Below are 57671 nucleotides of genomic sequence, written 5' to 3'. Positions count from 1 at the left end.
AATCCGTCAAAGAAGATCTCGGGCTCGCTGCTGACCATCCCACGGTCTTTCTTTGCCATTCCCTGAGCGGTCAAATCGCTCCTCTGTTTTTCACCAGAAACGAAGCCGCAGAACTCAACGTGCTGGGGTTCTTAGGGGTGGGTGCGGGAAGCCCCTACTATCCTGGCTATTCTGGCTCCATCAGACGCAAACTTCGCATCGGTACCGTCATCATCAAAGCCATCGTGTCGGCGATTGGTTACCAACCAGCAGGAACATTGGATCTCACTGGTTACGGACGTCAAGCAAAGCACATCATGCTGGAATGGGGAAAATATTCCCATACCAACCAACAGCGTAATTTGCTTGGCGAGGATCGCGACTACGAAGATGCCAAGTACAATCTCACGATTCCGGTTGTGCTCACCCGCTTCGACAACGACGCGGATTGCACACGAGGCGCCTCCGAGAATCTTGCTGCTGGTATGCCCAACGCGGATATCAGCATCGAGGAATACCCTGAACAACTTGGCCACAATCGGTGGGCACGCCAACCAGAAGTTATTGCTCACCGCTTCGAAAAATTTGTCAGTCAACTATAGCTAGCTCCGCCAGCACTGATTCGGTCACCTAGGCTTCGGCAAGCATTGCTGCCACCGCCATGGGAGTGCCCTGTTCGCGTATCAAATCACCGCCAGCCCAGTGATAAACATGGCGGGAAGAATTAATCATTCCCGCAGCCAGCTGTACCCGCAATCGCGCGCGTTCATAATCCAGATCTGGCCGACACCGTTGCAGCACCTCCACCCACATGTGCAGATAGGTCATTTGCAATGACTTCACGCGAGAAAGTTCTTCGTCGGCAAGATTACGAATCTCCCGCTCTTGTACTCGGATGAGATCAGGTTCGGTGGCAGCGATCTGGGTTTGGGCTGCTACCAAACCGGTCAACACCACCCGGGGATCCGCATCTCTGCCATGTTCATACATGACCTCGGGGCCTCGGGCAACCAGGCGGGATGAAATATCGATCAACAATTGCGCCAGCATGTCATCTTTGCTGGAAAAATACCGATACACCCCTGGGCCGGAAATACCGACGGCAGCACCAACATCTGCCAGGCGAGTCTGGTGGAAACCACGTTCGGCAATAATGCGCGCCGCCTCACGAAACAATGCTGTGCGACGGCGCTCTTTCGCCTGCGAACGGGCCGTAGAACAACGGGCTGTAGAACTCGGTGCCACTAGTGGAAAAAGTGCCGAGTTCCAGTGAAGTACAACGCCACGCCAGCTTTCTCCGCAGCGGCAATAACTTCTTCATCACGGATGGAACCACCCGGCGAGACGACGGCTTTCACGCCAGCATCTAATAACACTTCCAGCCCGTCGGCAAATGGGAAGAAGGCATCCGAGGCAGCGACTGCACCGTTGGCGCGCTGCTCGCCGTCGGCAAGCGTATTCGCCCGTTCCACAGCCAATCGCGCAGAATCAACGCGGTTCACCTGCCCCATACCCACACCGACGGTAGCTGAACCACGGGAAAGCACAATGGCATTCGACTTCACAGATCGCACCGCCCGCCACGCGAACTCAAGATCCGCGAGAACTTCATCACCCACCGGCTCGCCTGCAGCCAACTTCCAATTCGCAGCTTGATCGCCTTCTGCCTGATAACAATCTGGCTCTTGGAAAAGCACACCACCAGAAATCACCGTGGTATCCCAGGAACCAGAATCGTCTGCCAGCTGCGCGTCATCGACCTGCAGAATGCGGATGTTCTTTTTGCCCTGCAAAATCTCTACCGCACCGTCTTCGTACTCTGGCGCCAGAATGACCTCAGTAAACACCTCTGCTACTTGCTTGGCCATGTCGACGCTCACCGGCCGGTTCGTGGCGATCACACCACCGAACGCTGATACCGGGTCACACGCATGCGCATTACGGTGTGCCTCCGCGATCGAATCATCCGAAACTGCGATGCCGCAGGGGTTCGCGTGCTTGATGATCGCTACACAAGGACGCTGATGATCGTGCGCAGCACGCCACGCAGCTTCAGCATCCTGGTAGTTATTGAAACTCATTTCCTTGCCGTGTAACTGCTGCGCATTCGCGACGCCCCCGGCTCCCGGAATACGTTCCAGATACGCAGCCTGGTGCGGGTTTTCGCCATAACGCAGCTGGGTAGCAGGAACATCCTGGGCCACGCTGGATTCGGACTCATCTTCAGCATCCGCCACGAGTTCAGCGAACATCCATGAAGACACCGCCAAGTCATATTTCGAGGTGTGGGTAAATGCCTCCAACGCCAATTGTCGACGCTCTGCAAGGCTAAAGCCGTTACCGGCCACTGCTTCTGCGACTGCGCCGTAATTAGCTGGGTCGACAACAACGGCCACGGAATTATGGTTTTTTGCAGCAGCGCGGACCATAGCTGGCCCACCGATATCAATCTTTTCGATGCATTCATCAACACCCGCACCAGAAGCCACGGTCTCTTCAAATGGGTACAGGTTCACCACTACTAAGTCGAAAGCCGCGATATTCAGCTGATCAAGCTGATCACGGTGTTCTTGCTTGGACCGGTCCGCCAGGATTCCACCGTGTATACGTGGGTGCAGGGTCTTCACCCGCCCATCGAAGCATTCTGGGAATTCGGTGACTTCTTCCACCGGGGTGACCACGACCCCAGAGTTTGCAATCGCTTTCGCTGTAGAGCCAGTAGAAACAATTTCTACGCCTGCATCAGCCAAGTTTTGAGCCAGCTCTTCCAAACCGGTCTTGTCATAGACACTGATCAGTGCGCGTTTGATTGTGGTGTGCTCTGAATTAGTCATGCTGAAAAACTACCTTCCTCGAAGTCTGCTCAATCTCGGCCGAACGCAGCAGCGCGACCAATGATTCGCGTTCTACTTTCTTAATCCGCTCGTGCAACTCATCTTCGCTGTCATCTGCGCGAATGTTTACAGCTCGTTGCGCGATAATCGGGCCCGTGTCGACGCCTTCGTCAACATAATGCACCGTCGATCCGGTAACTTTCACGCCATAATCCAACGCGTCGCGCACTGCATGAGCACCGGGGAACGACGGCAATAAAGCCGGATGCGTATTAATGAGGCGACCATTGAATTTCTGTACGAAACTTGGGCCCAAAATTTTCATAAACCCAGCCGAGACAATCAAATCGGGTGCGCCGACTGATGCAGCAAGCTGCTCATCCCACTGTGCACGATCATCCAACATCGGCACCACCGCGGTAGCTACGCCCGCATCTCGGGCGCGCTCAAGCGCTGGGCAATCACGATCAGAGACAACTAATTCAACGGCGTAATTATCGTCCTGGTTATCGAGGAGGGCCTGCAATAATGTGCCGCTTCCCGATACCAAGGCAGTCAGTCGCAGAGGTGTATTCACATCTCACTAGACTACTCGGTACGTTTGGACTCGTCATTTTGACGATTATTTTCATTCTCAGAGTCATTCTTAGAGCCATCCTGAGCAGCCGCAGTTTTACCGAGTTCATCGGCATCGTCGAGTTCACCGCTATCTTCGACTACATCAGTTTTATCGGATGCAGCAGTCTTATCGGATGCATCGGCTTGTTCACCCAATTCTTCCGATTCTTCCGAGCCAGCGTCCTGCGAGTCTTCGGCTCCTTCTCCCTGCGCTTGTTCAGCAGGCACCGCGTCGTCAGCCAACATGTGCAGTTCCTGTTCGTCGTAGTCCGCTGGATCTTCTTCAATTTCCCCGCGCGCTTGACGACGCTGAAACACCAGCAACATAAGCGTGACTGCCAAGGCAATACCGCCAACCCAAATCAGCGCCAAGCTTGCCGTCCACAACACAGGCAAACCGGTATTGCTATAGGCGCCAACCTCTCCTCCGGTCAGCAACACTGCGAGCGCAACAATTACCCACGTTGCCAGGCCTGCGCTTAAGGTCATTACCGGGCTCGGACGCATTCGCAGCATTACCACAACGATCACTGCCACTGGGATTAATAATCCGACCCAAGCCCAGCTTGCCGACGAAACCGGAATCACACCAAACACCGGCAAAGGCGGCAGCGGCACCAAATGGGTCTCGAATAAGGACACGCTGGCGGCGCCAAATTGGTATTCGGAGCCGAGCAACACACCACCAACACCGATCACGGCATTCGGAATATATGCCAGGGATAGCAGAACCAAGGCGAGTTTTGCGGCAGATTCGGCTTGTGGGTAAGCAGCCATGATCTCTGCTTGCCGCTCCCAGCCGACGACAAACAAAATCAATCCGACAACCGCCGCCGCAGCAGACAGCGCTGCAAGTGTTTTTACGCCAACAACAACACCGTCGAAAATCGACAACGGAACTCGGTAGCGCCGTGCAAGTGCCCGCCATGCGTTCGGCCCTAAACCAACCACAAACGCCACCAGGTGCACAAGAAGGACCGAGACCAGCACTGGGCCAATCGGCGGCACCGCCACGGGATACACCGTCTGGGCGTCAGCAAGCATAAATAAGGCAATCACGGTAAGCAGCAACGGCGTGCTTAAGCTCCAGGCGAACACCATCAACAGATCAATAATGCTGAACCGTTTCCGTACGCTGGCATGCACTTGTCGGGCAGACAATGCGATCGTCAGCAATGCCGGTAGTAACGGTACTGCGGCAATAACAACACCCTCGCCTGCCACTGGCGCAGCATGAAAGACCAACCATGCCGTTGCGATGACCGTGGGCAACACCGCAATGGATGAGGAAGTTATCAGTAACGTCGCGACCGCTATGACGATGATCGACATGATGATCACCGCGTGTGGAATGGCAAGTGTTAGCCCAACTTTACGGATGCGCTGCCCCATTGTTAGATGAGCAGCAGCGGGTAGCGCCGTAGAGCTTGCCGACGTCTTCTTCCGACGCTGCGAGCGTGTTGCATCACGACGCGTCACGTCACGAGAGCGTCGGGCGCTACTCTGTAGCTCTGCATGGTGAGCAGAAACAGCAGTACGAGGCCGTCGTTGTGGACGGCGCGCGGGACGGGAATGCGGGCTCGAATTGCTATTCATCGTGTACTACTTTGCCATGTTCAACGAATAAGACCACCGTGGCGCGTCGAAAATACCACGGTTGGCGTTACTCTCATTAAGTCCGATCCGGCAGAGGCCCGGAAGTCACACCCAGCCCACAGGCCCCAGATTTTACAGTGGCACCATATTTTACGGTTAGTTACACCCATGTAAGGGATAACACAGCTAACAGTGCAAATTTTTCCGAAATTGAGTTGATCGATCGGGGCTGAGACATTATTGTTACATTCGTTAGATAACAGACAGGTTACAATTCAACGCTCGTTTACTGGCCAGCATGCTGATCGGGAAACGATGCACCGAATTAGTCGAGAATTGCTGAAACAGGAACGGAAACTATTGATGCAAAGTTCTTCCATTCGCTCCCGTGGGGGCCGCCACCGCAAGGTTAACGCGTCACAAACCGCTAAGGGACGCATCGCCCTGGTCACGGTGGCAGCAGGGACTGTATCGTCCGCCGGCATCGGTGGCGCCGCGGCTGCACAGATCAACGCCGCGGAAGTTACAGAGCAAGACGCAACCGTCGACGCTGGCACCACAGATGTGGGCTACACCCTCGCCAACGACGCAGACACCTTCCTTCCGGGGATTGGCGCAACTCCACAAATCCTAGAGATCAATGAATTCCGCCCCGTCGCCAACCTGGCCGAACAGCTCGACAAGGCCGTTGCTCACTCCACGGAACGCATCGCCGAGGACCTAAGTTCCCGTTTACCAAGCATCGTCAAGCCAGCCGAAGGCGCCTTCACCTCCGGTTTTGGCCCACGCTGGGGCTCTTTCCACAACGGCATCGACATCGCTAACGCAAACGGCACCCCAATTCTGGCAATCATGGACGGCACGGTTCTAGATTCTGGCCCGGCTTCCGGTTACGGCAACTGGATCCGCATCCAGCACGACGATGGAACCATTTCGCTGTACGGCCACATGGAATCATTGGATGTATCCACCGGGCAGCGCGTGCATGCTGGCCAAAAGATCGCGGGCATGGGCAACCTCGGTTTCTCCACTGGTACACACTTGCACTTCGAAGTACACCCAGGCGGTGGCGGCCCCGTGGACCCAGCTGCATGGCTCGCAGAACGTGGCATCCACGTGTAAGCACTTCGCCTACACTAGACACATCTAAGCCCCCTAAACGAGCTAGCACTCAACTTTTTATACCGCTTATTCCGCAACTTGTCTGCATTTGTTCCTGCAGTGGGATAAGCGGTTTTTGCGTGCCAGAAACTTCGTGGGTTCCAAACTCCGCCAGCAATTCAGCATCCACCCCATTGATCCACCCCCATAAATCACCCCTAAAACACCCGAGGCGAAATCACACTATTCACACAAACCACACCAGCAACACACCGCATGAGCTGGAATCTTTTGGCATGTCGAGAAAATCAACCCATTAACCAGCCCTTATGGCATTGCCATCACAAATAAATAACGGTAGCTTGAACAATGTTCTGAACACGGCTCTAAATAAGGCTCTACACAAGCCGCAGCCGGATGGGCAATCCACGTCCGTTCCCGGCGAGAGCCTTTCAGTAGTTGTAAGACTGCACGATTAGACAGGATCTTGTATGAAGCCTTCCCACCGCTTTCGACGGCTCATCCTAGGCGTGAGCGCCGCCGGCCTCGCGGTCGCTATGAACATGCCGGGTTCCACACCAGCAGCCAACGCTGATCCGGCTCTGACAGCAACTGTCAACCCAGGCAGCGCCCAAGACCCCGTCATTAACGGTTATGATCTAGACGCTCTGCTCAAAGTTGCCGAAGGATTGGCATCCACTGTGCAGCAGCTCGACCAAGATGGGGCTCCGAGCCTCCAAGACAACATCGATGCCCTGGAGATCATAATCGACCCCCTCACCTCCCCGGAAGCAGAGCCCGCGGAGAAGGTAGCACAAGCTTCCCCATCAACGTCGTACATGACTGCGGAAAAGGGCACCACTGCCGACGGACGCACAGTGGTCTTTCCTACCGAGGGAGTTTTTACCTCACCATACGGACCGCGCTGGGGCCGGATTCACCAAGGCATTGACATCGGAAACGGTATTGGCACCCCGATTTATTCCATCATGGATGGCACCGTTATCAGCGCCGGACCGGCACAAGGATACGGTAAATGGGTGCGTGTCCAGCACGACAATGGTGAAATCTCCGTGTACGGTCACGTGAACTCATACAGCGTGAGCGTTGGCCAAAAAGTTACAGCCGGCGAGCAAATCGCCACCATGGGAAATGAAGGCCATTCCACCGGCCCACACCTACACTTTGAGATCCGCCCAGACGGTGTCACCCCGGTAGACCCAGTCCCATGGTTCGCCGAGCAAGGCATCACCGTCCGAGGCGCTAAATAGCGCCCCAAGAGCACTCCTAGAGTTTCTCCATAGGCGGCGCACCCACCAACATCAAGCGAATAGTTCCTGAAGAACCAAAGTCAATGGTCACGGTAGCACGCGCTCCCTGGCCATCCGCAGAAATCACGGTGCCCAAACCATATTTGGCGTGATTGACCTTGTCTCCAACGGCAAGCTCTAATTTCGCGCCACCGGTTTTCTTGTCCGGGATACCGGAACGGTTCTGCTGCAAAGGGGAAGACGCAGTAGAACCACGCATCCGGCGCGAACGGCGTGCCCCGTACGACATTTCTGCCCAAGAATCATCATCGCCTCCACCAAAGCTAGTGAAGCTAGAACCACCAGCGCCCCATCCAGAGCCCGGGCCTGCGGTGGGTTCTTCACGTTTCCAGGTGATGACTTCCGACGGGATTTCCGCCAAAAACCGGCTCGCGGGGTTTTCCACCGGGCGGCCCCAGGCAGAACGCATCATCGCCCGAGTCAGATAGAGTTTCTTCCGCGCTCGCGTAATGCCCACATACGCCAGGCGGCGTTCTTCGGATAATTCGTGTGGATCACCAAGTGCACGCATGTGTGGAAATTGCCCGTCTTCCCAACCGCTGACAAACACCACCGGAAATTCCAGTCCCTTGGCTGTGTGCAGGGTCATGAGGGTAACGACGCCATGCTCGTGGTCTGGAATCTGATCGGCATCAGCAACCAGGGATACCTTTTCCAGAAATGCAGCCAACGAACCTGCTGGGGATTCACCATCTTCCAGCCCATCGCCTGCGCCAGCGGCACCATTGACAGCATTGCCTTCGTCGACAGCATTGCCATCGTTTGCACCATTGATATCTGTTTCGTCTAATCCAGCGGCGTTTGCCGCATCAGAGGAAAATTCGCGCGCTACCGATACCAACTCGTTCAGGTTGTCCAACCGGGTGCCATCTTGCGGGTCATTGGACGCTTCTAATTCCGCTTTGTAGCCGGTGATATCGAGAATACGAGCAATCAATTCACCGAGGTGCGGCTGGCCAGTGGCTGCATTAGTCATCGAAGGAATTTCTTCCCGCACGGTGGCGAGCATCTCGGCAAAACCACGCAGTGCATTCCGCGCCCGCGCACTGAGGCCAGCTATTTCTCCGGCAGCTGCTGCTTCCAGGGCTTTGCCGAAGCTAATATTGTGGTTTTCAGCGTGCACAGCGAGTTGCCCCTGGGCTTTATCACCAATGCCCCGCTTCGGGACATTGACTATTCGTCGCATGCTGACGGTGTCATCCGGATTTTCCAATACACGCAGATAGGCCACGATGTCGCGGATTTCTTTACGCTCGTAGAACTTCGTGCCACCGACTACCTTGTATGGGATACCCGAGCGGATGAAAATATCTTCCAACGCACGGGAAGCGTTATTCGTCCGGTACATCACCGAAATATCGTTGTAGCTATATCCCTGGTCGCTGAGCGTGTCGATCTCGGAGGCGATAAACCGCGCCTCATCATGTTCGTTGTCCGCCACATACCCAATAATGTTTTCGCCTGCGCCCTGATCGGTCCACAGTTTTTTCTCTCTCCGCCCCTCGTTATTAGTGATCACTGCGTTGGCAGCAGTCAAAATATTCTGCGTTGACCGGTAATTTTGCTCCAACAAAATCGCGCGCGCCTGCGGATAATCGCGTTCAAATTCTTCGATATTGCGGATGGTGGCGCCGCGGAAGGCATAGATCGACTGGTCAGAATCGCCAACCACACATAACTCTGGGGCGCTAATGCGTTCCGGATGTGACTGCGCACCGCTGTTCTTGCCGACGAGCGCTGCCACCAGCGCGTACTGTGCATGGTTGGTGTCCTGATACTCGTCGATCAGCACGTGCCGGAAGCGCCGCCGGTAATATTCAGCGATGTGTGCGTGCTCCCGGAAAATCCGCACGATCTCTCCGATGAGATCGTCGAAATCCACGGCATTCGCTGCCCGCAGACGACGTTGATATTCGGCATAGACTTCTGCGACAGCAGTATCGAAGGGATTTTTCGTGGTCGCTGCCGCAGAGGCTGCCGCGGCTGGCCCCTGCAATTCATTTTTATGGTTTGAGATCGCATTCGCTAGCACCCGGCCGGTAAATTTCTTCAGGTCTAGATTCATGTCCTTGGCGATCATCGACAGCAATCGGCGGGCATCGTCGCCGTCGTAGATGCTGAAATTAGTATTCAGGCCGTCGACAAGATGAGCGTGCTGACGTAGGATCCGCACACACGTCGAGTGGAAAGTGGCAACCCACATGCGCTCGGCAACAGGACCGACGAGCTGGCCGACGCGCTCTCGCATCTCTCGGGCAGCCTTATTGGTAAAGGTAATCGCCAAAATTTGGTGGGGTGCTACGCCCCGCTGCTGCATCAAATACGCAATGCGCCGGGTCAACACCGCGGTTTTGCCGGAGCCTGCGCCCGCAACGATCAACAACGGGCTTCCAGAATGCTCCACTGCCTGTCGTTGTTGCTCGTTCAGCCCGGCAATAAGATGTTCAGCCGATTGTGGCCTCGGGTTTGTTCTGTTGCCACCATCCGGCAGCTCGGTATCACGTGGCGGAAAACCACGGGGTTGTGTACCGCCGAATAACGATGGCTCAGGACTGTATGTTGCAGGATTGTATGGTGCATTACTCTGTGAATCACTAGCTTGCGGGCGAGGCTGAAACGGCGATGAATTCATAATCTTCCAAACTACTATTTCGCCTACTATTTCACCGTTTTATTGTTTCACCTTCGTATTCCGTCTTGTAACCGCCACCACAGTAGAATGCCCCGTATGAACCAGATAGACAACGTGGCTTCGAATTTCTCTGTGCGCACCCCAACCGGGACTGATGATCCGCTGTCAGAAAAAGAAATTGAGACTTATCGCAAAGAGATCGACAAGATGAATGACATCATCCTCACCGCGGTAAAACGGCGCACTGAGGTCGCCCAAGCAATTGGTAAAACGCGTATGAGCTCCGGTGGCACGCGTCTGGTACACACCCGCGAGGTGGCGATCATCAACTTTTTCCACGACGAGCTCGGTGCCGACGGCGTAGATATCGCGAATGCGCTACTGCGTTTGGGTCGGGGACATTTAGGGTAATTCACTTGACCTAGCCCAGCGGCACCGTCTAGCCAAGCGCAGCAGCACAATCTACTGGATAAATGAACAGTGATGAGAAATTTTTATTCACCTATTTAGTCACCAATTTTGCAGACAAATCAAATTCTATTTATGCAGTACAACACCCCATTCTTCCCTCTCTGACCTGCACCGTTCAGCAGGTGTAGACCGCTTTGTCTAAAACGAGCAGACCAAGAGTGCTATCCTAGCGATCATTCCACGTGGCAAGCACGAGCGCCTGCCACAGCAATTCAAGGAGGTTCTCATGTCTGATCTAACTCCAAACCACAAGGCCGGCGAACCACTCGCACCAATTGATGGCGACAACCTGCAGGCGATGGCCAACAAGAACGCCGAAAACCCTGAAGGCGGCAAGAAGGTCATCCGCACCCACACCGAGGCAGATGGCCAGTTCCGTAACTACACCCAGGTACGCGATCTGGAACCAACCCTGGTTGCCGAACCACCAAAACTACTCGGCGATGATTCCGCACCTAACCCAACCGAGATCGCTCAGGCCGGTCTGGCTGCCTGCATCTCCGTCGGAATTCAGGCCATCGCTACCCACCGCAATATCACTTTGACCAAGATCAACATCGATATCGAATCCGATATCGACATCTCTCCAACCTGGGGTGTGAGCCCACGCGAGGACGCCCGCCCGGGTGTTTCCGACGTTCGCGTCAAGGTGGATATCGATGGTGATGCTGAACGCGAAACTCTCGAGAAGGTCGTCGCAGACGCTATCCAGTGGTCCCCAGTCGTCAACACCTACACCCGTCCAGCCAACCTGACCCACGAGTTGGTCTAGCCTCTCAATCGGTTACTCCCTTCTCACAGCGATCAGACCCCAGGGCAGCAGCCTAGGACAATGAGGCTGCTGCCTTCTTGTTAATAAGACGACGTTAATAAAACCTTTAAAGGCGACTTTCATGACTACCGAATCACACAATATTGAATTAGCCCCTTTGGAGATTCCCGAGGATATCCGCACAACACTGCAGGAAAACGCTTCCGCTGTCGACAAAGGCGAAAAGCCAGCACGCTATGGCCTCGAACTTTTGGCTCAGCACGGCCTGCTTAACACCGACGATCTCGTCGCCACCGTTCGCTTGGTACGCGGTTTGGCCCGTGAGGATCTGTCTATCGCTTTCAGTACCTGGGCAGACCTCATGGTTTTGACTTACTTGAAAGCCGCCGATACCCAGCACCCACAGCTCATTGAGGCTATTGAAAATGGCACCCGCCCCGGTGTCACGGGCATGGCTTCAGTCTTTAAATATGCTGCCGGTGCCGGGGATCTTGATTTGCAGGCACGAGCAGTTGACGGAGGATATAAAGTATCCGGTAAGTTAAAGTGGGCCTCGAACTTGGCTGATGATTCCATCATTGTCTCTGGCGCACACTCCGATCAGGGCGGGCAGATTTTATTCGTCGTCGACGGCAACGCAGAAGGTCTCACCCTCGGTACCCCTTTCGGGTTGCTGGGACTCAATGCCACCGCTTCTGCATGGGTCGAATTCGACGATGTCTTCATCGCAGAAGAAAACATCTTGACCACAAGCTTTCAGGATTATCTGCCACGAGTGCGCCCTGCGTTCTTGCTTCTGCAGAGCTCAGAATGTCTCGGAGTTGCAGAATCCGCGATTGCTGCAGCAAGCGGAAAGACGGTGGGCATTAACGAAGTTTTTGCCGATGACGTGGCACAGACCTACGACAAGATCACGGAGCTGATCTCGACCCAGGAATCCATTGCAGAAAAAACTGCTTCCGGTGAGCAGGTAACGTTCGCGGATCTGCTGCGTCTACGGCTCAATGCGGCAGAAGCTGCCGTTCAGGCCGCTAATCTTGAGATCCGCGTTGCAGGCGGTGCTGGCTATGCACAGTCGTCCCCAGCATCTCGCCGTTACCGTGAAGCGACGTTTATTCCTGTACAGTCGCCTTCCGAAGGTCAGCTGAAATGGCAATTGGCACGCGAGGAAAGCTAAGCAGTGACAAATTCACAAAGTTCGACTCTTGAGTTCAGCCTCAAAGACAAACTCCGTGGTGCATCGGGAGCCTTCCCGAAAGGAACCACGGTAGTGACCACGTTGCACGAAGGAGCAGATGCTGGAATGACAGTATCCGCATTTTCGTCGCTCTCGCTTGATCCACCGTTGGTGATGCTATCGGTCGGCAATCATTCATCATCTTTACCGAAGCTCATCGAAGGCAACCCAATTGCAATTTCAGTATTGGCACAAGGCCAAGCACCACTGGCACAGCAATTTGCTCGGAAAGGTATCGACCGCTTCGCTGGGGTCGACACTCACCGCACAGCACTGGATGTGCCGGTGATATCCGGGGCCGCATCATGGTTTTCTGGCACGATCCAGTCCAAAACCCCCGCTGGCGATCACACCATTGTGATTGTCGAAGTCGAAGAATGTGATTCCGACGCCTCGGTATCTCCATTGCTTTACCAAGGCGGCGAATTCCATTGCTGGCCAGAGGCCGGATGGCGCCCATCTTCCATCTAAGCTCGCTTAATTAAGGCTGAGGTTTTATCCCTCGGCCACAACTAACGAATAATCAACAACCCGCAAGTATTCAGCCGAATACTTGCGGGTTGTTGCATGCTCACTCCAGCCCTGGGATTTCAGAGTTAATTCCAGAGTTAGCAACCTTTCGTAACTCTCATAATAAAAATTCACGGCGTGTCGAAACATTAATAACATCAGAAACACTTGTAACTTCAGTTGCATGAACTAATTTGGCCAAACCTTACTGCATCTGAAAACACATCACTGCTTATTTATTTCCTGCAAGGAGTCCATCATGAGGATGCGCAGACATTTATCTCCTTCTCGGCCCCGCTGGATCACGCCTACCATTGCTCTGACAAGTACGTCCGCCCTTGTTCTAACCACTGCGTTCGGTGGTAGCCAGGTATTAAATACCCACGGTGTCGGCCACAATTCTGTGGAAGCGACGCTCAAGACCACGAGCTTTTCCAACGGCACCACGACCGTCGTCGATGACCCAGCTATCGCCACCCAAGGTGCCTATGACCACGGACACGGACACGGACACGGACACGGACACGATGATCTGTCAAACGGCGAGTCCCGTGCTGTCCAAGAATTCACTCAAGACGAAGAATTCGACTCTTTCGCGCTGACCTGGGAGGGCAATCGCGACGTCCTCGCATTTTTCCGAGCCCAAGCCGCCGATGGCTCCTGGGGTCCATGGCTGGAAACCCATCCACTACCCACCCCTGTCGAAGCCAGTAAACAAGGCACCGAACTGATTTATGTCGCGCCGACCAACAAGGTCCAAGTTTCGCTTGCCGGCGTGGACCTTTACGACGGCCACGAGGGCCACGACAGCCACGGGAACCATGCCAGCCACGACAGCCATGACGAACAAGATAGCCTCGGAGTCCCCGATAGTCAGGATGCCCACAGCGACCATAATGACCGTAATGACCACAGTCGCGAGATTTCGCCGCAGGTGCACACCCCGAAAGCGGGATTGGAAACCTCAGAAGGAATCATCCAACCAGTCACTGATTCTGTAGACCTCACCCACTCCGAGAACGCCGTTGGCGTCGCACCGTTGCCGAAAGCGGAAGAGCTCAGCGCCGTTTTCGTTAACGGCCAAGAAGGCGCTACTCCCGCCGGTATCCAGCAAACCGCTAACCTTGCCGTGGGCATGCCTAGCGTGGTCACCCGCCAAGCTTGGGGCGCCAACGAGTCCCTCCGCGGTAACTGCGGATCCACCGGCATGGATTACAAAGCGATGACGCTGCATCACACCGCTGGTATGAATAATTACAGCCGTGAATCTGCGGCTGCCCAGGTGCGCGGTGCATACCAGTACCACACGCAGTCGCTGGGGTGGTGCGATATCGGATACCACGCGCTCGTCGACAAATTTGGCACCATCTACGAAGGCCGCCGCGATGGATTGAATGCCGGTGTTCTCGGCGCACACGCTGGTGGGTACAACACCGGCACCTTTGGGATCGCCATGATTGGTAACCACCAGATTGCTCCGGTTCCGCAGCCTACTATCAATTCCGTAGGTCAGATCGCTGGCTGGCGCGCGGCCCAATCTGGTTTTGATCCTTCCGGTACCGTCTCCCTAACCTCCGAAGGTAGCCAGTACGCCCGCTACCCTGCCGGCGATACCCGCACATTTCACCGCTTCCATGGCCACCGCGACGTGGATAACACTGAATGCCCTGGTGACGAAGCCGTAAAACAATGGGCATTAATCCGTGCGGCCACGAACCAGGCCTATAGCCAGGTAAAAAACATGATCGCGGGGAACCCCGGAATCACTCCGGGACAGACCCAGAACAATCAGTCTCAGTCAAACCAATCACAGTCCAATCAGTCTCAGACCAATCAGTCTCAGTCCAATCAGTCTCAGTCCAATCAATCAGAATCGAACCAATCACAGGGCACTACTCCGCGACGCCCGTCGTCGCCAAACGGTAGCGGTACCCCAGGTCAAAACCTTGCCGCGATAGCTGCCACCGCAATTGGCTTGATCGCGCCTATCGTGATGACGCTGCTGAAAAACTCACAAACCAGCAGCCTGCCTGACAATGCCAACAATTTGGCGCAAGTCGAAGCCATTCCAGGGCTGAAGCTCGGCGATGTTCCAGGCCTGACCGGACGCGTAGTGCAACTGACCGGAGATTCCACTATCGAGCAAACCTGGGCACGGATCAACGCTCTACTGGGGCCGGTATTAGGCACACCTATTACCGGAATCGGTACCGCAGGCGCAGGCGCGGGATTCGGTACAGACGTTGACTTCGCAGTGTTCGACAACGGCGTGATCGTCGATTCGGAAGAAACCGGCACGCAGGCGTTGTGGGGTGAGATCGCCCGCGTTTGGGCTAACGGTGCGGTAGAGGCACTGGGCTTGCCGACAAGCACCCCGGAAAACTACGACGGAAACACCCCGATCCAGGTGAATTTCCAACACGGATCCATCACCTATAACCCAAGCACTGGCCACATCGAAATTGTAGAAGACGACTAGAGGGGGTAATCCGATGACGACGATGTACCCTGTCACAAGCCATAACCGCAGCCACAAGCACAACCATAGCCACAGCCACAGCCACAGTCACAGTCACAGCGACCAGCACAACCATCACAACCATCACAACCATCACAACCATGGTCACAAGGCTGGTCATTGCCAGCACGGTTCAGCGACTGGCCTCCGACTCGTAGCGGTCATCATTCTCACCACTGCTATTTTGGTCGCAGAAGTCGTGGGAGCATTCTGGTCTGGGTCCCTGGCTTTGCTTGCCGACGCCGGGCACATGGCCACCGATTCGGTCGGGTTAGTCATGGCAGGGCTCGCACTGTGGTGGGGGCAGCGGAAAGCCACGCAACTGGCTACCTACGGGTTTTCGCGGGCGGAAGTCATCGCTTCTGCGCTGAACGCTTTGCTGGTGATGGCTATTGCGGTCTGGATTGTGTTCGCGGCAGTCCGTCGGATTCACGATCCCGCTGAGCTTTCTGCCGAAGTCATGCTAGTCGTCGCCACGATCGGCCTGCTAGCCAACTTGCTGGCGATGCTAGTGTTGCACAAACCGTCGCAAGATTCGCTGAATATCAAGGGTGCTTACCTGCATATTGTGTCGGATATGCTCAGCTCTATTGGGGTAATTTTCGCTTCCGCCGTGGTGTGGATAACCGGTTGGGGCGGCGTGGATATTGCGGTATCCGTGTTGATCCTGGCAGTGTTGTTGCCACACTGTTGGCAGTTGTTGCGACAGTCGTTGTCGGTGTTGATGCAGCACGCGCCGGCCGGACTAGATTATGTGAGCATTCAGCGGGAGCTATTGCGTATCCCAGGCATCGAGCGGGTCTACGACCTGCATCTGTGGTCCCTGACCGGCTCGGATGCGGTCGCGACGGTACACATTGTTATTACACAACGAGGCTCTAGCCAGCGTGATGCTGTGAACCATTACGAAACAGTCTTGCGCCGCGTGGAAGCTGTCTTGCGCGACACGTATGGGATCACACGCACCACAATCCAAATTGAGGTCGCGCCCAACCGCCGCATGAACCACCGCAACATCCACCACGACAACCAACCCCTTGCCGCTGAGCTTGTCGACGCCGGGCTTGTCGACGCCAACGTAGAACACGCAGACCATGCCGCTGCACATCACCCACATACTGCCGAACATCAGGGATGGCGCCTGTGGGAAAAAACTGCCGTGACATGCACCCGAAACTGGCGTGCACACACCGTCTCGAGTAGCGAAAGCAGTATCATATAACGGCGTGAGTTCTTTTACATCTATCTCCTCCACCGCGGAATGGCAACGACTGACCACGCTGGCCAGCGAGCAGGATTTCGACCTGCGCTCGCTATTCCACTCGGACCCCGACCGGGCCCGACGGTGGTCGTTTTCCGCTGGTGAGCTCCACATCGACTTATCAAAGAACTGGATCGATGACACGGTCCATGCGCATCTGGTGGAATTGGCAGAACGCGCGGGATTGCGTGCAGCCATCGAGAAGATGTATTCCGGCGCCCACATCAACAACACGGAAGACCGCGCCGTCTTGCACACGGCTTTACGCGCACCGGGTTCTTTTTCCTCCCACGGCCAGCAGGATTTAGTAGTCGACGGACAAAACGTCACCCGCGATACCCATGCGGAGCTGGATAAAATGGAGCGCTTCGCCAATTCACTGCGCGATGGCACCCGGACTGGTTTTACAGGGAAGAAAATCCACACCATCGTTAATATCGGTATCGGCGGTTCAGATCTTGGTCCGGCCTTTGCCGCACTTGCGCTGCAGGAATACAACACTGCAGGCATCCACGCCGAATACGTCTCCAACGTGGATCCAGCCGATATGAGCGATACCTTGACCGTGGTAGATCCAGAAACCACGCTGTTTATCGTCAGCTCGAAATCTTTCGGCACCCAGGAGACCTTGTCTAACGCCACCGCTGCCCGGCGGTGGCTCGTCGACAAGCTCGGCAGCTCTCGTGCTGTGGCGCAGCATTTCATTGCGGTGTCGACGAACGAGGACAAGGTCAAGGAATTCGGTATCGATCCGGACAACATGTTTGTGTTCTGGGACTGGGTCGGCGGGCGATATTCGGTGTCTTCAGCTATTGGCCTTTCTCTGATGCTCACCATCGGACCTAAGGATTTCCGCCGCTTCTTAGCCGGTTTCCACGCCATCGATGACTACTTTTATCGCACCGACCTTGGTGACAATGTCGTTGCCCTCATGGGTTTGTTGGGGGTGTGGTACACCAACTTCCACGGTGCCGCGAGCCACGCGATTTTGCCATATTCACAGCATTTGCGGCGCTTCCCAACGTACCTGCAGCAGCTGACCATGGAATCCAACGGCAAATCTGTCCGCCGCGACGGCACGAGCGTCGACTATGCCACCGGTGAGATTTATTGGGGCCAAGCCGGAACCAACGGCCAACACGCATTTTTCCAGCTGCTGCACCAGGGCAAACACCTCGTCCCGGCGGATTTCATTGGTTTTGCTCGCCCGCATCAAGACTTGGCTGCGATCGACGGCGAAGGCTCATTACATGATTTGCTGATGAGCAACTTCTTTGCCCAATCCAAGGTGATGGCTTTCGGCAAAACCGCCGAGGAAGTTTCCGCGGAAGGCGTAGCCGAAGAACTCATCCCTCACCTGGTCATGCCCGGTAACCGCCCAACCACGACGATCCTTGCTCCACAGCTAACCCCGTCGGTACTGGGCAGCTTGATCGCGTTGTATGAGCACATCACCTTCGTACAAGGCGTGATCTGGGATGTGAATTCCTTTGACCAGTGGGGCGTGGAACTGGGCAAGAAACAGGCCGACGCATTGTTGCCCGCGATTTCCGGGGCCGAAGCAATTGATTCCGGCGATAGCTCGACCGACGAACTGATCCGCTGGTACCGCAGGCAAAGCGAGGCTTAACCAGCCCGGGATTAATCTGTTTGGGGGCCGACCAACGGCTGGCAGTGCGGACACCACCAGATAATGCGCTCTAGCTCGTCATCGGTTCCGCCGCGAGTTTTCTGGTCCGGCCCGCCCAAAGAATCGTGCTTGATCAGTGTTCTGCAGCGTCGGCACGGCCGGTTGTTTCGCCCGAACACGTAGGTTGTCTCCCCGGCACGCTTGATTCCGGTGGTCACGCGCACTGGTTCGTTTCTATTCGCCCACATGATACGGCGTGCGATATCCAGGATTTCGGACACTCGCGCCGTATCCAGCGCACCGACGCGGCTAGCTGGGTGCAGGCCAGCAAGAAAACACACCTCTGCGCGGTATTCGTTGCCAATACCCACCACCTTGGTTTGATCCAATAACGCGGTACCGATCGGGCGCTGTGGTTGTGCCACAATGCGGCGCAGCGCTTCAGCTTTGCCGTGGTTATCCCAGTCGTCGGCAAGAATATCCGGGCCGAGATCACCAATAAACCGCTTGTATTCTTGTGCTGGGAATACCCGCACCAATCCCAACTGGTGCCCCACGACTTCGATATCGCGCGGTTGATGCGCAAACCGCAGCACCACCCGGGCGGTATGGGCTGGTTGGCGCCACCTGTCCCCGGCTAAATGCATCGCCCACGTACCTTCCATTTTCAAATGGGTGGCCAGGATGTGTTGGCCGAAAAGCATGAACAGGTACTTTCCATAGGGCCAGATCTTCTGGCACTGCGCCTCGGAAAAATCGTGATTCGCAAAGCGCGGGGTGCGGATCGAGGTACGTGTGACGGTCTTACCGACGAGAAACTGCAGCCTCTGCGACAGCTGCAGTACGGAATCGCCTTCTGGCATTGTGCGCGCACCTCCTGGCGTATTAATTCAACAATTTACCGGCCCAGTCACTGGCTCAGTCACTGGCCCAGTCACTGGCTCAGTCACTGGCTCAGTCACCTGCTAAGACGCAGGCCCTTCGGGCTGAGTTTAGCGCCGTATTCGCGCATCGCTACAGCTAATGGGGTTCCCAGGATGGCCACGCCGTTCGCCTTTTCAATGGTCAGCGGGCGGATCCATTCCGCATCTAGCGCAGCATGCACAGCGTCGACAAGCAACTGTGCCGGATCGGCATCGATGCCTTCCGGGAGTGCGTCGAAAAACGTGGTCACCGTTTTCCCACCGCGGCTTAAGTGCGCCAAACACACGCCGTCGGCAAGCACCACTAGGCTCCCGGCAGACCGTGCAGGCCGCGCACCCGGCCGTGAGTCACTGGCAACTTGTGCAGCCCCATCAGTGTGCGGCCAATCCACAGCAGCACCATAGGGGTTAGCTGGATCGGTCGCAGCAAGAACGACGACATCTGGGTCTGTGGTGCCGGAAGGCCACCCGTGCACATCCGGGGCATCATCGGCACCACGCAACCGGTCTACCACAGACGGCGTAGAAAATTGCGCGGCACCCAGCCCTTCAACGAAGTACCCACGCTGGGCCTTTCCCGCGGCTTCAAACTCACTGAGCACTTTATAAGCCAAGGCAAATCCACCGGTGACGCCCTCGGCGACCACGCTTCCCCGGGTAAGCACCCCATAACGATCCAGCCATGCTTCTCCTTGGGCAACCGAACGCGCAGTGGCGTCGCGATCCGGCTGCACCGAAAGCGCCCACCGCCCGACCATATCCGGCGGTGTGGACTGACCGGAACGCGCATACTGGCTGGTAGCAAAACTAGTACGCCCCATCCGCAGCCGCGAACGCCGCGGTTGCCGTTTTGCCTTGTGCGCCCGGCTTGCCCCACCGGCTAACCGCGTGCGCAATGGCGTAAAACTATCCGGACTCACCATTCCCAGATCGACTAATTCCCACAGTGCCGCGCGCACGGTCTCGCTGGTGAATTGCTGCTTTGTCTGCGTGCTGTGTGCAGAATGATCATCGAAACTCAGCGTCCCGGCGCGGTTTACCTGTTCGACAATGTCGGCAAATAAATAGCCGCCGCCATTGCTCAGAACCACCACGATGGCTTCTTGCACTTGCGTCAACCCAGACGTATCGGATGGTTCGTCGTCCAACGGGGCGAGTTGGGCGGCGTACTCGGCGGGCAGCAGCATAATCCATGGATCGTTGCGCCCGGCTTGGCCCACCCCGCGGATCAAGACTTCACCATTACTAGTCAGCTCATCCAAAAACCGCGGGCTGTAGCCTGGCACGCGGGCAGGCAACACCAATTGTTCCCAGGCGCTGGCTGGCAGGCGTACCCCGGCTAGCTGTTCGATGGCGGCAAATACTGCATCCTCCTCGCCTAATCCGGACGGTGCATCGGTGATCTGGTGCCAGCTGAGCAAAAAGCGTGCGAAGCCGGACGCGCTAACCGGGCGCAGCGCCTTACGAGCTGCCGCTAGTGAGCGCGAACGGATCCGTTTGAGTACCCCGGCTGCGCAATACTCCAGTTCGTCGATGCCTTGGCGGTAGTGACCTTCTACCAATTCGCCGCTGCCGGAAAGTGTTTGCACGATATGCCAGGCGCTGGAAATGCTGATTCCGAAGGCATCCGCGGCATCGCGCAACACGAACGGCCCGCGCGAGCGCGCCCAGCGTTTCAGTAGTTGTGCTAGCGCATCGTCGATAGTTTCTGTTTGTGCGGGTATCCCGGGTGGCACCGGGATGCCCAAACCATCGCGCAATAATGCTGCATCGTTGCTCTGTGCTAGGTGGTCGTGCCCGACCATGCGCAGCACCATCACGCGCGCACCCAGTTCGCGTTGGGCCTGTTCCAGGGAGATCTCGGCATGCTCGGCGAGTTGGTCAACCGGGATCGGGCCAATCCGGCGCAGTATATCGGCGAGTTGTTCGGCTGTGTGTGCCCGACGCTCCGGGGTGGTGTGCTGCAGGGCTTGGTGCACCTCCACGATGACATCGGGGTCCAGCAATTCCCGCAGCTCCACGGTGCCCAACAGCTTTGCCAACAAACTCGGGTCCAGTGACAGCGCAGCAGCGCGCTTTTCCGCCAGCGGGCTATCGCCTTCGTACATGAATGCGCCGGTGTAATTGAACAATAGCGACGAGGAAAACGGCGACGGCTGCTCGGTTGTAACTTCCGCGATGCGGATGGTGCGCTGAGCAATCGACCGGGTGACCTCATGCAAGGCTGGCAGGTCATAGACATCTTGCAAGCATTCACGCACGGTTTCCAGGATGATGGGAAATGACGGGTACTTGCGGGCTACATCAAGCAGTTGCTCGGCTTTTTGTCGCTGTTGCCACAGCGGTGCGCGCTTGCCCGGGTCATACCGGGGCAACAACAACGCACGGGCCGCGCATTCGCGAAACCGTGAGGCAAACAGCGCCGAATTGCCCACCTGGGTAGTCACGATTTCTTCGATTTCATCGTCGTCAAAAATAAATAACGAAGCATCGGGATCGTGGTCGCCTTCCGGCACGCGCAACACGATGCCGTCATCACCAGCGACAGCTTGGGCGTCCATGCCGGTGTTTTCTGCAATCCGCGCGCCTACCGCCAGCGCCCACGCAGCATTCACGCCGCGGCCAAACGGGGTGTGCAAGACGACGCGCCAATCCCCCAGTTCATCGCGGAAACGCTCCAGGACCAGTGTTTTCTCATCCGGGATCAACCCGGTGGACTCGTACTGCTCATCCAGATAGCCCAGCAGGTTGGTGCGTGCGCGCTCTTCCAGCGGCAAGTCAGCTAAGGCTTTGTCACGCTCACGGTGGGCATGGCGTCGAAAAGCCCCCAGAGCCAGGCCGAGCTCGTAGGGGCGGCCTAATTGATCGCCGCTCCAAAACGGCAGACGTCCGGTATGGCCCGGGGCAGGGGTAACCAGCACCTGATCACGAGTGATGTCTTCGATGCGCCAGCTACTTGCCCCCAGGGTGAATACGTCGCCCACGCGGGATTCGTAGACCATTTCCTCATCGAGCTCACCGACCCGGCGCGGGATAGGTTTGCCAGCTCCACTGGCACCGGTGCCAGCCGCGCCCGTGGAATCCCCCGTCGTACCAGCCAAAAAGACGCCAAACATGCCGCGGTCCGGGATGGTACCGCCACTGGTGACGGCCACGCGCTGTGACCCTGGCCGGGCGGACAAGGTGTTGTCGACTCGATCAACAACGATCCGGGGTTTGAGCTCTGCGAAATCGGTGCTGGGATAGATTCCACTGGCTAAATCCAGCACGGAGTCATAGACGTCGCGGTCCAAGTCCCGGTACGGGTAGGCGCGGCAAATAGTGGAAAACCACTCGTCGACGTCGAGGTCTTCTACCGCCACCGCAGCGATGGTCTGTTGCACCAACACGTCCAGCGGGTTGCGCGGAACATGGATCTTTTCAATCAAACCGGGTTGCACCCTGCCGACGGTCACCGCAGTTTGCACCAAATCCGCGCGATGTTTCGGGTAAAAATCCCCCCGAGATACCGCACCAACGCTATGGCCTGCGCGCCCGACTCGCTGCAGCGCAGAAGCCACCGACGGCGGAGATTCTACTTGCACCACCTGGTCGACTGCCCCCATATCAATGCCAAGTTCCAGCGAGCTGGTAGCCACCACGGCTTTCAACGCACCTTGCTTGAGCAGTGATTCTGTCTGGGCGCGCTCGTCTTTCGAGACTGAACCATGGTGCGCGCGGGCAATCACCGATGCGGCGGCACCGGCGGTATCGGTGTGCTTCATCAATTGCGCGGGATCCCGGCGCGTGGGCGCCGACAGCAATTCCGGGGCATGCTCAGCGGCATATAGCTCGTTGATCCGCGAGGTCAGCCGTTCTGCGGTCCGCCGGGAGTTGACGAACACCAAAGTGGAATTTTGCCCCATGATGGTCTGGTAGAGCTCGGCTTCAATATGTGGCCAGATGGATTTCGCCGTCGGCAAGGCGGAATCGCTCGCAAAAGACGGTGTCTCCTCTCCGGCCCCCGCCGCACCGTTGTCCGCCGCACCGTTGCCCGCACCGGGTGCGCCACCGCTGCTCAAGCCCAGCGGATCGTCCACGGTCATCTCCCCGATCGTGGAGGCCTGTTCCGGCACCGGCAGATCCGCCATGTTGTCCACCGGCACCCGCACGGCCAGCTCCCACGATTTTTTCGCTGGCGGGGCGACGATTTCTACCTCACGGTCGCCCCCGAGAAACTGCGCCACGGTCTCGATCGGGCGCACCGTAGCCGACAGCCCGATACGTTGCGGGTCGCCAGCCACACGTGCCAAGCGTTCCAGCGTCAACGCCAGGTGTACACCGCGCTTACTACCTGCTAGCGCGTGGATTTCGTCCACGATGACGGTGGTGACGGTAGAAAGAATGCCCGCGGCTTTGCCTGTGAGCATGAGATAAGCCGATTCTGGGGTGGTGATCAAAATATCCGGCGGGCGGCGTAGCTGGCGGGCTCGTTCTGCTTGCGGGGTATCACCACTGCGCACACCGACGCTGACCGACGGCACATCGTGGCCCATGCGCTGTGCGACGCGGCCGATGCCTGTCAGCGGGGCGTGCAAGTTTCGTTCGACGTCCACACCCAGGGCTTTCAGCGGAGAAATATACAGCACTGTGACGCCGGGCTTAGCTGCGATCCCGGACTTAGAAGCGCCATCGGGCTCGTCGGCTTTCCCGGGCGTTTCGGAGCCCCCGGGCTTGTCGGCGTCGGCAAGCGATGTCTTCGTGTCTGCGACCGGCAGGGTTAACTGCCCACCAGCAGTGCTCAACCCGTTAAGAGCCCACAAAAACGCCGCCAGGGTTTTACCGGAACCAGTCGGCGCCACCACCAGCGCGTTTTTCCCTTCCGAGACCGCCTGCCAGGCTTGGCGCTGGACGTCGGTGGGCTGCGCAAAAACTTCACGAAACCAGCTTGCTACCGGCGGGCTGAAACGGGACAGGACGTCATCGGACATGATGACTACTCTACGGCTACAGTATGGGGCATGACAGGCGCGTTATCAGATGTCCGGCTGACCAACCTTTTAGCCCAAGGGTCCGGGGAAATCCTCAAAGGGATCCGCGGGGTTGGTTTGCTGCGCGATAAGGAACTCGCCGAGGCTGGCGACGAGCTGGCGCAAAATTGGATCGCACGCGTGCTCGCGCAACACCGCCCAGACGACGGCTTTTTATCGGAAGAAGCCAAGGATAATCCCGAGCGGCTACAGAAAAGACGCGTCTGGATCGTCGACCCGTTGGATGGCACGAAGGAGTTTGCCACTGGGCGGCAAGATTGGGCGGTGCATATCGCGTTGGTCGAAGACGGGGTGCCATTGCATGCTGCCGTCGGACTGCCGGATCTCGGAGTGGTGTTCCGCTCGTCAGATGTCCGCGCGGTATCCGGCCCGTTTTCACGGCGCATCGTGGTGTCGCGCAACCGCCCGCCAGAAATTGCTGACTACGTCGGCAAGCACATGGACCTAGAGACCGTACGGCTGGGCTCTGCCGGGGCAAAAGCAATGAAAGTACTGCTTGGCGACGTCGACGCGTATATCCATTCCGGCGGACAGTTCGAATGGGATCAGGCTGCCCCAGTCGGTGTGGCGCAGGCTGCCGGTTTGCACGTCAGCCGCTTGGACGGTTCACAGCACCGGTTCAACCGAGCCGATACCTATATTCCAGATTTGTTGATCTGCCGCAAAGAGCTTGCCGACGACATGCTCGGACATATCGCGGACTACCAGGCAGCCAACGGCAGCTATTGAGATGTTGTCGGCGTCGCATGAGCGGTGGGTCTGCTGCGCACGAGCGGTGGATCTATTGAGAGCACACGGCCTGGCCACACGCTAGTAAACTATGGCCCATGACTACGCCGTCGACGACCCCTAATAATAACCGCACCAGCACCGCAATCCCCACTCCCTACGAGGATCTGCTGCGTGATGTCCTAGACAACGGCACCGCTAAGCACGACCGCACGGGCACCGGGACTACCAGCGTGTTTGGCCGGCAACTGCGGTACAACTTGGCGGAATCTTTCCCACTGTTGACCACGAAGAAGGTGTATTTCCACGCGGTGATCGGCGAACTGCTGTGGTTTCTGCGTGGTGATTCTAACGTGGAATGGTTGCGCGATAACGGTGTACGTATCTGGAACGAATGGGCTGATGACAACGGTGAATTAGGCCCGGTGTATGGCGTGCAATGGCGCTCGTGGCCAACCCCAGACGGCGGACACATTGACCAGATTGCCCAAGCAGTACAGGATCTGCGCGAGAACCCAGATTCACGCCGGATGGTGGTGAGCGCGTGGAATGTTGCCGAACTCGATGATATGGCGTTGATGCCGTGCCACCTGCTGTTTCAGCTCTACGTCGCCGACGGCAAGCTCTCGCTGCAGGTGTACCAGCGCAGTGCGGACCTATTTTTGGGAGTGCCGTTTAATATCGCTTCCTACGCACTGCTGGCGCACATGTTCGCCCAGCAAGCTGGCCTGGACGTCGGCGAGCTGATCTGGACCGGTGGCGACTGCCATATTTACAACGACCATGTTGAGCAGGTTCGCGAGCAACTGCGCCGCAGCCCGCGCGCCTACCCACAGCTGCGTCTAAACCAGGCGGCCAGCATTTTCGATTACGATTTTTCCGATATCTCCGTCGACGGTTATGACCCGCACCCAGCGATCACAGCCCAGGTTTCGGTGTAACGGCGATGTTGGGAGCAATTTGGGCGCAATCACTCGACGGGATCATTGGCGATGGCGTGGCGATGCCGTGGCACGTGCCGGAGGATCTCGCGCATTTCAAAGAAATCACCACGGGTGCGCCGGTGATCATGGGACGCAAGACGTGGCAGTCGCTCCCCGAGCGTTTCCGTCCGCTGCCCGGCCGGGATAATTACGTGTTGTCATCGGCAAGCCCCGGAACCTGGTCGGCTGGCGCGGAGGTTATTCGTGCTCTTGCCGACGTCGCGCAGCTGCACACCGCCTGGATTCTGGGAGGTGGCAAAGTCTACGAAGCTACCTTGGGCGATGTCGATCGTGTGGAGATCACCCTGATGGGGGCAAATATTGGTAGCATTTACGGGCAGCGGGCCGTGTATGCCCCGGACATTCCCGAAGATTTCGGGTTAGTTGCAGACAGTGACTGGCAGGTCTCCGCACACGGGCACCTGCAGATTCCGGGACATGAGCCCAGTGATTTACCACTGAAATATCGATTCTTAACCTACGAACGAAAGGCCGCAGCCTAAATGTCTGACGTACAAACCCCAGAAACCTCCCACGATGTCACCGTCTTCGCTGCCAGCTGGTGCCCGTTTTGCCGCAAGCTGATCGGTGATTTGGAAGCCAACGGCACCCCATTTGCGGTGATCGATCCAGACTCGGAAGAAGGCCAAGCCAAAAACGCCAACCCGTGGATCGAGTCTGTCAACGACGGCAACCGCATCATCCCAACGGTGCTGTTTTCCGACGGCTCCTCAATGACCAACCCACCTGCCGGTGACGTAGCGAAGAAGCTGGAAGAACTCCAAGGCTAAAATTTTACTGCCTGCCGCGAAGAGTGTGGCTTGCGCCGGCGGCACACCGGTGCATTCGCCCGGATTTTTCACGTGCGCTAAGCTAATGGCTGGCCGGGGATGACCGGCCAGTGTTGGCCCCAGTAGCTCAGGGGATAGAGCACGGCTCTCCTAAAGCCGGTGTCGGAAGTTCGAATCTTCTCTGGGGCACATTTTCTTTTTCTCTGGGATTCTTTATCTTCATCCCGCCTCCCAAGTCTGGTATCGCACAACTTAGTGCGCCAATATTCGCGTTTTAACCCCGAAACTTCTGTTACTACTGTTATTGTTGTGGCGAATGTTTATTCCTGATTGGAGAAATCTCGATGAATAGCCCGCGCAATTTCAGCCGACGTTCCTTATTCCGCACCACCGGCGCCCTCGCGATTGCTGGTGCCTTCGCCACCGCTGGCACCGGCATTACCGCCCCACGTGCTGCAGCGGCGAACGGCCCTGGCCCGGTTGTGGGCCGAGTACTGGACTACGCAGCCGGTGTACCGTCGGCACGTTCCATTAAAGACGGTGGATTCCTCGGCGCCGTGCGTTACGTATCGGAGCGCCGCCCCGGTGCAGATTGGATGCTTGGTAAACCCGTCAGCGCTACCGAAACCACCAACCTGGCAGCACTCGGCCTGGAAACCGCCTCGGTATATCAATTCGGCCGCGCCGAAACCGCGGACTGGAAACAGGGAGCTTTGGGCGCTGCGACGCACGCACCAAAAGCAATCGCGCTGCACCGCAGCGCAGGTGGTCCCACCGGCCGTCCTATCTATATCGCGATTGACGACAATCCCACCCGCGCGCAATACGATTCTTTGATCGCACCCTACCTACGGGCCTTCGAAGCTTTGCTGAAAGCATCCGGTTATTCCGCCGGAATCTACGGCAACTACAACGTCATCGACTGGGCCATCGCAGACGGCATCGGATCGTATTTCTGGATGCATGACTGGGGCTCGGGCGGCAAGATTCACCCGCGCACCACGATTCATCAGCTGCCGCAGAATAAGCAGCAAACCATCGGCGGTGTGGTCTGCGACATCAACAACGTCTATGCCCGGGATTGGGGCCAATGGAAGCCAGGCGTTCCTTCGGGTGCTGGTCAGGGCGCACAGAAGAACCAGAGCAACGGCAACAACCAGGCGCGCCCACAGGGCCAACAGCCTGGCCAGCCGGGCCCTTCCCCTGCTATCCCAGGCAGCTCAAACGTAATCCCTAGCGCTGCCGAATTGCAGAAACTTAGTTCCGACCCTGCACTACAACAAGGTGCGCGCACCCTGCAGGAGTTGCTAAAACTCGCACAGGATAACGCGCACCTCGCGAAGCAGTTTGGGCTGTAGGCTACTAGACTACAAGCCTCTGCTGGGCAGCTGCAGAGTGTCTGCTAAGCAGCTGGAGCAGCTGGCACTGAGCGTTCTTCCGGCCCGTTGTAGGCAGACAGCGGCCGGATCAGGGAGTTGTTCTCGTACTGTTCCAAAATGTGAGCGGTCCAGCCGGTGATACGAGCCATCACAAAGATCGGGGTGAAGAACTCAATTTCCAGGCCCAGCAGGTAATAGGCCGGGCCAGCTGGGAAGTCCAGGTTTGGTTTGATCTTGATGGACGTGTTTTCTTCCATCGTCTTGGCCATGATGTCGTACATTTCGACCCATTTGTCCGCACCAGGAGTGTTAGCCGCGAGCTTCTTGAACGCGGCTTCCATCGTCGGCACGCGGGAGTCCCCAGTTTTATACACGCGGTGCCCAAACCCCATGACCACTTGCTTGTTGTCCAAGCGGTTCTTGCACCACTCCTCTGCCTGAGCTGGATCACCAATCTCCAGCATATTGTGCATCACGGCTTCGTTTGCGCCACCGTGCAGTGGGCCCTTCAGCGCACCAATACCACCGGTGACGGCAGAATATACGTCGGAAGTCGTCGAGGTAATCACGCGCGAGCTAAACGTCGAGGCGTTAAAAGAGTGCTCAGCGTAGAGAATCAACGACTGGTCAAAAGCCTGAATGGCTTCTTTTTGCAACGCGGGAGAATCATCGTCATCACCGAAAACCATCCACAAGAAGTTCTCCGCGAAGCCTTTATCCTTTGCTGGCTCGACATATCCTTTGCCCTTACGGCGGCGGATATCCAATGCGACTGCCGTGGGGAATTTCGCGAGCAGACGCAACCCAATCTCACGGATATGGTCGGCATCGCGTGTGAAATGTTCATCGAACTGCCCCACGAACGAAGTAAACGTGCGCAGCGTGTCCATCGGGTGGGCATCTTTCGGCATCGATTCAATCAAGTTGATCTCTGCATCGCTCAGGCCGCGTAATTCACGCTCGGAAGCAGCAAATTCTTCCAGCTGCCCGGAGTCAGGTAGCTCACCGTTCCACAGCAAATAGGCTACTTCTTCAAAACTGCAGTGCTTCGCCAACTCTTGCACCGGATAGCCAGCATAAGTCAACGAGTTGGTCTCTGGCATTACCTTCGAGACCGCGGTGTAATCTGCCACGACCCCGTACAGGCCCTTACGAATTTCAGAATTGGTAGTCATTACAAGCTCCTTCCTGAGCTTTTGCTAGAACGGCGATGCTGACCTGCACGCCGTGTTGATCGTTTAGATCACAGGTTCTGCTCCGGTGAATAGGTGAATACGTCTTGGTCGAAAGCGTTGTAGTCCTCGTAGCGCACGAGTTCGTACAGCCGCGATCGGTGCTGCATATCGTCCAACCAGGATTTCTGGTCGCCGCCCTCGTTGAGGTCGCGCAGGAAGCGTTCGGTCGCCCCCATAGCAACCCGGAACGACGAAACCGGCCAGATCACGGCGTTGTAGCCAATGGATTCCAACGTTGTAGCGTTGTGCAGCTCGGTCTTGCCAAATTCCGTCATATTCGCCAGCAAAGGCGTGTCGACGGCCGCACGGAATTTCTCGAAGTCTTCCGTGGTACGCAACGCCTCGGTGAAAATCAGATCTGCCCCGGCTTCGGCATAGGCCTTCGCCCGATCAATAGCATCATCGATGCCGTTGACCCCCGCGGCGTCAGTCCGGGCACAGATCACGAAATCTTCATCGCGCCGCTGGCCGACAGCTGCTGAGATGCGGCGCACCATCAACTCCGTCGACACAACTTCTTTGCCGTCCAGGTGTCCGCAGCGCTTCGGGTTGACCTGGTCTTCCAGGTGGCAACCTGCCAGTCCTGCGTCTTCCAGCGCGGCGATCGTGCGGGCTGCCGACATGGGTTCACCAAAACCGGTATCAGCATCAACCAGCACCGGGAGCTCAGTCGCCCGCGCGATCTGGCCAGAACGCTGTGCGACCTCGGTGAGCGTCGTCAAGCCAATATCTGGCAATCCAAGGTCATTAGCAAGCACAGCACCGGAAACATAAACGCCCGAGAAGCCACCAATGTCTTCAATGAGTTTCGCAGTCAACGGGTTAAAGGCTCCCGGCAACGTAGTGATCTGCGGTGCATTCAGAGATTCACGAAAATTTTTCCGCTTCTGGTTTGCAGTGGTCTCGGAAGAAAATAGTCCTGCCATTAGAAAATCCCCTTCGGAGTCTGTGGCGCCTGAGCCAGCACGTCATCAGAAACCTGAATATTCAGCTCCCGCAGATCGGTGAGGTTTTCTAGGTTGTCGACGGCGGCCAGGAAACGTTCTTGTTCTTCTTCAGAAACGATTCCTTTTGCTAGGGTGCGGAACTTCGTGCGGTAGTTCTCCCGCTCAAATGGACGGGCGCCAAGTGGGTGGGCATCGGCGACAGCCATTTCATCTTCCACAACCGTGCCGTCGTGAAAAGTAATGACAGCTTTGGCACCAAACGCTTTTTCGTTCGGGTCAGTCGAATGGTAACGCTTCGTCCACGCTGGGTCCTCCACGGTCGAGACCTTGTGCCACAGCTCGACGGTGTCCTCCCGCTGCGCACGCTCAGGTGCGTAGCTGTCGATGTGATGCCAGTCGCCGTCCTGCAGTGCTACCGCGAAGATGTACATGATCGAGTGATCCAAGGTCTCGCGAGACGCATGCGGATCCATTTTCTGTGGATCGTTGGCACCGGTACCAATGACATAGTGGGTGTGGTGCGAGGTGTGCAGCACGATAGATTCGATATCGGCGATATCCAGGCCCTTGTCTTCCAAGGTCTTTTTCATCCGACGGGCCAGGTCAATCGGTGCCTGCGATTGATATTCCGCGGAGTGCTCCTTGGTATAGGTTTCCAGGATTGCACGCTTTTCTTCGCCCTTATCCGGCAGCGGAACCGTATAAGTCTTGTCTGGAGAATGCAACATCCAGGCGATAAATCCGTCTTCGCCTTCCCAGATCGGCGCCGGTGCACCCTCCCCACGCATAGTACGGTCGACAGCTTCGATTGCCATCTTGCCGGCAAATGCTGGGGCATAGGCTTTCCAGGACGAGATCAAGCCCTTGCGAGACTGGCGGGTGGCCGTGGTGGTGTGTAGCGCCTGGCCAATAGCCTGGTAAATAGTGTCGACGTCCAGGTTCAGCATGGTTCCGATGCCTGCGGCTACAGAAGGCCCGAGATGTGCAACGTGGTCGATCTTGAACTCGTGCAAGCAGATGCCCTTGACCAGGTTGACCTGGATTTCATATCCGGTAGCGATACCGCGGATCAAGGCTTTGCCGTCGAGCCCCTTGTGCTGGGCGACAGCCAAAATCGGTGGAATATTATCGCCTGGATGCGAGTATTCCGCAGCCAAGAAAGTGTCGTGGAAGTCCAGCTCACGCACCGCGGTGCCGTTAGCTAGAGCAGCCCACTCTGCAGAGTAGGTGCCGTCCACACCGAACACTGTCGCTCCCCCATCGCTGACCGGGTGCGCGGTGGCCATGGTGCGCGCCGAGGTAACAGGACGACGAACTAGTGAAGCCATCGCGACCGATGCGTTATCGATCAGCCTGTTCTTGATCATCTCAGCGGTGTCGGCCGGAACCTCTACTGGATCAGCTGCAACCGTGGCGATCTTGTGCGCCAAGTGCTCCTCATACGGGAAGTCTTCTGCAGAAGGCCTAGTTCGCACTTCGTGTTCGATCATGATGTGACGCGAATCCTTTCGGGTCTAAATATGATGTGGATTACAAATTTATCCTAACATCATTTAGCCCGCAATGAATCCGTCCGGATCGACAGCAGCCAGGGGTGAACAGCGTTATTTCAAATACGAAATAAACTGCTTCTCGGCGATTTCGGACAGATCATCGGCACTGCCAGTGATGGCTGCGGCTGCGACAAAATCTTTTCCGAACGATACCGAAGAGTGCAAAGTCCGATCATCCGACCAGCCCCACTTTGAGCCCTGCACGCCTGGTAGCTTCGCGGTGCCGAAATCCTGCTCATAACCATCCGCAGCAACGGGAACCGTGCGTTTCATCATCTCTAACAGCGGATGCTTCGGGTCTTCATCCTTTAATTGCGCAATAAAACTCACGACGTCATACGTGGAGGTCACCGAAAATCCCCATCGATCACCGGCGCGGGTAGAAAACAGCCGGTAATCTTCTGCTACTTCATCGATTGCTTCTGGATAAAGTGCCCACAGTTGATCAGCGGCGGCATCGCTAGATTCTGTGATCATCGCATCAACAAGCTCTTTTTCGGCAGCGGTACCGTTGTCCAGGACATATTCGGCGATAAACAGCTTCGCAAGTGACAGCGCAGGGCGCGCCATACGGTCGCTAGTGCTACCCAACTTCGAATTATCCGAGAAGCGATACAGAGTGAATTGGCTCCCCTGCTGATTTTCCACAAAATCAATCTTTGTTGGCCGCAAGATATTGCTGTCTGCGGTCAGCTCGGAACTACCACGTGAGTCACGGGAATTACGCTGTGCAGACGAAGATTCCGAATTTTGAGCTGCGGAATTTGCTTGCGAGGTAGCATCGATGGCGCGTGAATCCGAAAGTTGTCCGTTGGGGCTAATCGCAAGATGTGAGGCGCTGGTGCCGCTGTGTGTACCCGTGGTTGCGGCCACAATAAAAACCACCACGGCAACAACCAAGCAGAGCCAACTCAAGCCCTTGACACCCGATAACAGTGGGCTGGTCGAAGTCTGGCGTGGCCTCTTTGAACTATTTGAACGCGTCACAAATACATATCCTACAAAAGCGCGAATCCCTTAGCGCAGATCTACGCTAAGGGATTCGCGAAACAGATGGCTATGAGCAAGCCATTGTGGCAACCAGTTTTGCTTACCGGCTCGGGCGCTCAACCGCAGCTTTCTGCTTGCCGATCACCTACTTAGTGATCAACTGGTGCTTCAACGCCAACACCGGTCATCGAACGAACTTCCATTTCGGCTGCCAAGTGATCCAGGTTGTCCGGCTTGGACCATACGGTGCCCAGGTAACCGGCGAGGAAGGCCAACGGAATGGAGACCAGACCCGGCGAGGTCAATGGGAAAATTGCCCAGTCCGCACCAGGAACCATGGATGAAGGCGTACCGGAAACCGCTGGCGACAAGAAGATCAGCAGTAACGAGCTGATCAAACCGGTATACATCGAGGCAACGGCGCCATTCGTGCTGAACTTACGCCAATACAACGAGTACAAAATCGTCGGCAAGTTTGCAGAAGCCGCGATAGCGAAAGCCAGCGAGACCAAGAATGCCACGTTTTGTTCCATAGCCAAGATACCCAGGATGACAGAGGCAACACCCATGATGATTACCGTAATGCGCGAAACGCGCACCTGGGCTTCTTCCGAAGCTTCGCCGTCACGCAACACAGCGTCATAAATATCGTGTGCCACGGACGCGGAGGCGGTAATCGTCAGCCCCGCGACCACGGCCAACACGGTAGCGAAGGCAACTGCAGCAACCACGGCCATAAAGATTGGTCCTGCCAGCTCCAATGCCAGCAGTGGAGCAGCTGCGTTAGCGGTACCTGGTGCATCCATGATGGCATCCGGACCAACCAATGCAGCCGCACCGTAGCCCAGAACCAGGGTCATCAGGTAGAAGGAGCCGATGATAACGATCGCCCAGGTCACGGAGCGACGAGCCTCAACCGCAGTTGGAACCGTGTAGAAGCGCATCAACACGTGCGGCAGACCACCAACACCGAAGATCAAGGAAACGCCCAGAGAAATGAAGTCCAGCTGCGTCCAGATATCCGTGCCGTATTTCAGGCCAGGCTTCATGATGTCTTCTGCCTCATAGGCACGTTCTGCCAGGTACGCGGAGTTGCGGTGCGTTTCCACTGCCTGGTCGAACAGGGTGGTAAACCCGCCACCAGCAATAATGAAGGTCAGAATGATCATGATGACAACGGCGGTTACCAACAACACGGCCTTGATCATCTGCACATAGGTGGTGCCTTTCATTCCGCCGATCAACACGTAGGCAGTCATGACCAGACCAACGATGCCGACGGTCACATACTGCCACACCTTGTCGTCGAGCCCCAGGAGAACCGAGACCAGCGAACCTGCGCCGGCCATCTGTGCGACCAGGTAGAACAACGAAACGAACACGGTCGCAATAGCGGCTGCCAGGCGTACCGGCTTTTGCCGCAAGCGGAACGAGAGCACGTCCGCCATGGTAAACCGACCGACGTTACGCATTGGCTCTGCGACGAGCAGCAAAGCGAACAGCCAGGCGACGAAGAATCCAATGGAATATAGGAATCCGTCGTAGCCGTGCAACGCGATGGCACCAACAATTCCCAGGAAGGATGCGGCCGAGAGATAGTCACCAGAAATCGCCAGACCATTCTGGCGTCCGGAGAACTGTCCACCACCGGTATAGAAGTCCGATGCCTCCGAGGTGGTTTTACCAACGCAGGTCACGATTGTCATCGTGATAATAATGAATGCCGCAAACACGGCAATATTGATCAACGGGTTACCAGCGTCAAGGCCTTCGTCAGCTGCTGCCTGGGCCACGGTGGAGACGTTCGTGCTTGCTTGTGCAAGCGAAGCGGTAAACATAGTTTAGCCCTCCATTTTCTCGCGGATAGCCGCCTGCCGCGGTTCCAGGTTTTTATTAGCGAATTTCACATACATCCAGGTAATCACGAAGGTCGTAACAAATTGAAGGATGCCGAGTACTAAGCCAATGTTGAAGCCACCGCCCATTTCAATCGCCATTGCTTCTGGGAAAAACGTAGCGACAACAAGGAAGGCGAAAAACCACAACAGCGCGATGATGATCGCAGGGAAAGTAAACCCCCGAAAACGGGTCTTCAGATCAGCAAATTCTTCTGATTTGCTCATCTCAATAAATTCCTCGGACGTAGCTTTACGCCGGGGTTGATTGGAAGGAGCTCCTGCCATTTTCTCTCCTATTACTTCTGGTGCGACGATTACACGTCACGTTCCTGTTCACGTCACTGTGAAACACCACTCACACAATTGCGTGAGTGCGGCAATTTCCTGCGACACACATGTTACCTTGCTTACAGATTGAGGAATAACTTAACCCCTATCACAGAAAAGTTTCCTAAAAGAAATCACCCCCGCCAATCCTGCGACCTGCACAAACCTGTTCCCACCCCTCCCCCATCTGGAGCCTCAACTCAAGCTAAAAAATATATGTGAGTCCCCTGACAAAAATGCGATCGAGCTTAACGCGAATCGAAGAGTTTTACTCTAAAACATTAGCCCGCCCGGGAACTACGTCCTGGGCGGGCTAATACCGTGCAAATTCTAGCGTTGCAGCGACTACCTCTGCTTCAACGATTACGACTCGTGCGGGAACACCTCCGGGTCGCCAAAGATACGGCCAAAGCCTGGCATACCGGCCAAGGAATCAATCGTTTCCGTATCTTGCGCGGACAACTGCACAGCTAACGCACCAGCGTTTTGCTCCAAGCGTTCACGCGACGAGGCTTTCGGAACCACGGACACGCCTTTATCCAACAGGTAGCGCAGAACGACCTGGGCTACGCTCGCCCCGACGTTGTCTGCAATCGCTTCCAGTTGTGGATTGTTCAGCACAATGCCTCGTGCCAGCGGCGACCACGCTTCTACGCGTGTACCCAACTGTTCATTAGCAGCCAACTGCTCTGGCTGGTGAAAGCCCGGGTGCAATTCAATCTGGTTGAGGCTTGGCGCAGTATTGGTGGCATCAACCAGCGCTTGCAGGTGTTCAGCATTAAAGTTCGCCACACCTGCAGAAACCAATTCATCGGTCTCGCGAATCTCCAAGAGCGATTCCCAGGTTTCCACGTACTTCCCACCCTGTGGGTAGGGCCAGTGGATCAGGAAGTTGTCAAGATAACCGAGGTCCAGTTTGCGCAACGATTCCGCAAAGCCCTGTTTAGCTTCTTTATTACCGTGCTGATCGTGCCACAGCTTGCTGACGACATACAGTTCTTCGCGTTTGACATCACCAGCTTTGATCGCGTCGTTCAATGCACGCCCAACAGCTTCTTCATTGTTGTAGAGACGTGCGGTGTCGAAGTGCCGGTAGCCAAGCTCGACGGCTGTGCGCACGATTCGTCCCACGTCTTCGGAATCCATTTTGTAGGTTCCCAAACCAAGCTGCGGCATGGTCGTGGAATCATTCAGAGTAAAGGTTGGGATAGTCATACCCCCAATGATGCCATCAAAAACAAAAATGGCGCCACGGCCATAAAAATGATCGCGGCGCCTTGAGCGCTTTCAGGCCACGGGCCTGCTATAACCAAGCGAAACGCTTAGTGAGCATCACCGACCGAGAGAAGGTCGATCATGAAGACCAACGTGCGTCCAGAGAGTGGGTGTCCGCCTCCTGCTGGACCATATGCTTTGTCCGGCGGGATGATCAGCTGCCGACGTCCGCCGACTTTCATCCCGGGAATACCTTCTTGCCAGCCAGCGATTAAACCTTGCAGCGGAAATTCAATGGTTTGGCCGCGGTCCCATGAGGAATCGAATTCCTGGCCAGTTTCATAGTCGACACCGACATAGTGGACTTCCACTACTCCACCGGCAGCGGCTTCGGCACCGTCTCCGATGACGATGTCTTCAGATGCGAGATCAGTCGGTGCCGGGCCCGAAAATTCTGCAATCTCGGGTTTTTCCATTGCCATAATTCTCCTTGTGAACTGGGAAATATCTTCACGTTGCCAAAAAGACGTCAAACGATCGTCGTAACAAACCACGTCTTGCTTTGGCACTCATCACCAGTGATGAAATGCGGCAGCCAAAAAGGCTGGACCTAGTGTGACTAGATCCAGCCTAGGCGCTACGCAGGCTTTCGCCAAGAGTGACGCGCCTGCGGCACGCAGAAAGGTTTAGCGCTGATCCAGCGATGGGACGTCACGGCGACCTTCGCCGGTATAAATCTGGCGTGGTCGGTTGATCTTGGTCTGCTCGGTCAACTGCTCACGGTACTGTGCAATCCAGCCTGGCAGACGGCCCATAGCAAACAAAACGGTGAAGAAATCCGTTGGGAAGCCCATGGCGCGGTAGATCAGCCCGGTGTAGAAGTCTACGTTCGGGTACAGCTTGCGCTCGACGAAGTAATCGTCGTTCAGAGCGATTTCCTCAAGCTTCATGGCCAAGTCCAGCATTGGATCTCCGCCCAGGTGCTCCAGAATCTCGTGAGCGGATTCTTTGACGATAGCCGCGCGTGGATCGTAGTTCTTGTACACGCGGTGCCCGAAGCCCATCAGGCGAACGCCTTTTTCTTTGTTCTTCACGCGGTTCATGAACTCGGTCGCATCACCATCGTGGTTGTTCTGAATGTCATCCAACATCTCCAGAACTGCCTGGTTAGCACCACCGTGCAGTGGGCCAGACAAAGCGTTGATGCCGCCAGCGATGGAGACGAACATATTAGCCTGCGCAGAACCAACCATGCGAACGGTGGAAGTCGAGCAGTTCTGCTCGTGATCAGCGTGCAGGATAAGCAGCTTGTCCAGAGCCTTGGCCAGGACTGGGTCTACTTCGTATTCCTCAGTTGGGTAACCGAACATCATGCGCAGGAAGTTCGAGGCTGGATCCAAGGAGTTATCTGGATACATATACGGCTTGCCCTGGGAGGCACGATAAGCGTACGCAGCCAACATCGGAACCTTAGCCAGCAGGCGGATTGTTGCCTTGTCCAGCTGCTTTTCATCCAGCGGGTTCAGCTCGTTCTGGTAGTAGGTCGACAAAATGTTGACCGAAGAAGCCAAAACCGCCATTGGGTGAGCATCACGTGGGAAGATGTTGAACTGTGCCTTGAAATCTTCATCCAACAAGGTATGGCGCAAGATATCGTTATTCCACGCATCCAGCTGTTCCTTGTTTGGCAGCTCACCCTTGATCAGCAGGTAAGCAACTTCGTTGAAGCTACAGTTGTTGGCCAAGTCCGCGATGTCATATCCACGGTGGCGCAGAATTCCTTCATCACCATTAATAAAGGTGATCTTCGATTCAGTAGAACCGGTGGATACGTAGCCTGGATCATAAGTTACATAGCCGGTCTCGCCGAGCATCTTGCCCAGGGCCAGGCCTGAGTTTCCCTCGGTTGCTTTAACGATCGGCAGTTCGTATTCACCACCAGGGTAGTGAAGTACAGCCTTGTCATTATTGTCAGAAGCCACAATGAACCTTTCGCTAATTGGTTGAATCGCAATAATCGATAATACGGAAAACGACTCACCGATGGCGGATCCGGCCAATTCCGACCGCATCCTGGTGGCACTCATATTACCAAACTGTGTGATGCCATCAACATTATTTCCGCAATAGTGGCCCAAAACTCCAGCCACTAGCCGCACGCTCACCGGTCACAGCCTATAGTGAAAGGGCACGGTGGACACAGCCAGTAGTGCTAGCAGTGCCAGCAGTGCCTGCATACAAGAACCGCAGACGCGAACCGAACTAACTGCACTTAACGTCGTAATGAAGAAAGGCCTTTTGAACATGGATTCTGCATCCCAACTGACTCTGCCTGAACACTTAATTCCGTCGGACGGACGCTTTGGCTGCGGCCCTTCCAAGGTGCAGCCAGCCCAAATTCAAGCTGTCGTCGACGGCGCTAGCACCATCATTGGAACTTCCCACCGCCAACCAGCAGTCAAAGATGTCGTTGGAAATATTCGCGATGGACTTGCCCAATTATTCAACATCCCAGAAGGTTACGAAGTCGTCATGTCAGTCGGCGGCGCCACCGCTTTTTGGGATGCCGCCACCTTTGGTCTGATCAAAAAGAAGTCTGGCCACGTGAGCTTCGGTGAGTTTTCCGCAAAATTCGCCAAGGCCTCGCAGCAGGCGCCGTGGTTGGACGAGCCCACGGTCATCAAGGAAGAGCCTGGGAGCGCTCCTACCCCACAGGCTATGGATGACTGCGATGTCATCGCGTGGGCACACAACGAAACCTCAACCGGCGCAATGGTCCCGGTACAACGTCCAGAAGGCAGCGATGCACTCGTCGTCGTCGACGCCACCTCCGGCGCTGGCGGCCTTGAGGTCGATATCGCAGAAACAGATGTCTACTATTTCTCACCACAGAAGTGCTTCGCTTCTGATGGTGGATTGTGGTGCGCAATCATGTCGCCAGCAGCGATTGAGCGCATCAAAGAAATCAAGGATTCCGGTCGCTTCATCCCGGCCTTTTTGGATTTGCAGACAGCTGTGGAGAACTCGCGCAAAAACCAAACCTACAACACTCCGGCGGTCGCAACCTTGCTTATGCTGGATGCGCAAATCACATGGATGAATAACAACGGCGGCTTGGCCGGCATGGTAGAACGAACCCGCGAATCGTCCCAGATTCTCTACGACTGGGCTACCGAACGCAAAGAAGCTAGCCCGTTTGTCGGCAACGCCGATAACCGTTCCCTCGTCGTCGGCACGATTGACTTCGACGATTCCGTCGATGCGGCCCAGCTAGCAAAAACCTTGCGTGCTAACGGCATTCTGGATGTGGAGCCATACCGCAAGCTGGGACGCAATCAGCTGCGCGTCGGCATGTTCCCTGCCATAGAGCCGGGCGATGTCTCTGTGCTCACGCGTGCTATCGATTATATTCTCGATAACGGTAGCGAAAACCGGTAAGATTTTCGGCAGCTACTGCACACTAAGGAGTCAGTTATGCACCAGTTAGCATTCGAAGGCCACGACCTCCAAGCCTCGGTTTTGTACTTTCGCGACGAGGACGGCCAAAGTTACGAGCTTCCCGTCAGTGACGAGCTTCTGCGCGTCTTAGGAGCGCACGCTGCCCCGTCGCAGACAGCTGGTGCTACTGGTTCTGCTTCTCATTCTGGTTCTGATTCTGCAGTCACGATCATCGAGCAGGTAGATCCGACTGACACAGCTACGGATACTGCTCAGGACACAGAACGGGCCAACAATGCCCTGTCAGCGAGCTCCCAGGACCACCACGCAGGCACGGACAACGAGCACGACGGCAACACCGCTCCGAACCTAGCGGCCATGCCGTCGTCTAGCTCTACCACTAACGAGAACTCCGATGGCAGCACGGATGGGGCGGCGCACATGCCGGACGCCAACTCGTCTGCGCAGCAGGAGCCCAAGCCAGAAATTCCGCACATGGTTCCTACTGGCGGTAACCAGGGGGCTAGCGGTGGCGGCCGTGGCATGGCTGATCGTGATCGATCGCGTAATCAGCCTATGTCGATGCGTCCGAACCAAATTCAACAACGAATCCGGGCCGGTGCCAGCGCACAGGAACTTGCCGACGAAATGGGCGTCGATGTCTCCCGGGTGGAGCCTTTCGCACACCCAGTCATTTTGGAGCGCGAACGTATCGCGGAAATGGCAAAACAAGCCCACCCTGTCCGGGATGGTGGCCCAGACCGGCTCACCTTGTGGGAGGTACTAGCTACCTCGTTTGCTGCGCGCGGACATTCGCTGGCGGATGCACACTGGGATGCACACCGCAGTGTGGCCGGAGAACCCTGGACCATTGAGGTGACGTGGACTGCCGGTTTATCTCAGAATTCCGCGCAATGGCTCTTCCACCGCCACCCTACTTCCGCCGATACTGTCGAACCCCGTAACCCCGTGGCTGCGGATCTCGTCGATCCCGATTTCATCCAGCCGGTCCGCTCAGTGACATCGTTAACCCGTCCCCAACGAGTCGGTGACGATGCCCGCGATGCATACAACGCAGGTTTCGACGGCCTCATCTCAGGCGATCAGCTTCCAGAAGACGAACTATCCGCGCATAAACAACGCAAGCGCGCAGGTTCGCACCCATTACAGACCGCAGATACCTCGCGAAACGCGATCGATAATCCTGGCAGTCGTTCAGGCGACGAAGAAGACACCCGCGATGACATCCCAGTCGTGGCAGACGGGGACGGAACCGCGGATGAGACTTCTGATCGGACGGATCGCACAGACACAGAACAAACAAACGGCGATCCAGCAAACGACGGCCAAGCACAAGACAACGAGTTTCTGCAACACCCAGACTCCGAAGCACCGAAAAAACGCCGTCGCAAAGCAACCACCCCACACTGGGAAGATGTTTTGCTCGGCGTACGGGCCAATACCAAACGCCCCCGCCGCTAACCCCAACTATCGCATCGAAGGTTTGCTATGACGCAGTACGAGGCTCGCCAACCCGGCACCCCGGATCCACTTTCCGACGGCTCACAACCAGCAGACCGCTCTGCAGTGGTCACACTGTGGTTCCTCGATGCTGCAGACCAGCCAGCCCAGATTTTGGCCAATAATCCCGTCGCTGACCGCGGTTTTGGCCGGAAATATCTTGCCCAAATGTACCCTTCAGCACCAATCACTTTGCTGGGGCAATTCCCTTTGAACCGCTCTGCCCAGGTCTCTGCCGAGGAATACTATATCGGTGCTTACCCGGGAATCACCGTGGTACAAACCATCATCGATGATGCCCTGGAGTTATCTAAGCTATCGCCGCGCTTACGGGAATCTCTTCCAGCACAAGACGTCTACGCCTTTGCCTTCAATGGTGAGACTGGGTTTGGTGGTATTGCACACTGGCATGAAGGCGAGCTTTATCGCAGCCTCACCGCGACTCGCTATGCAACTTTCGAAAACGAGGGCCTGCCCGATGGTTTTGAGGCACCACTGTGGGCTGGCGAACGCAGCCCACAGCTCGGCGGCATTGCTTTGCCCTTCGCGCCAGCTGATTTGCTTGCCGACGCCCACAAAGCCTGGCTCGGCATTGATTTTTCTGCGGAAGGCCCAGATATCGACGTCGTCGGCTTCGCACTCGACGGCCGCCCGGAACCCAAATTCGCCCGCGGCCGCACGGGCGGCTCACATGCACTGGTAGAAACCACCGAGAAAACTGAAAACTACGACGACTACGAAAATCACGCAGCAAACGCCGAACAATCATCAATTACCTCGACGTTTATGACTGGCGCAACCACCACCGCCCGTATCGTGGGCAAGCTCGGAAAAGTTGCAGCGCGACAGACGCGCACTGGCTGGGCGAAACTACGCGAGCAGTTGCGCCACCTCGACCGCAATTAATCTCGCGCGCGCCAACGTTCATAAAGACAACACGCGGCAGTCGTCGCGACATTAAGAGAATCTGCGCCGGCCGCCATGGGGATAACCGCTCTGCTATCGGCAGCTGCCATGGCGTGGCTGCTCAGCCCAGGCCCCTCAGCCCCCAGCAAAAACGCGACTTTCTCCCGGCCCGTGCCATCATCGTGCACGAGGCTTTGACGAAGTTCTACTGAACCATGTCCGGGGCTCAAAGCAACGACATGAAATCCACCCTCTTGTAAACCAGCGAGGCCATGGTGCCAATCGTTGGGCCCGCCAGCAATGCGAATACTAGGCACGCGTAATGCTTGGCCTAGGGAGACCCGAATAACGCGGCGGTCCCACAAATCACTACAGCCAGCACCAACCAGGATCGCATCAGCCCCCAGCGATGCTGCGGAACGAAAAATCGCACCAATGTTATCAGGGTCGCCGACTCCTTCTAGGATGACGACGGTGCGGGCACCGTGAAGAATCCCCGAAGCGGAAGAAATTTCAGGTCCAGACGTTGCGCGCCCGGATAGTTGTTGTAGATCCGGGATTGCTGGCCGTGGCGCCACACCGAGTAGCCCGCGGTGCAAATCGAACCCCACTACTTCGCGCAATAACGCGGCGGGAACGTCATACACTGGGATCTCTGCTGCCACGATCGCGTCCCACTCCCCCGGGTAGTCTGCAGCAAATTGCGCTAGTTTTTCTCGCCGCCCAAAAATGGCCGTTGGTGCAACCACTGCATCTTGTGCGCACATGCGCGCTAGCGGTAGCGCGCCGTCGGCAAGCACGACAGGCGAGCGCTTCGCTGGTACATACTCCCCCTTCACGCCCACTGCTAAGCGCGGTTGGCGATCCGGCCGCAGCCGCGGGTGATTCAGCAGCCGGATATCAGCGAAGACCGGATCATCTACAGAAACCCCTGCCGTATTAGTCGCTACTTTATCTACGGAGGCGGTAGCCGCAGAGTTGTTTCCACTCGGCGCCATGGGAAAGCCTGCGTCCTAACCCACAACCGCACGTAGCGGTTCAATGGCGAAAAAGATGATGAACAAACCGGTAAGCAGCCACATGATCCAGTGGGTCTTTGCGCCTTTTCCAGCAAACAGGTTCATGACAGTAAAGGCAATCACTCCTACTCCGATTCCGTTGACGATGGAATAGGTAAAAGGCATCACCAGAATCGTCAAAAAGGCAGGCAACGCAATGTGGAATTTATCCCAATCAATGTCTTTCACCTGGCCCATCATCAGCACACCGACGACAACCAGGACGGGTGCAGCAGCTTCCATCGGCACGATTTCATACAACGGGGTCAAAAACATCGCGGCCAAAAACAGCAGGCCCGTAACAACGTTTGCTAAACCTGTGCGTGCACCATCGGCGACACCGGCGGCGGAATCGGCATACACGGTGTTCGACGACGACGAAGTAACGCCACCAACCACAGCACCGAAACCTTCAACAACCAGTGCCTTCTTCAAATTCGGCAGGTTGCCATCGTCGTCGACAAGCTGGCCTTGCTTACCCAGGGCGGTCATCGTGCCCATCGCATCGAAGAAGTTCGCGAGCACCAGCGCAAATACCAGCAACGTGGCCGCCAATGCGCCAACTTGCGTGAAAGCGCCCACGACATCGATCGCGCCAACTAATGAAAGATCAGGCATACCGCCCAAAGAATCTGGGACCGACGGTACGGCCAAGTTCCAGCCGGTGGGATTGGCTTCGCCTTGGTCATCGACGGAGGGACCGGCCTCAGCGATAGCTTCGACGATCACGGCGATAACGGTGGTAGCAACGATTCCGATGAACAGGCCACCGCGAATTCCGCGAACCATCATGAATCCGCAGATCAGCAGACCAATGACGAAAACCAGGGTGGGCCAGCTAGCAATGGAGCCGTCGATTCCGAGCTGGACAGGAACTGTGGTTCCGGCGGCATCCGGGATACGGCGCACGAAGCCGGCGTCGACCATGCCGATCATGGTGATAAACAATCCAATGCCGACACCGATAGCGGATTTCATCGCCGCCGGAATGGCATGGAAAACGGCCTCCCGGAAACCGGTGATGGCCAGAATGACGATGATAATACCGTCGATGACCACCAAGCCCATGGCTTGCGGCCAGGTCAGCCCTTCTCCCATGACCAGGGTGACCGCAACCAGGGTGTTGATGCCCAACCCGGCCGCGAAGCCGAACGGGTATTTTGCAATTACCCCGAACAGGATGGTCATGACGCCAGCCGCCAGTGCGGTCACGGCAGCGACCTGTGGAATGCCCAGGACCGTGCCTTCTGCATCTTCCGTGGTGCCTAAGATCAGTGGGTTCAGGATGATGATGTAGGCCATGGCGAAAAAGGTCACGACCCCGGCGCGGATTTCGCTCGGGATCGTCGTTCCTCGTTCGCTGATGTGGAAGTAGCGGTCCAGGAATCCACGCTCAGCCTGTGCGTGTGCTGTGGAGTTTTCTGCGCTGCTTTCTAGGCTGTTTTCTGGGGTGGTTTCTGCCGCGGAATCTGCGTGTTGACCTGTTGCAGAGTGCGCTGGCTGTGAAGGCGGTCTTGTCATGTCCCCATTATGAACCACATGCGGCACAATAAACGACATGGGTCCCCGTACTATATTCACAGCAGGCTGCCATTCTCCCCGCAGGAGCGTTCTCGCTGCGGGATTAGCCGTGGCGGTGCTAGCGACAGGTTGCAGTAATGCAGAGGAATCTGCCGTGCCAAAAACCGCTGAGTCCGCTGCTCCGGCCGCAGGTGAGGCAACCGGTCGGACAACGGCACAGGCAGAATCCGCCGATAATTCTGTCCTTAGCTCAGCAGCCATGAACTCCGGAGACGTTAAAAAACTCGTGCCAAAGGTGCTTGCCACGCACCCGTTTTCTCCGGAGTCTTTTACCCAGGGTTTGGAATTTGACGACGATGGTTCCTTGCTGGTGGGCACTGGGAAGTGGGGGCAGTCGCGCATCTACCGTGCCAATCTCGCTGACCATTCCATTGCCGAGCATGCTGAGCTTGCCGACGAGTTTTTCGGTGAAGGTATCACCCGCTCTGGCGATATCATCTGGCAGTTAACTTGGCAGGCCGGCGAGGCCATTGCACGCGATCCACACACGCTCGCAGAAACCACACGCGTGCACTACGACGGCGAGGGATGGGGTGTCTGCGCACGCGAGGGAGAACTATTGGTTTCTGACGGCTCGGATACCATCAGCAAACGCGATCCGGTGACTTTTGCACCACGCGCTGGTGAGGAGCTACGGGTTACAGCGGCTGGCACGCCCGTCGGCAAGATTAATGAGCTGGAATGCGTCGGCGATGATGTCTACGCGAATATCTTTTTATCTGATGAGATCATTCGCTTTTCGGCGGAAACCGGGGAAGTGGACGCCGTGATCGATGCCTCGGGCTTGGAGAATAATGCCACAGCTGATCCCAATCACGTGCTCAACGGCATCGCGTTCCAGGACAGCACTGGTCATTTCTTTGTTACTGGGAAGCGCTGGCCTGATTTATACGAGGTGGAGTTTGTCCCAGCCGGTTAAACCGAGTTCTGCCGGTTCTAGCATGCTATGCGGGGTAAGCATGTTAGGGCGGTAAAAATTCGTCCCCGCTGCTTAATGTATAACGCCGAAAAGTATGCTGGTGGGCATGGCTACCCGTAAAGAAGCGAAGCGGAAATCGCTGATTCAGGTTTTGGTGCTCATCGTCGCGGTCGTTGTTGTCGCCGTTGCTGCCCTCGTGTTCCAAAACTGGTGGCAAAACCGTCCGGGGGCGGAGCCAAGCGAGATCACCGTGCATGCCAGCGTCGGAGACCGCGAAGCCGAGATCACCCCGTATCTCGTATGCGAATTGGGTGAGGAATGCCCCGAGGGCGAAGTAAATGAGTTGCTTGTCGACGCCGACGAGACGTTACGGCTGGAAATCCCCGAGGAAATTTATAGTACGCAGTGGCGAGTACTGCAGATCTATGATGACCCAGCCGCTAATGATGAGATCTTGCATGGTTCCTATGACACCGATTCGGTAGAAATTTCCGGGTCCGCCGATGATGCCCGCCTGCTCGTCGTAGAAATTTCCACTGTTGTGGTGGGCACTGACGACGAGGGCGAGGAAACTCCGTATTCAGTCGTGTGGTCCATTTCGACGATGGACGGTGCGGATCTTCCGTACGACGAGGAGGGCGAGACCGACGGAGGCGAGGCTCCGGCGAACTAGGCACACTAAGTTGCGGAAATACTAGGCGTCGAGGTCTTTCGCAATCGCGCGCAAAATTTCTGAGACGTGGCGTCCGGTTTTCCGGTCCGGGTAGCGCCCATTTTCCAGCGCTGGCTGTACTTGGCTTTCGAGCACTGTCATCACATCCGAGACCAGAGAGTGCAGTTCTTCTGGTTTCCGTGCGATTCCAGCCTTCCGCCGCGGGTTATCCAGCACCTTGACGCGAAGCGCCTGCGGCCCCCTGCGCCCAGCCGCGAAGTCAAATTCAATGCGCTGGCCCGGCAAAAGCTCGTCAACGCCGTCGGGCAGGACATTCTTGCCGACGAATACGTCCGCATCGCCTGGATTAGAGGCGAAGCCGAATCCTTTTTTTGCGTCGTACCATTTCACTTTTCCAATCGGCACGATTCCACCACCTTCGTTATTATTTCTCGTTCTGTGTCGTTGATCTTTGTGTGCGCGGGTATCTGTTGTAAATGCGCGTAAAGTCTCTATTATATCCGGGCTAATTTTAGCCCACCAACCTTAACGCGAAACGAGAACTGTAGGCACAGACGCATGGCGGTTGTGGTGTCACCAATGATGCCGAAACCAGCGGTGCCAATGACACCGATAGCGGAGACAGCAATGCCGTGGGAAGGCTGGTCCTATGCCCTCACCACATTACTGTGACTTAGTTCATATGGCACGTTCACCTGCAGTTTCTTTCTCTGTAGTTTCACATTCACCACATTCATCACGATTTTGTGTCCATTTTTGCGCCAAAGCGTGACACATTCGTTATAAATCGCTAGTCTTTCTAGGCAGGCACACGGTCACCATCGCGCACTTGCCACAACCAAGACCGCACTACGAACCCGAGCAGGGCGCGATACGACCACCACGATCTGTGCAGCAATCGTTACACACGGGTTCAGTATGCGGCACAAGGAGAAATCCAATGGGACGCCACAGCAACGTGAAAAGCAAGCGCATGACCAAACTTGCAGCAGCCACCGCCGCCGTGGGCGCTTCTGCTGCACTGTTTAGCCCAGCTGCCGATGCCGCACCCATCTCCGACTGGGAACGCTTGGCAGAATGCGAAGCAGGCGGCGACTGGTCCATCAACACTGGTAACGGCTTCTCTGGTGGCCTACAGTTCACCAATTCCACCTGGCACGCCTTCGGCGGCGGACAGTTCGCCCCTGCTGCACACCAGGCAACCAAGTCGCAGCAGATTTGGGTTGCAGAGCGCACCCTGGCTGGCCAAGGATGGGGCGCTTGGCCTGCATGCTCCGCCAAGCTGGGCTTGAACTCCGCACCTAACTTGGACCGCTCACCAAATGGCGCTGCCGCTGCCGCTGCCCCAGCTCCAGCCCCAGCAGCTGCTCCTGCGCAGTACACCGGAGAGCGCGCCGCAACCGGCCCAGCCACAGGCAACGCTTTCCAGCCGGTGGAAGATCTATACCAGCAAATCGAGTCCACCTTGGCAAACTACGGTCTGGCTGTTCCAGCACCAATCGCAGACGCCTACCAGCATGCACTGGCTCAGGCCAAGGGTGCCGTCGCTGGAGTTCCTAACGTCGATGAGTTCTACCGGGCTAATGCGGGCGCTATCGATTCCATCCTGAACCTGCGCTAAAAGCCCATAAGCCCTCAACGGCTCTGATAGGTTCTTGTCAGGCTTAAAGCGCCCAAGCTAAGGCGCCCAAGCTAAGCTACGGCACACTGTAACAAGCCCTAGAATCCAAGCCGCTGTAAGAAACAGAAAACCTCCAGTACTGAAGCAAACGAGTACCGGAGGTTTTGCTATGTCAGAAAGTCACGTGCAGGCAGAGCAAACCGCGTAAACCGCGGCTGCGCTGAAAGCGTGTTCGGAACCAACCGTGACCACAACGTCGCTAGCCGTGACCGCAGGGGCTTTGCACCCTAGTGTGCAAAGCCCTGTGCCTAATACTTATTTATTAATACGCGTGTACGGGTGCACGTAGTTGAGCTTTTCGGCAGGAATCGGCAGCACCAAATCATCGCCGAAAGGACTGGAAGCGCCAGTCAATTTGGAATGCAGCTCAGTAACCGGGTGATCACCATCTTCCAGGTGAGTCGGCCATGCAGGGTTAAATTTTTCTACGTTCGCCATAAACCTTATTCTGCCAAAAATCTCCGCAAAAAGTAAGCGGACCAACTATGAACCTCAACAGCGTAAAATCTGGCAGTATTATGGCTGATCACCCAATCACACGCTCGCCGGCTGAACTCGTCGAACAGTGGCTACACAGCCGCACAAACCAGCAGCTCGCCACGGTTTTACAGGCCCGCTCTGATATCGCGATACCGCAGCCACATGACCTCCACACACTCGCCCACCGGCTGCTGCTCCCGGCTTCGCTCGCCCGTGCCATTGAACAGCGCAATGCCACCGAACTCGCAATTCTCGAAGCCTTACTGGCCACAGGTGCACATACTCAACCGGTCTCCCGGAAAGATGTAGTCCGGGTTTTAGCAGGCACCCAGTTAGAGAATGCGCACCAGGATCCACCACCGCGTGCCGACGCATCCGTCGAAGGAAACTATGCAGTAGACGTCGACAAGCAACACAGCGTCACCGCAACCAACTCCACGGCCGATCTGCTGTCGCAAACTCTGCAGCAACTCCGTGATCACGCGCTGGTCTTCCCCTACTCTGCTACGGAGAAGACCCCAATCGCCGAGGGCGCTGAGGACGCTGCGGACACCGACGTCCCTCAGGCCCCTGAGGACACTGAGGACACTTCCCTCATGTGGATTCCGGCTCGGGTAGACAAGCTTCTTTCCCACCGTGACCGGCTTTTATACCAAGAATCGGTGCCCGCCGACGTCGTCGACAAGCTTCCCGAAAAACACCAAGAAATATTGCGGCGCATCCACGCCGGTGGCGGGCTGGGAACCACCAAACACGCCCGCAGCGATGACCCGGAACATCCGATCACGCAGATGATCAACTCCGGCGTGCTACGCGCCATTGACGATTCCACAGTCACCCTGCCAGTATCAGTCAACCGCATTGTGAGCGGACTACCGGCCACCGATGTACACTTGCTACCTTCTTCGCGGATATCCTCTGAGCTGTGGGACAGCGATGCGGCCGTTGCTGCGCATTATCTGCCTGCACGGAATCCCTCGGAGTCCGAGCTCTCTGCGGACTCGTCGAATAGTGCCACCACCGCACAAGAGACCACCGATTCCGGGGCCACTGCCACCGGGCTAGAAGCCTGCCGGGAAATCTCCAGCCTCCTCGACCTTTTAGACACGCACCCGGTGCCGATGCTGAAAAACGGTGGTCTGGGACAACGCAGCAGCAAACTTCTCGCCCAGCACCTGGAGCGGACCACAGCCGAGGTCTATCGCGTGGTCGCGCTGGCCCATGCTGCCGGGGTCATCGGCACGGGAGAGCCACACCCCCTGCCTGCTGAGGGCGAAGGCAATTACCTGGCCCCAACCCGGCGCGCCGATGAGTGGCAGGAAGCTGATTTGCCGACGCGCTGGACCATGCTGCTACGCGGATGGCTCGATTCACTATGGCCGTGGTGGACTTTGCTGCCAGATACTGGTGGCACCACACAATTCGGCGGCACAGAAGCTCATCAGAGATTGCTGCATCCGGAATTTAGCCAACATCGCCTGGCTTCTTATCGTCGGCTAGTGGTCCGAGGTTATGCCCGTAGTAGCGCACGTGGCCCCATTACCGAGCACGAGTTGTGGCAGGATCTACTGTTTTTGTACCCCAAGCTGATCACGCAGCAAACCCAAGCACGGCTTGCGCCCCTGCTGCAGGAAGCAGAATGGGTCGGCGCCATCAGTAACGGCCGCCTGAGCTCTCCTGCGTTGGCCTTGCTTGCCGACGAAAAAGAAGCAACCGACCCGGTGTTTAGTGCAGCGCACAAGCTTTGCCCCGCGGCGGTAAGTGAGTTCATCGTACAAGCTGATTTCACCATCGTGTGTCCCGGACCGCTGGAAAACACGGTGCGTAGCGAGCTCGAACTCATCGCACAGCTAGAATCGCCAGGCTTGGCCAGCCTGTATCGCATTGAAGAATCATCCGTGCGCCGAGGGTTGGACGCGGGCCGTTCCGGTGAACAAATACTTGCGTTTTTGCGCGAGCACAGTCTCACGCCAGTGCCGGACTCCATGATTTCTGTGGTTCGCGAACTGGCCCAGCACCACGGTGGTTTGCGGGGCGGCCCCGCAGTATCGTATCTACGCTGTGAAGATCCCGAGACCTTAGACCTGCTGGAACATTCCGCCGTAGCCGAAGAAATCGCCATCCACCGCATCGCTCCCACGGTGCTGATTTCGCAGCGGCCGCTGGCGGCGGTCGTACAGCTTGTGGCGCAACACAATTTTTATGCAGTAGCCGAAGACCGCAGTGGGCACGGCGTAGACATTCGCCTCAGCCCCGCCCGAGTCCCCCAACCACGCACAAAGCCGACTTCTGCACCGCAGGTAGATGCTGCGCGTATCGCAAGAATCGTCGACAAGCTGGGGCCACACGACAGGGGATCTTCTGCAAGCTCATCCACGGAATCATCCGGCGCTTCCGGCGCGGCGTCGCCACAAACGCCCGACAAGACGGCGTCGACAAGCACGGCTCCGGCCCTTTCTACCGCAGAAATCAGCAATACCGTGGAGCTCGCGCAACGCAGCGGACGATTACTCGCGGTGGGCTATGCCAATAAATCAGGCGAACGTCAGCAAGTTCGTGCCACCGTGCTCTCCATTTTTGGCGGCAATGTTGATATCAGAGTGGCTGGTGATGGTAGTGTGCGGAGAATTCCCCTACACCGCATCATCGACGTCGCGCACGCCGACTAAACGGTATCCCACGGTTTATACCGCGCCGCACCGCTGGCGATGAGCCGCTAAGAGCTAAAAGCAAGCTAGCGGGCTTAGGCCACCAAAATGGCGACTTGATCGTGCCCACATTCCGCGCAGCCCTGGGCAGGATCGGCGAATCCTACGTGGTGGCACCGCTGGCACTCAACAACGGCATCAAATACTCCTGGCACGGGTTTTCCCTCCCTGACATGACGCACCTCTACTACCGTTTGATTGCACACATTAATCCGAACGCATCGATCGCGCTAGTTTCCCAGATGTGTGCCCGGACGTCGTCAAGCGTCTCATTTCTCACACCGCGGTGCTGGATGCAGGCGAGTACCATAGGAAAGACTGTGTGTTCGAGAAAGGAGCAACATTCGTGTCCTTCGGCGATGGCCCGTTGATCGTGCAATCGGATAAGACCTGTTTGCTCGAAGTCGCTCACCCACAAGCAGATGCCGCCCGGGTTGCGCTTTCGCCTTTTGCGGAGCTCGAAAAAGCCCCCGAGCATGTGCATACCTACCGCATTACCCCGCTCGCATTGTGGAACGCGCGTGCGGCAGGCTTCGACGCTGAACACGTAGTCGATGTCCTGGAAACCTACTCGAAGTTTCCTGTTCCGCAATCACTGTTGGTCGATACCGCCGAAACCATGTCACGCTATGGGCGGCTGCGCCTGCAAAACCACCCCACCCAGGGACTGATTCTGGAAACTAGCGAGCGTGTGGTGCTCGAGGAAGTTTCCCGGCACCGCACCATTTCCGAGATGCTGGGCACGCGTATCGACGGTGACACATTTTCGGTGCCGCCTTCAGAGCGGGGACGGCTCAAACAAGAGCTACTGAAAGTCGGTTGGCCGGTGGAAGATCTCGCCGGCTACGTCGACGGCGAATCCCACCCGATGTCATTGTCGACAGAAAACGTCGACTGGCAGCTACGTGACTATCAGCGCTATGCCACCGAATCATTCTGGCAAGGCGGCTCCGGTGTCGTCGTGTTGCCGTGCGGTGCGGGTAAGACGATGGTCGGTGCAGCAGCAATGGCGAAGGCCCAAGCGACAACGCTTATTCTGGTGACCAGCACGATTGCCGGGCGACAATGGCGCGATGAGTTGCTCCGCCGCACGAGTCTGAGTCCCGGGGAAATTGGGGAATATTCCGGCGAAAAGAAAGAAATCAAGCCAATCACCATCGCCACCTACCAGGTAGTGACTCGTAAAACTCAAGGTGAATACCGCGCGCTCGAGCTGTTTGATTCCCGTGACTGGGGGTTAATCATCTACGACGAGGTGCACTTACTTCCGGCCCCGGTCTTCCGGATGGCCGCGGACCTGCAATCCCGACGCCGCCTGGGATTGACGGCCACCCTCATTCGCGAAGATGGCCGCGAAGGCGATGTGTTTTCATTGATCGGCCCGAAGCGTTACGACGCCCCGTGGAAAGAATTGGAAGCACAAGGTTTTATCGCTACCGCAGAATGTATCGAAGTGCGGGCAGATATGCCGAGTGCCGAGAAGATGGAATACGCTACCGCCTCATCTAAGGACCGGTACCGTCTGGCAGCCTGCTCGACGGTGAAGTTCGACGTCGTCGACAAGATCTTGGCCAAACACAGGGGCAAACAGACCTTGTTGATCGGTGCATATTTGGAGCAATTGAAAGCCTTGGCACAACGCACCGACGCTCCCCTGATTGATGGCCGCACCTCAGCGGCGAAGCGCGAAAAGTTATTTGCGCAATTCCGGGCTGGTGAGATTACGACCCTGGTGGTTTCCAAAGTGGCGAATTTCTCGATTGATCTGCCGGATACTGCCGTTGTCGTGCAGGTCTCCGGCACGTTTGGCTCCCGGCAGGAAGAAGCCCAACGGCTGGGACGGCTGCTACGACCGAAATCAACCGGCGAGGTAGCCTATTTTTACACTGTAGTCACCCGCGATACTGTCGATGCCACATTCGCCCTGCACCGGCAGCGTTTTCTGGCTGAGCAGGGCTACGGCTACCGGTTGGTCGACGCTGGTGATATTCCGGCGTTGCAGCTTCTTGACGAATAACTGATGTTCGGGTCATTCACGCAGCTAAGCGTATGAGCACACATGCCCACGAGCACACGAACTACACACCGAAGGGTCTTTCCATGGGAATGAAAGTATTTAAATTCGAGGTTGATGAGGCATTTGCGAAACAACACAACGAGATGCTGCGCGATTCTCGGAGGCTTTTAGTCTCTGGCTTGTTGTTCGGCGGCATTCTCGTTATCGCTGGCGCGCTAGTGACATGGTTGGTACAGCCTAGCTGGAGCATCACCGTCGGAATCGCTCTGATCCTATTCGGCATCATTATGGCAATCGTGGGCGTGGCTGGTTCCAAGAAAGTAGGCACCGCACAGCAGCTCTATGATCGGTACCCTCTGGCACCTGCGGTAATCGCAAAGGTCAATGAGCGTGACGTCGTACTGATGGCGCTGGTCAACGCCGCTATTGATCCACAGGCAGAACCACAGCCAGCTTTGGCGTTGCGTACCGTAACAGATATTCCTGGCTTAGAACACAAAAAGGTCGGAGCCCAAGTGCCAGTTGCGGCGGTCTCGGGGCGATTGCAGCGAAATTCTTCTGGGCCGGATACTTGGGCGCAGATTAGCCCCATGCCGATTGCCTGGGGCACCCCGGAAGCAGAGGTAGTACGTATTGCACGCACGTCTATTGCGCATGATCAATGGACCACGTTGCAGAAGAATATTGATCGGCTAGACGAGGTGCAAGACACCCGCTTTGATCTGTTACGCCTGAGTTAAGTGTTTGGCCGCGCAATCTGTACGGCCTCTCCAAACTTCACCACAGGGTTAATGAAAGTTCATACGGCTATTACTGCGCGGTAACCCGCAATCAATCCCACCACGGCACACTATTACGTGTCCATGCACACAGTTTGAAAAGGGATCCGATTTTCGTGGTGGAGAACAAGACGAAAAAGCGTTCGCTCATTGCAGTAATGTGCTGCACATTATTGCTGGGTGGTTGCGCAACATCAGCCAACGATGATGCTGCAGACGGCAACGGAGCTGCCTCTAATGCAAATTCAGTCGCCGTAACGCATCCAACGAACGGTGGCCATGATGGAACCGCGGAGATTGGCTCGCAAACCGTGGAACTTTTGGCAGAAAAACCGGAGGTAGCGCCGGTAGCAAAAAATAATTTGCCGAACCGCATCGCGATGAACGTGCCAGAAGATCCATCTACGCAGATGTCATTTAACTGGTACACCACTGACGATGTGCCGGGAACGATGGTGCGTGTGTCCACAGATGCGGGCATGGCTGAGCCGCTGGAGTTCCCAGCGGAAACTGCGGAAGTCATCAGTGAGTATGCCGAACGCGACAAAGATGGCTTCTATATCTATGCTGATATCGCTACCGATGAGGACGGCGATTTCTTGCTTGACGACGACGGCAAACCGGAAGAAGTGCACGGCTACTTCACCGATGAGCAGCTAGACCGCAGTAACACGGACTGGACCGGTGCGGGCTCTGACTTAGGTTTTCTCGAACTCCACGAGGTCACAGAGCACACCAACAAAGCCACTGCAACCGGTCTGGAGCCTGGCACGCAATACTTTTTCGAGGTTGGTTCCGAAGAAGAAGGCTTTTCAGAAGTAGGTAGTTTCCGTACTTCAGCTGCCGATGCCGAGGAATTTAGTTTCATTCACTATACCGATACGCAAAACGCTTATTGGAACGCCAACGTGAATAATGAGGCAGCTTACGGCGCGAATACTCTGCAATTGGCCCGTGAGACCGCACCAGACGCTTTGTTCGCCTTGCATACCGGCGACTTCGTAGAAACCGCATCAGTTGAAGATGAGTGGGTCGACAACCTGGATATGTCACGCGAGTCGAACCTACACCTTCCGCATGCTTATACCCCAGGAAACCATGACGAATACCGATTGCGTTACCAAGACGGCAAGAATTTAGAGTCGTTTAACGACCACACCAATGTGCCAATCACCAACGGTGCCGTTACCGGCGGCTCATATTATTCTTTTGATCATTCCGGCGCACACTTTGTGGTACTGAACACCAACGACAATAAGGAATCCGACGACAACCCGGAACAAGGCGCCATTGGTCAGAAGCAAATGGAGTGGGCAAAGCAGGACATTGCGCAGGCACGCGAAAACGGCGCCAACTGGGTCATCTTGGCTTACCATAAGCCGGTATATTCCGCCTCGTACCACGCACTCCAAGATGAGGATGTACAGGTCACCCGTGAAGACTTCGTCCAGCTTGCCGACGAGCTCGGTGTCGACGTAGTCATGCAAGGCCATGATCACAACCTCACGCGAACGAAATCTTTGGTTTATACTCCCGATAACTTCAGCTACGGTGCAGTCGAAAATACTGAAAAGAAGCTCATCGATGGCGTCGAGCATCACGTTAATCCTGCTGGAGTAACATACGTGATCCCGAATACTTCTGGAACCAAAGCCTATGACGCCATCTATCAAAAAGGCGCTGACCACGTCGCGAAAGTTCGACCCAAGCTCGACTGGATGGATGAAACGGACACCGACTACTGGAACAGTCTATTTGATATTGCGGAGCAGCCGGATGACTCAACTGATTTCGCGGAGTCGCACTCCAATGATCGTCAATCGCAGCACCAACACTTTGCTGTCTACACCGTTACTGACAGCACCTTCAAGATAGATTTTTACAGCGTTGAGGGCGATGTGCACGGTGACGGTAAGCGAACAGTGACTCTTCGCGATTCGTATGGAATCTCTAAAGAGTAATACGCTAATCGGCTACCATAAAGCAGCACTGCAGCACCGGTGCCAGCGGAATGGCTTATGGCTGAGGAAAACGACGCATTCTAATGATTCGCGTACTCGGCAATAATTAGATCTGGACGGCCCCTCGTCAAATGAATTGGCGCACCAGTGCGACTAAGGCAACGACGACGATGACTGACTTCAGCACGTTGTTGGAGACTTTCTTGGCAATGCGTGCGCCAACCACTCCGCCAAGAAGGCCTCCACAGGCCAAAATCACTACACCAATCCACAGGACCTCGGAACCGAAGCAGAAAAACGCTATGGCGTACACAACTGCGGCTGTGACGTTGACAAGCATAGAAAGAAAATTCTTGGCCGGGTTAACGTCTTTAAAGGAGCGTCCGGTACCGACTCCGAGAATCGCCATGTAAAGAATGCCCTGTGCCGCAGTGAAAAATCCTCCGTACATAGCCGCAAGTCCCATGGGTGCGATAAGACCGGGTTTACGATAAGAGCTCCCCACCGGTTCATGGACATCAGCTTTTGGTGCTGCTTTACTTTCAATTGTTTTACGACGGGGATTCCAACGGGAGAGCATCCGAATAATGCGCTGTTGAAAAATAACAAGAGCGAGCGCGAATACAATCAGAACGGGAATAACGAAGTCAAGGGCGCGCGTAGACGCCCCAAGTAAGAGGATTGAACCGAGGGCTGAAAACACGATGGTGGCAATGCTCATAGGAATCAAATGAGAGAGTTCACGCGAAATCTCTCTTCGGAACCCGTAGACAGTGCCGAATGACGCGAACATCATGCCAATGGTGTTGGTTCGTACCGCCACCCCAGGTGGGATGCCTAATGCTAGGAGGACTGGGAGAGTCAACAAAGATCCCGAGCCTACGGCGGAATTAATTATTCCCGCCAATATTCCCATGCTAAAAAGTAAAACCCCGGAAATAAGCTCCACGGTGCCTCCAGTGCGGTGTGAACGTCATTACCGTACGAGCGTACCTGACTGGCGACAAGGCCTATTGCATCACCGCAAAGTATCGGGCACCGGGTGAACAGGGTTGTTCAAGCCCAGCGAAAACGATCCCCTGGAAGGAGCATGCACACATACGAGAATGGGCCTGTTGGTGTTGTCTGTTGCGTCGCACCCAACAAAAGAGCGCACACAACAAAACACAACCAACAGACCCAAACATGAAATTATTAGTGTCGGCAGCAACCTACTCTCCCACACCCTCCCGAGTGCAGTACCATCAGCGCGACGCAGGCTTAGCTTCCGGGTTCGGAAAGGGACCGGGCGTTTCCCTGCCGCTATAAACCACCGACACAACCAACCAGACAACACAACCAACCCAACCGGCTCGGATCATGTATCCGTTGACCACACACAAAAGCGTGGTGTGTCAAACACTGCATAGTGGACGCAAACACAACAAAACAATCATTTTCTCAACATGCTAAACCAAAC

At 56.2% G+C, this 57671-nt stretch carries 46 protein-coding genes, 1 tRNA gene and 1 rRNA gene (1 of these 48 running past the window's edge); 26 read left to right on the top strand and 22 right to left on the bottom strand.

What is annotated here, in order from left to right; all coding sequences use genetic code 11:
• Window positions 1-581, top strand: partial view of a serine aminopeptidase domain-containing protein gene (locus QP888_RS08990; protein WP_284813212.1) — the 3' portion only. Its footprint begins 430 nt before the window's first position; only the last 581 of its 1011 coding nucleotides appear in the window; its start codon lies off the left edge, out of view; the stop codon is at window positions 579-581.
• Window positions 582-609: 28 nt separating this feature from the next.
• On the opposite strand, the gene QP888_RS08985 is transcribed toward QP888_RS08990, so the two are convergent.
• The 4 genes from QP888_RS08985 to QP888_RS08970 are packed head-to-tail and all read right to left on the bottom strand — an operon-like array spanning window position 610 to window position 5027.
• Window positions 610-1224 carry a TetR/AcrR family transcriptional regulator gene (locus QP888_RS08985; protein WP_284813210.1) on the bottom strand — a complete coding sequence of 205 codons (615 nt, stop codon included), beginning with the start codon at window positions 1222-1224 and terminating at the stop codon, window positions 610-612.
• Window positions 1224-2813, bottom strand: coding sequence for a bifunctional phosphoribosylaminoimidazolecarboxamide formyltransferase/IMP cyclohydrolase (gene purH, locus QP888_RS08980; protein ID WP_284813209.1), 1590 nt, complete (start codon window positions 2811-2813; stop codon window positions 1224-1226). The genes QP888_RS08985 and purH overlap by 1 nt, the downstream gene beginning before the upstream one ends.
• The gene (purN, locus tag QP888_RS08975) at window positions 2806-3390 is read right to left on the bottom strand and encodes a phosphoribosylglycinamide formyltransferase (RefSeq protein ID WP_284813208.1); all 585 of its coding nucleotides are present in this window, start codon (window positions 3388-3390) and stop codon (window positions 2806-2808) included. Before purN ends, purH begins: the two co-directional genes overlap by 8 nt.
• Window positions 3391-3401: 11 nt before the next feature.
• On the bottom strand, window positions 3402-5027 hold the full coding sequence (locus tag QP888_RS08970) for a cell division protein PerM (protein ID WP_284813207.1): 1626 nt from the start codon (window positions 5025-5027) through the stop codon (window positions 3402-3404).
• Window positions 5028-5390: 363 nt separating this feature from the next.
• On the opposite strand from QP888_RS08970, the gene QP888_RS08965 reads away from it, so the two are divergent.
• Window positions 5391-6149: a M23 family metallopeptidase gene (locus QP888_RS08965; RefSeq protein ID WP_284813206.1), complete on the top strand. Its 759-nt coding sequence runs from the start codon at window positions 5391-5393 to the stop codon at window positions 6147-6149.
• A gap of 470 nt (window positions 6150-6619) precedes the next feature.
• Complete coding sequence (locus QP888_RS08960; protein WP_284813205.1) at window positions 6620-7399, top strand: M23 family metallopeptidase; 780 nt, start codon at window positions 6620-6622, stop codon at window positions 7397-7399.
• 16 nt (window positions 7400-7415) lie between these two features.
• Here QP888_RS08960 and QP888_RS08955 read toward each other — a convergent pair whose 3' ends face one another.
• Entirely contained in the window at window positions 7416-10091 is a 2676-nt protein-coding gene (locus tag QP888_RS08955; RefSeq protein ID WP_284813204.1) for a UvrD-helicase domain-containing protein, read from the bottom strand.
• Window positions 10092-10187: 96 nt separating this feature from the next.
• Here QP888_RS08955 and QP888_RS08950 point away from each other — a divergent pair, with 96 nt between their 5' ends.
• From QP888_RS08950 to pgi, 7 genes are all read left to right on the top strand, one after another.
• The gene (locus tag QP888_RS08950) at window positions 10188-10502 is read left to right on the top strand and encodes a chorismate mutase (RefSeq protein WP_284813203.1); all 315 of its coding nucleotides are present in this window, start codon (window positions 10188-10190) and stop codon (window positions 10500-10502) included.
• A 286-nt stretch (window positions 10503-10788) separates the two neighbouring features.
• Window positions 10789-11334 carry an OsmC family protein gene (locus QP888_RS08945; protein ID WP_284813200.1) on the top strand — a complete coding sequence of 182 codons (546 nt, stop codon included), beginning with the start codon at window positions 10789-10791 and terminating at the stop codon, window positions 11332-11334.
• A 121-nt stretch (window positions 11335-11455) separates the two neighbouring features.
• Window positions 11456-12511 (top strand): acyl-CoA dehydrogenase family protein, encoded by a 1056-nt coding sequence (locus tag QP888_RS08940; protein ID WP_284813199.1) that lies wholly within the window; start codon window positions 11456-11458, stop codon window positions 12509-12511.
• Between the two features lie 3 nt (window positions 12512-12514).
• Entirely contained in the window at window positions 12515-13042 is a 528-nt protein-coding gene (locus QP888_RS08935) for a flavin reductase family protein (RefSeq protein ID WP_284813198.1), read from the top strand.
• Between the two features lie 304 nt (window positions 13043-13346).
• Window positions 13347-15560 carry an N-acetylmuramoyl-L-alanine amidase gene (locus QP888_RS08930; protein ID WP_284813197.1) on the top strand — a complete coding sequence of 738 codons (2214 nt, stop codon included), beginning with the start codon at window positions 13347-13349 and terminating at the stop codon, window positions 15558-15560.
• 13 nt (window positions 15561-15573) lie between these two features.
• Window positions 15574-16821: a cation diffusion facilitator family transporter gene (locus QP888_RS08925; protein WP_284813196.1), complete on the top strand. Its 1248-nt coding sequence runs from the start codon at window positions 15574-15576 to the stop codon at window positions 16819-16821.
• Between the two features lie 4 nt (window positions 16822-16825).
• Window positions 16826-18490 (top strand): glucose-6-phosphate isomerase, encoded by a 1665-nt coding sequence (gene pgi, locus QP888_RS08920; protein WP_284813195.1) that lies wholly within the window; start codon window positions 16826-16828, stop codon window positions 18488-18490.
• Window positions 18491-18501: 11 nt separating this feature from the next.
• Here the strand turns inward: pgi and QP888_RS08915 are convergent, their stop codons facing one another.
• Together QP888_RS08915 and QP888_RS08910 are read right to left on the bottom strand one after the other, a co-directional pair.
• Entirely contained in the window at window positions 18502-19353 is an 852-nt protein-coding gene (locus tag QP888_RS08915) for a DNA-formamidopyrimidine glycosylase family protein (RefSeq protein ID WP_284813194.1), read from the bottom strand.
• A gap of 95 nt (window positions 19354-19448) precedes the next feature.
• Window positions 19449-24383, bottom strand: a complete 4935-nt coding sequence (locus QP888_RS08910) for an Lhr family helicase (RefSeq protein WP_284813193.1) — start codon at window positions 24381-24383, stop codon at window positions 19449-19451.
• A 30-nt stretch (window positions 24384-24413) separates the two neighbouring features.
• Here QP888_RS08910 and QP888_RS08905 point away from each other — a divergent pair, with 30 nt between their 5' ends.
• From QP888_RS08905 to QP888_RS08880, 6 genes are all read left to right on the top strand, one after another.
• A complete protein-coding gene (locus QP888_RS08905) occupies window positions 24414-25172 on the top strand; it encodes a 3'(2'),5'-bisphosphate nucleotidase CysQ (RefSeq protein WP_018121189.1) in 759 nt (252 codons plus the stop codon).
• A gap of 98 nt (window positions 25173-25270) precedes the next feature.
• Window positions 25271-26113, top strand: coding sequence for a thymidylate synthase (locus QP888_RS08900; RefSeq protein WP_284589921.1), 843 nt, complete (start codon window positions 25271-25273; stop codon window positions 26111-26113).
• 5 nt (window positions 26114-26118) lie between these two features.
• The gene (locus QP888_RS08895; protein WP_249606415.1) at window positions 26119-26658 is read left to right on the top strand and encodes a dihydrofolate reductase; all 540 of its coding nucleotides are present in this window, start codon (window positions 26119-26121) and stop codon (window positions 26656-26658) included.
• A complete protein-coding gene (locus QP888_RS08890; protein WP_018121186.1) occupies window positions 26659-26946 on the top strand; it encodes a glutaredoxin domain-containing protein in 288 nt (95 codons plus the stop codon).
• 116 nt (window positions 26947-27062) lie between these two features.
• Window positions 27063-27135, top strand: a tRNA-Arg gene (locus QP888_RS08885).
• 155 nt (window positions 27136-27290) lie between these two features.
• Window positions 27291-28304, top strand: coding sequence for a DUF1906 domain-containing protein (locus tag QP888_RS08880; protein ID WP_284813192.1), 1014 nt, complete (start codon window positions 27291-27293; stop codon window positions 28302-28304).
• A 44-nt stretch (window positions 28305-28348) separates the two neighbouring features.
• Here the strand turns inward: QP888_RS08880 and QP888_RS08875 are convergent, their stop codons facing one another.
• The 9 genes from QP888_RS08875 to QP888_RS08835 form a co-directional block, all read right to left on the bottom strand.
• Window positions 28349-29500 (bottom strand): bifunctional 2-methylcitrate synthase/citrate synthase, encoded by a 1152-nt coding sequence (locus QP888_RS08875; RefSeq protein WP_239211818.1) that lies wholly within the window; start codon window positions 29498-29500, stop codon window positions 28349-28351.
• A gap of 68 nt (window positions 29501-29568) precedes the next feature.
• A complete protein-coding gene (gene prpB, locus QP888_RS08870; protein ID WP_239211819.1) occupies window positions 29569-30486 on the bottom strand; it encodes a methylisocitrate lyase in 918 nt (305 codons plus the stop codon).
• Entirely contained in the window at window positions 30486-31997 is a 1512-nt protein-coding gene (gene prpD, locus QP888_RS08865; RefSeq protein WP_239211820.1) for a 2-methylcitrate dehydratase PrpD, read from the bottom strand. Before prpD ends, prpB begins: the two co-directional genes overlap by 1 nt.
• A gap of 114 nt (window positions 31998-32111) precedes the next feature.
• Window positions 32112-33047: a hypothetical protein gene (locus tag QP888_RS08860; protein WP_249606413.1), complete on the bottom strand. Its 936-nt coding sequence runs from the start codon at window positions 33045-33047 to the stop codon at window positions 32112-32114.
• 152 nt (window positions 33048-33199) lie between these two features.
• Complete coding sequence (locus QP888_RS08855) at window positions 33200-34888, bottom strand: monocarboxylic acid transporter (protein WP_049150484.1); 1689 nt, start codon at window positions 34886-34888, stop codon at window positions 33200-33202.
• A 3-nt stretch (window positions 34889-34891) separates the two neighbouring features.
• Window positions 34892-35233 carry a DUF485 domain-containing protein gene (locus QP888_RS08850; RefSeq protein ID WP_026168007.1) on the bottom strand — a complete coding sequence of 114 codons (342 nt, stop codon included), beginning with the start codon at window positions 35231-35233 and terminating at the stop codon, window positions 34892-34894.
• Window positions 35234-35638: 405 nt separating this feature from the next.
• Window positions 35639-36490 (bottom strand): aldo/keto reductase, encoded by an 852-nt coding sequence (locus QP888_RS08845; protein ID WP_049150482.1) that lies wholly within the window; start codon window positions 36488-36490, stop codon window positions 35639-35641.
• Window positions 36491-36597: 107 nt separating this feature from the next.
• The gene (locus QP888_RS08840) at window positions 36598-36966 is read right to left on the bottom strand and encodes an FKBP-type peptidyl-prolyl cis-trans isomerase (RefSeq protein ID WP_049150480.1); all 369 of its coding nucleotides are present in this window, start codon (window positions 36964-36966) and stop codon (window positions 36598-36600) included.
• Window positions 36967-37176: 210 nt separating this feature from the next.
• The gene (locus tag QP888_RS08835) at window positions 37177-38472 is read right to left on the bottom strand and encodes a citrate synthase (protein ID WP_126844430.1); all 1296 of its coding nucleotides are present in this window, start codon (window positions 38470-38472) and stop codon (window positions 37177-37179) included.
• Window positions 38473-38794: 322 nt separating this feature from the next.
• Here QP888_RS08835 and serC point away from each other — a divergent pair, with 322 nt between their 5' ends.
• From serC to QP888_RS08820, 3 genes are read left to right on the top strand one after another with little or no spacing between them, the layout of a single operon-like run.
• A complete protein-coding gene (gene serC, locus QP888_RS08830; RefSeq protein ID WP_284589922.1) occupies window positions 38795-39928 on the top strand; it encodes a phosphoserine transaminase in 1134 nt (377 codons plus the stop codon).
• A 36-nt stretch (window positions 39929-39964) separates the two neighbouring features.
• Window positions 39965-41410 carry a septation protein SepH gene (gene sepH, locus QP888_RS08825; RefSeq protein WP_126844396.1) on the top strand — a complete coding sequence of 482 codons (1446 nt, stop codon included), beginning with the start codon at window positions 39965-39967 and terminating at the stop codon, window positions 41408-41410.
• Between the two features lie 27 nt (window positions 41411-41437).
• Window positions 41438-42355 carry a DUF6928 family protein gene (locus tag QP888_RS08820; RefSeq protein ID WP_126844394.1) on the top strand — a complete coding sequence of 306 codons (918 nt, stop codon included), beginning with the start codon at window positions 41438-41440 and terminating at the stop codon, window positions 42353-42355.
• Here QP888_RS08820 and QP888_RS08815 read toward each other — a convergent pair.
• Both QP888_RS08815 and QP888_RS08810 read right to left on the bottom strand, forming a co-directional pair.
• Window positions 42352-43353 (bottom strand): TrmH family RNA methyltransferase, encoded by a 1002-nt coding sequence (locus QP888_RS08815; protein ID WP_126844392.1) that lies wholly within the window; start codon window positions 43351-43353, stop codon window positions 42352-42354. The genes QP888_RS08820 and QP888_RS08815 overlap by 4 nt on opposite strands.
• Before the next feature lie 15 nt (window positions 43354-43368).
• Window positions 43369-44934 (bottom strand): NCS2 family permease, encoded by a 1566-nt coding sequence (locus QP888_RS08810; protein WP_238635843.1) that lies wholly within the window; start codon window positions 44932-44934, stop codon window positions 43369-43371.
• A gap of 154 nt (window positions 44935-45088) precedes the next feature.
• Here QP888_RS08810 and QP888_RS08805 point away from each other — a divergent pair, with 154 nt between their 5' ends.
• Window positions 45089-45913, top strand: coding sequence for a glutaminyl-peptide cyclotransferase (locus tag QP888_RS08805; RefSeq protein ID WP_126844390.1), 825 nt, complete (start codon window positions 45089-45091; stop codon window positions 45911-45913).
• Window positions 45914-46019: 106 nt separating this feature from the next.
• Window positions 46020-46586, top strand: coding sequence for a DUF2771 domain-containing protein (locus QP888_RS08800; protein WP_026168004.1), 567 nt, complete (start codon window positions 46020-46022; stop codon window positions 46584-46586).
• A 21-nt stretch (window positions 46587-46607) separates the two neighbouring features.
• Here QP888_RS08800 and QP888_RS08795 read toward each other — a convergent pair whose 3' ends face one another.
• Entirely contained in the window at window positions 46608-46991 is a 384-nt protein-coding gene (locus QP888_RS08795) for a cold-shock protein (protein ID WP_018121168.1), read from the bottom strand.
• A gap of 535 nt (window positions 46992-47526) precedes the next feature.
• On the opposite strand from QP888_RS08795, the gene QP888_RS08790 reads away from it, so the two are divergent.
• A complete protein-coding gene (locus QP888_RS08790) occupies window positions 47527-48207 on the top strand; it encodes a resuscitation-promoting factor Rpf1 domain-containing protein (protein ID WP_126844389.1) in 681 nt (226 codons plus the stop codon).
• A 315-nt stretch (window positions 48208-48522) separates the two neighbouring features.
• Here the strand turns inward: QP888_RS08790 and QP888_RS08785 are convergent, their stop codons facing one another.
• On the bottom strand, window positions 48523-48705 hold the full coding sequence (locus tag QP888_RS08785) for a hypothetical protein (protein ID WP_018121166.1): 183 nt from the start codon (window positions 48703-48705) through the stop codon (window positions 48523-48525).
• An 80-nt stretch (window positions 48706-48785) separates the two neighbouring features.
• Here QP888_RS08785 and QP888_RS08780 point away from each other — a divergent pair, with 80 nt between their 5' ends.
• The 4 genes from QP888_RS08780 (at window position 48786) to QP888_RS08765 (ending at window position 56212) form a co-directional block, all read left to right on the top strand.
• Complete coding sequence (locus QP888_RS08780) at window positions 48786-51416, top strand: helicase-associated domain-containing protein (protein ID WP_284813190.1); 2631 nt, start codon at window positions 48786-48788, stop codon at window positions 51414-51416.
• A 385-nt stretch (window positions 51417-51801) separates the two neighbouring features.
• Entirely contained in the window at window positions 51802-53472 is a 1671-nt protein-coding gene (locus tag QP888_RS08775; protein ID WP_284813245.1) for a DNA repair helicase XPB, read from the top strand.
• Between the two features lie 89 nt (window positions 53473-53561).
• A complete protein-coding gene (locus tag QP888_RS08770; RefSeq protein WP_284813244.1) occupies window positions 53562-54212 on the top strand; it encodes a DUF3239 domain-containing protein in 651 nt (216 codons plus the stop codon).
• Window positions 54213-54367: 155 nt separating this feature from the next.
• Complete coding sequence (locus tag QP888_RS08765) at window positions 54368-56212, top strand: purple acid phosphatase family protein (protein WP_284813189.1); 1845 nt, start codon at window positions 54368-54370, stop codon at window positions 56210-56212.
• 127 nt (window positions 56213-56339) lie between these two features.
• Here QP888_RS08765 and QP888_RS08760 read toward each other — a convergent pair whose 3' ends face one another.
• Window positions 56340-57128: a sulfite exporter TauE/SafE family protein gene (locus QP888_RS08760; protein WP_284813243.1), complete on the bottom strand. Its 789-nt coding sequence runs from the start codon at window positions 57126-57128 to the stop codon at window positions 56340-56342.
• Between the two features lie 282 nt (window positions 57129-57410).
• A 5S ribosomal RNA gene (gene rrf, locus QP888_RS08755) occupies window positions 57411-57529 on the bottom strand.
• Window positions 57530-57671 lie beyond the last annotated feature (142 nt).

The organism is Corynebacterium sp. MSK297, from assembly GCF_030232885.1.
GTDB lineage: Bacteria > Actinomycetota > Actinomycetes > Mycobacteriales > Mycobacteriaceae > Corynebacterium.
Note: the sequence above shows the minus strand (reverse complement) of the source record. Positions and strands in the feature narration are given on the sequence as shown.

Coding starts and splice junctions, on each gene's coding strand:
- QP888_RS08955 (WP_284813204.1), bottom strand. CDS start 10,091: ATGAATTCATCGCCGTTTCAGCCTCGCCCGCAAGCTAGTGATTCACAG.
- QP888_RS08960 (WP_284813205.1), top strand. CDS start 6,620: ATGAAGCCTTCCCACCGCTTTCGACGGCTCATCCTAGGCGTGAGCGCC.
- purH (WP_284813209.1), bottom strand. CDS start 2,813: ATGACTAATTCAGAGCACACCACAATCAAACGCGCACTGATCAGTGTC.
- QP888_RS08950 (WP_284813203.1), top strand. CDS start 10,188: ATGAACCAGATAGACAACGTGGCTTCGAATTTCTCTGTGCGCACCCCA.
- QP888_RS08890 (WP_018121186.1), top strand. CDS start 26,659: ATGTCTGACGTACAAACCCCAGAAACCTCCCACGATGTCACCGTCTTC.
- QP888_RS08925 (WP_284813196.1), top strand. CDS start 15,574: ATGACGACGATGTACCCTGTCACAAGCCATAACCGCAGCCACAAGCAC.
- prpD (WP_239211820.1), bottom strand. CDS start 31,997: ATGATCGAACACGAAGTGCGAACTAGGCCTTCTGCAGAAGACTTCCCG.
- QP888_RS08850 (WP_026168007.1), bottom strand. CDS start 35,233: ATGGCAGGAGCTCCTTCCAATCAACCCCGGCGTAAAGCTACGTCCGAG.
- QP888_RS08785 (WP_018121166.1), bottom strand. CDS start 48,705: ATGGCGAACGTAGAAAAATTTAACCCTGCATGGCCGACTCACCTGGAA.
- QP888_RS08845 (WP_049150482.1), bottom strand. CDS start 36,490: ATGACTATCCCAACCTTTACTCTGAATGATTCCACGACCATGCCGCAG.
- prpB (WP_239211819.1), bottom strand. CDS start 30,486: ATGGCAGGACTATTTTCTTCCGAGACCACTGCAAACCAGAAGCGGAAA.
- QP888_RS08800 (WP_026168004.1), top strand. CDS start 46,020: ATGGCTACCCGTAAAGAAGCGAAGCGGAAATCGCTGATTCAGGTTTTG.
- QP888_RS08895 (WP_249606415.1), top strand. CDS start 26,119: ATGTTGGGAGCAATTTGGGCGCAATCACTCGACGGGATCATTGGCGAT.
- QP888_RS08965 (WP_284813206.1), top strand. CDS start 5,391: ATGCAAAGTTCTTCCATTCGCTCCCGTGGGGGCCGCCACCGCAAGGTT.
- QP888_RS08900 (WP_284589921.1), top strand. CDS start 25,271: ATGACTACGCCGTCGACGACCCCTAATAATAACCGCACCAGCACCGCA.
- QP888_RS08905 (WP_018121189.1), top strand. CDS start 24,414: ATGACAGGCGCGTTATCAGATGTCCGGCTGACCAACCTTTTAGCCCAA.
- QP888_RS08810 (WP_238635843.1), bottom strand. CDS start 44,934: ATGACAAGACCGCCTTCACAGCCAGCGCACTCTGCAACAGGTCAACAC.
- QP888_RS08840 (WP_049150480.1), bottom strand. CDS start 36,966: ATGGAAAAACCCGAGATTGCAGAATTTTCGGGCCCGGCACCGACTGAT.
- serC (WP_284589922.1), top strand. CDS start 38,795: ATGGATTCTGCATCCCAACTGACTCTGCCTGAACACTTAATTCCGTCG.
- QP888_RS08815 (WP_126844392.1), bottom strand. CDS start 43,353: ATGGCGCCGAGTGGAAACAACTCTGCGGCTACCGCCTCCGTAGATAAA.
- QP888_RS08945 (WP_284813200.1), top strand. CDS start 10,789: ATGTCTGATCTAACTCCAAACCACAAGGCCGGCGAACCACTCGCACCA.
- QP888_RS08855 (WP_049150484.1), bottom strand. CDS start 34,888: ATGTTTACCGCTTCGCTTGCACAAGCAAGCACGAACGTCTCCACCGTG.
- QP888_RS08760 (WP_284813243.1), bottom strand. CDS start 57,128: ATGGGAATATTGGCGGGAATAATTAATTCCGCCGTAGGCTCGGGATCT.
- QP888_RS08875 (WP_239211818.1), bottom strand. CDS start 29,500: ATGACTACCAATTCTGAAATTCGTAAGGGCCTGTACGGGGTCGTGGCA.
- QP888_RS08930 (WP_284813197.1), top strand. CDS start 13,347: ATGCGCAGACATTTATCTCCTTCTCGGCCCCGCTGGATCACGCCTACC.
- QP888_RS08770 (WP_284813244.1), top strand. CDS start 53,562: ATGAAAGTATTTAAATTCGAGGTTGATGAGGCATTTGCGAAACAACAC.
- QP888_RS08970 (WP_284813207.1), bottom strand. CDS start 5,027: ATGAATAGCAATTCGAGCCCGCATTCCCGTCCCGCGCGCCGTCCACAA.
- sepH (WP_126844396.1), top strand. CDS start 39,965: ATGCACCAGTTAGCATTCGAAGGCCACGACCTCCAAGCCTCGGTTTTG.
- QP888_RS08880 (WP_284813192.1), top strand. CDS start 27,291: ATGAATAGCCCGCGCAATTTCAGCCGACGTTCCTTATTCCGCACCACC.
- QP888_RS08940 (WP_284813199.1), top strand. CDS start 11,456: ATGACTACCGAATCACACAATATTGAATTAGCCCCTTTGGAGATTCCC.
- QP888_RS08820 (WP_126844394.1), top strand. CDS start 41,438: ATGACGCAGTACGAGGCTCGCCAACCCGGCACCCCGGATCCACTTTCC.
- QP888_RS08910 (WP_284813193.1), bottom strand. CDS start 24,383: ATGTCCGATGACGTCCTGTCCCGTTTCAGCCCGCCGGTAGCAAGCTGG.
- QP888_RS08780 (WP_284813190.1), top strand. CDS start 48,786: ATGGCTGATCACCCAATCACACGCTCGCCGGCTGAACTCGTCGAACAG.
- QP888_RS08915 (WP_284813194.1), bottom strand. CDS start 19,353: ATGCCAGAAGGCGATTCCGTACTGCAGCTGTCGCAGAGGCTGCAGTTT.
- QP888_RS08790 (WP_126844389.1), top strand. CDS start 47,527: ATGGGACGCCACAGCAACGTGAAAAGCAAGCGCATGACCAAACTTGCA.